The sequence below is a fragment of the Microbacterium sp. NPDC086615 genome, from assembly GCF_040686055.1.
Classification (GTDB): Bacteria; Actinomycetota; Actinomycetes; order Actinomycetales; family Microbacteriaceae; genus Microbacterium.
In genome coordinates this window covers 9,927-67,597 of record NZ_JBFBJJ010000018.1, presented here as the reverse complement: position 1 = coordinate 67,597, position 57,671 = coordinate 9,927, and the positions used below count along the sequence as shown (strand labels likewise).

Annotated in this window: 50 protein-coding genes (1 of these 50 only partly in view); 34 read left to right on the top strand and 16 right to left on the bottom strand. The window is 69.2% G+C overall.

Going from position 1 to position 57,671, the window contains the following annotated elements; genetic code table 11:
- On the top strand, positions 1-466 hold the end of the coding sequence (locus AB0O24_RS15830; RefSeq protein WP_275797473.1) for an aminotransferase class III-fold pyridoxal phosphate-dependent enzyme. Its footprint begins 926 nt before the window's first position; 466 of the gene's 1,392 nt are visible here — the last part of the coding sequence; its start codon lies beyond the left edge, outside the window; the stop codon is at positions 464-466.
- A 25-nt stretch (positions 467-491) separates the two neighbouring features.
- Entirely contained in the window at positions 492-1,229 is a 738-nt protein-coding gene (locus tag AB0O24_RS15825; protein WP_275797475.1) for a TetR/AcrR family transcriptional regulator C-terminal domain-containing protein, read from the top strand.
- Positions 1,230-1,263: 34 nt separating this feature from the next.
- Here AB0O24_RS15825 and AB0O24_RS15820 read toward each other — a convergent pair whose 3' ends face one another.
- Positions 1,264-2,064: a TetR/AcrR family transcriptional regulator C-terminal domain-containing protein gene (locus AB0O24_RS15820; protein WP_275797477.1), complete on the bottom strand. Its 801-nt coding sequence runs from the start codon at positions 2,062-2,064 to the stop codon at positions 1,264-1,266.
- An 85-nt stretch (positions 2,065-2,149) separates the two neighbouring features.
- Here AB0O24_RS15820 and AB0O24_RS15815 point away from each other — a divergent pair, with 85 nt between their 5' ends.
- From AB0O24_RS15815 to AB0O24_RS15780, 8 genes are all read left to right on the top strand, one after another.
- Positions 2,150-3,148: a LacI family DNA-binding transcriptional regulator gene (locus AB0O24_RS15815; protein ID WP_275797479.1), complete on the top strand. Its 999-nt coding sequence runs from the start codon at positions 2,150-2,152 to the stop codon at positions 3,146-3,148.
- Positions 3,149-3,322: 174 nt separating this feature from the next.
- Positions 3,323-5,446, top strand: coding sequence for a beta-galactosidase (locus AB0O24_RS15810; protein ID WP_307383497.1), 2,124 nt, complete (start codon positions 3,323-3,325; stop codon positions 5,444-5,446).
- A 107-nt stretch (positions 5,447-5,553) separates the two neighbouring features.
- Positions 5,554-6,789 (top strand): extracellular solute-binding protein, encoded by a 1,236-nt coding sequence (locus AB0O24_RS15805; RefSeq protein ID WP_363376236.1) that lies wholly within the window; start codon positions 5,554-5,556, stop codon positions 6,787-6,789.
- A 62-nt stretch (positions 6,790-6,851) separates the two neighbouring features.
- Entirely contained in the window at positions 6,852-7,760 is a 909-nt protein-coding gene (locus AB0O24_RS15800; protein ID WP_275797485.1) for a sugar ABC transporter permease, read from the top strand.
- Entirely contained in the window at positions 7,757-8,668 is a 912-nt protein-coding gene (locus tag AB0O24_RS15795) for a carbohydrate ABC transporter permease (RefSeq protein ID WP_363376233.1), read from the top strand. The genes AB0O24_RS15800 and AB0O24_RS15795 overlap by 4 nt, the downstream gene beginning before the upstream one ends.
- A 394-nt stretch (positions 8,669-9,062) precedes the next feature.
- Positions 9,063-9,665, top strand: coding sequence for a hypothetical protein (locus AB0O24_RS15790; RefSeq protein WP_363376231.1), 603 nt, complete (start codon positions 9,063-9,065; stop codon positions 9,663-9,665).
- Positions 9,666-9,730: 65 nt separating this feature from the next.
- A complete protein-coding gene (locus tag AB0O24_RS15785; protein WP_363376228.1) occupies positions 9,731-10,474 on the top strand; it encodes a YcnI family protein in 744 nt (247 codons plus the stop codon).
- Positions 10,475-10,482: 8 nt separating this feature from the next.
- Positions 10,483-11,055: a copper resistance CopC family protein gene (locus AB0O24_RS15780; protein ID WP_363376226.1), complete on the top strand. Its 573-nt coding sequence runs from the start codon at positions 10,483-10,485 to the stop codon at positions 11,053-11,055.
- Between the two features lie 280 nt (positions 11,056-11,335).
- Here the strand turns inward: AB0O24_RS15780 and AB0O24_RS15775 are convergent, their stop codons facing one another.
- The 4 genes from AB0O24_RS15775 to AB0O24_RS15760 all read right to left on the bottom strand — a co-directional run bounded on the left by AB0O24_RS15775 (position 11,336) and on the right by AB0O24_RS15760 (position 15,298).
- Positions 11,336-12,211, bottom strand: a complete 876-nt coding sequence (locus tag AB0O24_RS15775; RefSeq protein WP_307383484.1) for a neutral zinc metallopeptidase — start codon at positions 12,209-12,211, stop codon at positions 11,336-11,338.
- A 64-nt stretch (positions 12,212-12,275) separates the two neighbouring features.
- Positions 12,276-12,797 (bottom strand): hypothetical protein, encoded by a 522-nt coding sequence (locus AB0O24_RS15770; RefSeq protein ID WP_307383481.1) that lies wholly within the window; start codon positions 12,795-12,797, stop codon positions 12,276-12,278.
- 38 nt (positions 12,798-12,835) lie between these two features.
- The gene (locus AB0O24_RS15765) at positions 12,836-14,050 is read right to left on the bottom strand and encodes an amidohydrolase (protein ID WP_307383478.1); all 1,215 of its coding nucleotides are present in this window, start codon (positions 14,048-14,050) and stop codon (positions 12,836-12,838) included.
- Positions 14,051-14,119: 69 nt separating this feature from the next.
- On the bottom strand, positions 14,120-15,298 hold the full coding sequence (locus AB0O24_RS15760) for an AAA family ATPase (protein ID WP_275797501.1): 1,179 nt from the start codon (positions 15,296-15,298) through the stop codon (positions 14,120-14,122).
- Between the two features lie 150 nt (positions 15,299-15,448).
- On the opposite strand from AB0O24_RS15760, the gene AB0O24_RS15755 reads away from it, so the two are divergent.
- The 11 genes from AB0O24_RS15755 (at position 15,449) to AB0O24_RS15705 (ending at position 27,498) form a co-directional block, all read left to right on the top strand.
- On the top strand, positions 15,449-16,642 hold the full coding sequence (locus tag AB0O24_RS15755) for an FAD-dependent oxidoreductase (RefSeq protein ID WP_363376223.1): 1,194 nt from the start codon (positions 15,449-15,451) through the stop codon (positions 16,640-16,642).
- A 233-nt stretch (positions 16,643-16,875) separates the two neighbouring features.
- Positions 16,876-17,670, top strand: coding sequence for an IclR family transcriptional regulator (locus tag AB0O24_RS15750; RefSeq protein WP_275797505.1), 795 nt, complete (start codon positions 16,876-16,878; stop codon positions 17,668-17,670).
- Between the two features lie 77 nt (positions 17,671-17,747).
- On the top strand, positions 17,748-19,286 hold the full coding sequence (locus AB0O24_RS15745) for a sugar ABC transporter ATP-binding protein (protein WP_275797507.1): 1,539 nt from the start codon (positions 17,748-17,750) through the stop codon (positions 19,284-19,286).
- Positions 19,283-20,446 carry an ABC transporter permease gene (locus tag AB0O24_RS15740; RefSeq protein ID WP_307383472.1) on the top strand — a complete coding sequence of 388 codons (1,164 nt, stop codon included), beginning with the start codon at positions 19,283-19,285 and terminating at the stop codon, positions 20,444-20,446. Before AB0O24_RS15745 ends, AB0O24_RS15740 begins: the two co-directional genes overlap by 4 nt.
- A complete protein-coding gene (locus AB0O24_RS15735) occupies positions 20,443-21,630 on the top strand; it encodes a substrate-binding domain-containing protein (protein ID WP_363376219.1) in 1,188 nt (395 codons plus the stop codon). Before AB0O24_RS15740 ends, AB0O24_RS15735 begins: the two co-directional genes overlap by 4 nt.
- 62 nt (positions 21,631-21,692) lie before the next feature.
- Entirely contained in the window at positions 21,693-22,643 is a 951-nt protein-coding gene (locus tag AB0O24_RS15730; protein WP_275797071.1) for a cyclase family protein, read from the top strand.
- 14 nt (positions 22,644-22,657) lie between these two features.
- Positions 22,658-23,680: an NAD(P)-dependent oxidoreductase gene (locus tag AB0O24_RS15725; RefSeq protein ID WP_275797069.1), complete on the top strand. Its 1,023-nt coding sequence runs from the start codon at positions 22,658-22,660 to the stop codon at positions 23,678-23,680.
- Complete coding sequence (locus AB0O24_RS15720; RefSeq protein WP_363376216.1) at positions 23,677-24,450, top strand: SDR family oxidoreductase; 774 nt, start codon at positions 23,677-23,679, stop codon at positions 24,448-24,450. Before AB0O24_RS15725 ends, AB0O24_RS15720 begins: the two co-directional genes overlap by 4 nt.
- Positions 24,451-24,472: 22 nt before the next feature.
- Complete coding sequence (locus AB0O24_RS15715) at positions 24,473-25,501, top strand: zinc-binding dehydrogenase (RefSeq protein WP_275797065.1); 1,029 nt, start codon at positions 24,473-24,475, stop codon at positions 25,499-25,501.
- A 667-nt stretch (positions 25,502-26,168) separates the two neighbouring features.
- Positions 26,169-26,513: a hypothetical protein gene (locus AB0O24_RS15710; RefSeq protein WP_275797063.1), complete on the top strand. Its 345-nt coding sequence runs from the start codon at positions 26,169-26,171 to the stop codon at positions 26,511-26,513.
- Entirely contained in the window at positions 26,488-27,498 is a 1,011-nt protein-coding gene (locus tag AB0O24_RS15705) for a sugar-binding domain-containing protein (RefSeq protein WP_307383460.1), read from the top strand. The genes AB0O24_RS15710 and AB0O24_RS15705 overlap by 26 nt, the downstream gene beginning before the upstream one ends.
- Here the strand turns inward: AB0O24_RS15705 and AB0O24_RS15700 are convergent.
- Positions 27,479-28,954 carry an SLC13 family permease gene (locus AB0O24_RS15700; protein WP_307383457.1) on the bottom strand — a complete coding sequence of 492 codons (1,476 nt, stop codon included), beginning with the start codon at positions 28,952-28,954 and terminating at the stop codon, positions 27,479-27,481. The two genes, AB0O24_RS15705 and AB0O24_RS15700, sit on opposite strands and share 20 nt — an antisense overlap.
- A 179-nt stretch (positions 28,955-29,133) precedes the next feature.
- Here AB0O24_RS15700 and AB0O24_RS15695 point away from each other — a divergent pair, with 179 nt between their 5' ends.
- Positions 29,134-29,667: a VOC family protein gene (locus AB0O24_RS15695; protein WP_275797057.1), complete on the top strand. Its 534-nt coding sequence runs from the start codon at positions 29,134-29,136 to the stop codon at positions 29,665-29,667.
- 137 nt (positions 29,668-29,804) lie between these two features.
- Here the strand turns inward: AB0O24_RS15695 and AB0O24_RS15690 are convergent, their stop codons facing one another.
- Together AB0O24_RS15690 and AB0O24_RS15685 are read right to left on the bottom strand one after the other, a co-directional pair.
- Complete coding sequence (locus AB0O24_RS15690; RefSeq protein WP_275797055.1) at positions 29,805-30,803, bottom strand: LacI family DNA-binding transcriptional regulator; 999 nt, start codon at positions 30,801-30,803, stop codon at positions 29,805-29,807.
- Between the two features lie 26 nt (positions 30,804-30,829).
- Complete coding sequence (locus AB0O24_RS15685) at positions 30,830-32,509, bottom strand: glycoside hydrolase family 13 protein (RefSeq protein WP_363376210.1); 1,680 nt, start codon at positions 32,507-32,509, stop codon at positions 30,830-30,832.
- Positions 32,510-32,681: 172 nt separating this feature from the next.
- Here AB0O24_RS15685 and AB0O24_RS15680 point away from each other — a divergent pair, with 172 nt between their 5' ends.
- Complete coding sequence (locus AB0O24_RS15680) at positions 32,682-33,206, top strand: adenine phosphoribosyltransferase (protein WP_363376207.1); 525 nt, start codon at positions 32,682-32,684, stop codon at positions 33,204-33,206.
- Positions 33,207-33,377: 171 nt separating this feature from the next.
- Here the strand turns inward: AB0O24_RS15680 and AB0O24_RS15675 are convergent, their stop codons facing one another.
- Positions 33,378-34,067, bottom strand: a complete 690-nt coding sequence (locus AB0O24_RS15675; protein WP_363376205.1) for a TetR/AcrR family transcriptional regulator C-terminal domain-containing protein — start codon at positions 34,065-34,067, stop codon at positions 33,378-33,380.
- Positions 34,068-34,190: 123 nt separating this feature from the next.
- Between AB0O24_RS15675 and AB0O24_RS15670 the strand changes: the two genes are divergently transcribed.
- Both AB0O24_RS15670 and AB0O24_RS15665 read left to right on the top strand, forming a co-directional pair.
- The gene (locus AB0O24_RS15670) at positions 34,191-35,606 is read left to right on the top strand and encodes an amino acid permease (protein ID WP_363376203.1); all 1,416 of its coding nucleotides are present in this window, start codon (positions 34,191-34,193) and stop codon (positions 35,604-35,606) included.
- 50 nt (positions 35,607-35,656) lie between these two features.
- The gene (locus tag AB0O24_RS15665) at positions 35,657-37,285 is read left to right on the top strand and encodes an amidohydrolase family protein (RefSeq protein ID WP_363376200.1); all 1,629 of its coding nucleotides are present in this window, start codon (positions 35,657-35,659) and stop codon (positions 37,283-37,285) included.
- Between the two features lie 58 nt (positions 37,286-37,343).
- On the opposite strand, the gene hpxO is transcribed toward AB0O24_RS15665, so the two are convergent.
- From hpxO to uraD, 3 genes are read right to left on the bottom strand one after another with little or no spacing between them, the layout of a single operon-like run.
- Positions 37,344-38,528, bottom strand: a complete 1,185-nt coding sequence (gene hpxO, locus AB0O24_RS15660; protein WP_363376197.1) for an FAD-dependent urate hydroxylase HpxO — start codon at positions 38,526-38,528, stop codon at positions 37,344-37,346.
- Between the two features lie 8 nt (positions 38,529-38,536).
- Complete coding sequence (gene uraH / locus AB0O24_RS15655; protein ID WP_363376194.1) at positions 38,537-38,857, bottom strand: hydroxyisourate hydrolase; 321 nt, start codon at positions 38,855-38,857, stop codon at positions 38,537-38,539.
- Positions 38,854-39,381 (bottom strand): 2-oxo-4-hydroxy-4-carboxy-5-ureidoimidazoline decarboxylase, encoded by a 528-nt coding sequence (gene uraD / locus AB0O24_RS15650; RefSeq protein ID WP_363376191.1) that lies wholly within the window; start codon positions 39,379-39,381, stop codon positions 38,854-38,856. Before uraD ends, uraH begins: the two co-directional genes overlap by 4 nt.
- Before the next feature lie 241 nt (positions 39,382-39,622).
- Between uraD and AB0O24_RS15645 the strand changes: the two genes are divergently transcribed.
- Both AB0O24_RS15645 and AB0O24_RS15640 read left to right on the top strand, forming a co-directional pair.
- A complete protein-coding gene (locus AB0O24_RS15645) occupies positions 39,623-41,197 on the top strand; it encodes a hypothetical protein (RefSeq protein ID WP_275801574.1) in 1,575 nt (524 codons plus the stop codon).
- A 38-nt stretch (positions 41,198-41,235) separates the two neighbouring features.
- A complete protein-coding gene (locus tag AB0O24_RS15640; protein ID WP_363376188.1) occupies positions 41,236-44,571 on the top strand; it encodes a LamG-like jellyroll fold domain-containing protein in 3,336 nt (1,111 codons plus the stop codon).
- Positions 44,572-44,638: 67 nt separating this feature from the next.
- Here AB0O24_RS15640 and AB0O24_RS15635 read toward each other — a convergent pair whose 3' ends face one another.
- The 3 genes from AB0O24_RS15635 to AB0O24_RS15625 form a co-directional block, all read right to left on the bottom strand.
- Positions 44,639-45,466: a hypothetical protein gene (locus tag AB0O24_RS15635; RefSeq protein WP_307383429.1), complete on the bottom strand. Its 828-nt coding sequence runs from the start codon at positions 45,464-45,466 to the stop codon at positions 44,639-44,641.
- Positions 45,444-46,442, bottom strand: coding sequence for a type IV toxin-antitoxin system AbiEi family antitoxin (locus AB0O24_RS15630; RefSeq protein WP_307383426.1), 999 nt, complete (start codon positions 46,440-46,442; stop codon positions 45,444-45,446). The genes AB0O24_RS15635 and AB0O24_RS15630 overlap by 23 nt, the downstream gene beginning before the upstream one ends.
- A 76-nt stretch (positions 46,443-46,518) precedes the next feature.
- Positions 46,519-47,145 (bottom strand): XRE family transcriptional regulator, encoded by a 627-nt coding sequence (locus AB0O24_RS15625; protein ID WP_363376183.1) that lies wholly within the window; start codon positions 47,143-47,145, stop codon positions 46,519-46,521.
- 159 nt (positions 47,146-47,304) lie between these two features.
- On the opposite strand from AB0O24_RS15625, the gene AB0O24_RS15620 reads away from it, so the two are divergent.
- The 7 genes from AB0O24_RS15620 to AB0O24_RS15590 all read left to right on the top strand — a co-directional run bounded on the left by AB0O24_RS15620 (position 47,305) and on the right by AB0O24_RS15590 (position 57,240).
- The gene (locus tag AB0O24_RS15620; RefSeq protein ID WP_275801569.1) at positions 47,305-49,062 is read left to right on the top strand and encodes an NCS1 family nucleobase:cation symporter-1; all 1,758 of its coding nucleotides are present in this window, start codon (positions 47,305-47,307) and stop codon (positions 49,060-49,062) included.
- On the top strand, positions 49,059-49,811 hold the full coding sequence (locus AB0O24_RS15615) for an aspartate/glutamate racemase family protein (protein ID WP_275801568.1): 753 nt from the start codon (positions 49,059-49,061) through the stop codon (positions 49,809-49,811). The genes AB0O24_RS15620 and AB0O24_RS15615 overlap by 4 nt, the downstream gene beginning before the upstream one ends.
- A gap of 51 nt (positions 49,812-49,862) precedes the next feature.
- Positions 49,863-51,197: an allantoinase AllB gene (gene allB / locus AB0O24_RS15610; RefSeq protein ID WP_363376180.1), complete on the top strand. Its 1,335-nt coding sequence runs from the start codon at positions 49,863-49,865 to the stop codon at positions 51,195-51,197.
- Entirely contained in the window at positions 51,194-52,531 is a 1,338-nt protein-coding gene (locus tag AB0O24_RS15605) for an acetamidase/formamidase family protein (RefSeq protein WP_363376177.1), read from the top strand. Before allB ends, AB0O24_RS15605 begins: the two co-directional genes overlap by 4 nt.
- Before the next feature lie 291 nt (positions 52,532-52,822).
- Positions 52,823-54,397 carry an AtzH-like domain-containing protein gene (locus AB0O24_RS15600; RefSeq protein WP_363376174.1) on the top strand — a complete coding sequence of 525 codons (1,575 nt, stop codon included), beginning with the start codon at positions 52,823-52,825 and terminating at the stop codon, positions 54,395-54,397.
- A 151-nt stretch (positions 54,398-54,548) separates the two neighbouring features.
- Entirely contained in the window at positions 54,549-55,781 is a 1,233-nt protein-coding gene (locus AB0O24_RS15595; RefSeq protein ID WP_363376172.1) for an alanine--glyoxylate aminotransferase family protein, read from the top strand.
- A 175-nt stretch (positions 55,782-55,956) separates the two neighbouring features.
- Entirely contained in the window at positions 55,957-57,240 is a 1,284-nt protein-coding gene (locus AB0O24_RS15590; protein WP_363376169.1) for an allantoate amidohydrolase, read from the top strand.
- 88 nt (positions 57,241-57,328) lie between these two features.
- Here the strand turns inward: AB0O24_RS15590 and AB0O24_RS15585 are convergent.
- Positions 57,329-57,671 (bottom strand): hypothetical protein (locus AB0O24_RS15585; RefSeq protein ID WP_363376167.1); only part of this gene is annotated, 343 nt, incomplete at its 5' end.

Here is a 57,671-nt window from a genome sequence, read left to right as displayed (position 1 = left end):
CGCCGTCGCCGTCCTCGAGGTGTTCCGCACCGAGTGCCTGGTCGCCCGCGCCGAGATGATGGGCGCCGCCCTGGCCGAGGGTCTGCGCGACCTCGCCGAGAAGCATCCTTTGATCGCCGACACTCGCGGGCGAGGCATGCTCCGCGGCGTGGAGTTCTCGGACCGAGACGCCGCTTCGCGTCCGCAAGGCGAGCTGGCGGGACGCGTCTTCGCGGCCGCGGTGGCGGAGGGGCTCCTGCTCTATCCCACCACCGGCGGGTACAACGATGCCGTCCTCGTCGCCCCGCCGTTGACCATCACCCCGGAGGAACTCGTCGATCTCCTCGACCGTTTCGACCGCGCCCTGAGTCGTGTGGAACTCGAGCTCGAGGGCGACGCCGACGGAGTCGTGCCGGAGGCGAGCGGCTCGTCGAGCACGGTTCCCACCGCGATCGGCGACGACATCACGGCGTGGCCGCCGGTGTGATCGGCAGCGTCGATATCATCGAAACATGAGTGGGGACGGTGCCGACAGGCCCACGTCTCGGGCCCTGACCACCCCCGATGAGATCGTCACCGCGGCGCTCGAGATCATCGACCGTGCCGGCATCGGTGCCCTGACCATGCGCCGTCTCAGTTCGGAGCTGGGGGTCTTCCCGGCATCCTTGTACTGGCACGTCGGCAACCGGTCGCAGCTTCTCGGACTCGTCTGCGAACGAGTCCTCTCCCAGATCGAGCTCCCCTCTCAAGACCTGCCCTGGCGAGACTGGCTCTTCACCTTCGGGCTGCGTACGCGGCAAGTGATCGGAAGCCACCCGCGATTCGCCGCGTACTTCGTGAGCAACATCCAGACCAGTCAGTCCTCACTCGACCTGGCCGAACACACGATGGCCGCACTCCGGCGCGCGGGTTTCGCCGGCCACGACCTCGTCCGCGCCTACAACGCCGTCATCGGTGCCGTCTTCGGCTGGATCTCCGGCGAGTTCGCCGCGAGTCCCGAAGAGAAAAACGGCAGCGCACGCTCTGCGATCGAAAGCCTCGTGCTCGACGCGGACAGGTACCCGAACCTGCACGATGTCTGGCCTTTTGCCGCCAACCGCGCGTACATGCTGCGGTGGGACTCGGGAGCCGAGTCCCCCCTCGAGCCCAGTTTCGAGACGATGCTCACCTCGCTCCTCGACGGCCTCGCTCGGTCCCTCGAGATCGCCCGGATCGCCGCGGACGTCCGCAACGCGAACCCGCCCCGGTAAGACCATCTGACCGCAACCCGCAACGGGCATCGGGTCACGTCAGTCGCGCGCGAAGTCCCACGAACAACGTCTCGAGGACGACCTCGAACGAGGAGTCCAGAGGATTGTCGCGTCCCGGCGTCCAGCGAAGCATGAAGGCCCGGTCCTCCGCGAGCGGCATCACACGCGACAGTGTCGGAAAGAGCGTGCTGTCTATCGTCCGGAGGTCCTCTGAGAGCGTCTCCTGCCAGCCGTCGTCCCCCTCGGGCGCGGCGGACAGCTCCATCGTCACCCATCCGAGGACGACGCCGAAGAAGACGTTGTAGACCTCGACCAGCTCTGTCGACGAGAACCCGGCACGATCGAGCACCCGGAAGATCCGCTCCGCCAGCGGCACGCCACGATCGGTCGTCAACATCTGTCCCGTCACGATGCCGGCGAAGTGGGGATGCTCGTGCAATGCCGCTCGCATCTTCCTCGCGAGGCCCGCGAGCCAGGCATCCCACTCGGTGCCGTGGTCGTCGCCCACTTCGATGTTGTCGAAGACCAGCGCCGAAACCTCGCCGAGAAGTTGATCCTTCGTCTGAAAGTGCCAGTACAGTGCGCTCGGACGCACGCCCATCGCCGCGGCCAGCGATCGCATCGTCAAGCCCGACAACCCGTCCCGGTCCACGAGCTCCAGCGCAACCGTCAAGACGTGCTGACGGTTCAGTTCCGTGCCCCCTAGCGGGCGGCCGCGCCGAGGTTTCGAGCCGTCCGTCATAAGACCAGTGTTCCTCATCTGCTCCCTGGACCGTGTGGAGCGGCTCTCCGCATCACCCTTCCTGCAATCCCGAGCGATCAGTGCGAGCATCATGGTCGTCTCCCCGTTCGCCCGCCGCTTCTCGCCCGGTGGCCGGACCCGCCTCGGCAATATCGGGCCGATGCGTAACACTGGCGAGATGAAGTCCGCCACGATCTACGACGTCGCGAAGCTCGCGGGCGTCTCGCATCAGACCGTCACGAGATACCTCCAGGGCTTCGCGGGGATGCGCCCGGCCACGCGCGAGCGTGTCAAGTCGGCCTTGGAGGAGCTGGACTATCGCCCCAACTCCGCGGCGCGCATGCTGCGGGCCTCGCGTGTCAACCGAATCGGTGCACTCGCCCATCGACTGCAGGAGCAGGGACCGGCGCGCCTGCTCGCCGGGGTTGCGGCCCAAGCTCGTCGTCGCGGCTTCACTCTCGACATCGCGACCGTCGATAGCGATCCCACCAACATCGACGATGCGCTGTCTGTCGTGCTCGAGCATCGGTTGGCCGGACTCGTTCTCGCGGGCGTCTCGCAGACGGTGATCGATGCGGTGGCGTCCCGGAATCTCGGGATGCCGTGGATCGCCGATGCGGGCACGACCGTCGAGGGTGGAGCCGCCACCGTCAATGATCTGGTGGGTCGACTCGCCGCTGAACACCTCGTGTCGCTGGGACACCGCCGCATCGGGTACGTGGCGGGGCCCGATCTGTGGCAGGCCTCGGGGGAGCGTCGCCACGGATTCGTCGCGACGCTCGAAGCCTCGGGGCTGGAGCCGGCATGGGAGCGAGTCGGTGATTGGTCGGCCGGATCCGGGGCGCGGGCGTGGGCGTCGCTGACCGCCGAGGAGCGCAGGGCGACCGCCGTGGTGGCGGCCAACGACAGCATGGCGTTGGGGGTACTCTCCGCCGCAACCCGCGAGGGGGTTCGCGTACCCGATGACCTGAGCGTGGTCGGCACCGACGACATCTCTGAGGCGCGGTTTCTCACGCCCCCGTTGACCACGGTTGCGATGGACTTCGAGGCGGAGGGCGCTTACCTCCTCGACCAACTCCTCGTGAAGGCTCACGCTCTTCCCGACGACGGGGGCACGTCGCTGGAGCTGCCGAGCCTCGTCATCCGCAACTCCACGACGACGACGCCGATGGGCTGATCGCCCGGGCCTGCGGCGCCACCAGAGGCCGCAGCCCGCGGATGTGAGCGCGCGTGGTGGGGTTCGGCGCACGCGCGCGGGCAAGAATGTTGTCGATCACTTGCGCGCGATCACCGCGTCGCGCTAACGTGTGGTCGCGAAATGTTGTCGACAACATTTGACGAAGGAGTCAAGATGACGGGGTCCCCCACGTTCTCGGGTGTGCTGTTCGGCGCGGCCTACTATGCGGAGTACCAGCCCGACGGTGTGCTTGAGCGTGACCTCGATCTGATGGCGGAGGCCGCTTTCACCGTCATTCGCGTGGGCGAGTCGGTGTGGTCGACCTGGGAGCCCCGTGAAGGGGAGTTCGATCTCGACTGGCTGCAGCCGGTCCTGGACGGCGCGCACGCGCGGGGCATCGGGGTCATCCTCGGCACGCCTACCTACGCCATCCCGCCGTGGCTGCAGAAGCTGCACCCCGAGATCGCTGCAGAGATCTCGACCGGGCACCGCATGGGATGGGGCGCTCGTCAGGAGATGGACCAGGCCCAGCCGGCCTACCGGTTCTACGCCGAGCGAGTGTCTCGCCGCATCCTCGAGCGTTACGCGAGCCACCCGGCGATCATCGGATTCCAGGTTGACAACGAACCAGGCAACGTCCTGCCGCACAACGATTCGACGTTCCAGGCGTTCGTCTCTTGGCTCCGGCGCAAGTACGGCACGGTCGAACGCCTCAACGAGGAATGGGGCCTGGTGTACTGGTCGCACCGCATTCAGGAGTGGGCCGAACTCTGGCGTCCCGACGGCAACCTCATGCCGCAGTACCAACTCGAATGGCGCCGTTTCCAGTCGACGCAGGCGACCGACCTCATCGCCTGGCAAGCCGAGATGGTCCGCGAATACGCCAGCCCCGCGCAGTTCGTGACCACGTGCATCTCGTACATGCGCGACCAGGTCGCCGACGACGAGCTCGCGGCATCCCTCGACGTCGTCGCCGGAAACCCCTATTACAAGATGCAGGACGGTCTCGATGCCCGATTCGAGGTCCCCCGCGAAGACAGATGGTGGCACACCGGAGTGTGGGCGCTTTTCCAGTGGGGCGACCGGGCCTACTCCACCGCGGGAGCTCAATACCTCGTCACCGAGACCAACGCCCAGTCGATCGGTGGGTCGTGGCAGAACCACCCGCCGTATCCGGGGCAGATCAAGCAGGCGGCATTCGCTCTGCTCGCCCGCGGCGGGCGCATGATCGAGTATTGGCACTGGCACACGCTGCACTTCGGGGTCGAAACGTACTGGGGAGGGGTCCTCCCGCACAGCCAGAAGCCGGGTCGGATCTACCGAGAGGTAGCCGAGCTCGGGGCGTCACTGAAAACCCTCGGCGCGGCGCTGGACGACTATGTTCCCGACGCCGACGCGCTGATCCTGTGGTCGACCGACACCAAATGGTCGTGGAACTTCTATCCCCCGCTCTCGCGATCCGACGGCTCACCCGATCCGGACTCCTACACGCGCATCTTCGACTCGTTCTACCGGGGGGCGTTCGAAGCGGGGCTGCAGCTTCGTGTACAGCACGTATCCGACTTCTTGAACCACGATGCCGCCGACCTGGCCCGCAGGTATCCGGTTCTGCTGGCACCCGCTCTGTACGTCGTCGAGACAGCCGTGCTCGACCACCTCGTGGCGTACGCCGAGGCGGGTGGCCACCTCGTCGCGGGCGTGCGGACGGGCTACGGTGATGAGCTCGCCCGGGCGCGCCTGGCGGTGGCCCCCGACCGTATCGGCGAGCCCGGTGGCATCCGATATGACGAGTACAGCAACATCTCGACGATGTCGGTCTCCTCGCACAGAATCGAGCTGGAAGCGGGCTCCGCCGCGACCGAGTGGATCGATCTTCTCGACGTCGACGGAGCCGAGACCGTCGTCTCGTTCGACGACAACGAGCTGGGAGCGCACGCGGCTCTCACCACCCGTCCGCACGGGCGGGGGCGCATCAGCTACCTCGCGACCGTTCCCAACGTGCCCCTCGCCCGCAGTGTCGCCTCCTGGCTCGATGTGCGGACCGCGGCAACGCAATGGAGTGCGCCGCGGACCGTCACGGTGCAGACGGGTCGCGCCGGCTCACGCACGCTCGCTTTCGTCGCGAACTGGACGGGCGAACCGGTCGCTGTCATCCCCCCGGTCGCCGTCCGCGACCTCGAGACCGGCGAGGTCGTGCCCGCCGGCTCCACCCTGCTCCTCGATCCGCGTGCTGCACACGTGTTCGAGGCTTCGACGGATCCGGTCGGGTCCGCCTTCCCCTCCACGGAAAGAATCTGATGAGAAGCAACCGAAAGGCAATGACGCTCGGAGCGTTGACCCTCGTTTCCGCCCTCGCTCTCAGCGGGTGCTCCCCGGCGTCGTCCGGCGCATCGTCCACCGCTCCTGTGAGTCAGGCTGACATCGACAAGGCCATGGACACGCCCACCACGATCACGTTCTGGGCGTGGGCGCCCGACATGCAGAAAGAGGTCGATCTCTTCGAGGCGAAGTACCCGAAGATCAACGTCGAGCTCGTCAACACCAGCAGTGGGACGCAGCAGTACCCGAAGCTGCGTGCCGCCCTGAAGGCGGGCAAGGGTGCCCCCGACGTCGCGCAGGTCGAGTACCAGTACATTCCCTCATTCCGGCAGACCGGGAGCCTGGCCGATCTCACGCCCTACGGCGCGGCCGAAGCGAAGGACGATTTCGTCGACTGGATCTGGAACCAGGTGGCCGACGACAAGGGCGTCTGGGCGGTGCCGCAGGACTCGGGCCCACTCGGCAACCTGTACCGTTCCGACATCTTCGCGCAGGCGGGGGTGAGCGCACCCGAGACGTGGGCCGACTATGCCGCCGCGGCCGCCACCATCAAGGAGAAGACCGGGTCGTACATCGCCGACCTGCCGGGGAACGATCCGGGTCAGATGGTGGGCTTCTTCTGGCAGGCCGGAGCGAAGCCGTTCGGGTATGACGGCGACAAGACCGTGAAGATCGACCTGGACTCGCCCGCGACGCAGAAGGTGGTTTCGTTCTGGCAGGATCTGGTGAAGAAAGATCTCGTCGCCACGGATGCCGACTTCAACGACGAGTGGTACCAGGGCCTCGCACAGGGTAAGTACGCCAGCTGGCAGGTGGCCGCCTGGGGGCCGATCTTCCTGCAGGGCACCGCGAAGAACACCAGCGGCAAGTGGACGGCGGCCAAGATTCCGCAGTGGGAGGCCGGACAGGACGTCTCGGGCAACTGGGGTGGTTCGACGACGGCCGTGATGGAGTCCAGCCCGAACAAGATCGCCGCCTACGAGTTCGCGAAGTTCATCAACACCGACAGCGAGGCTGCTCTGACACTCGCCAACGAGCAGTTCCTCTTCCCCACGACCAAGACCACCCTGAGCGACCCGAAGTTCGTCGACCAGGCGTCGGAGTTCTACGGAGGGCAGAAGGTCAACGAGTTCTTCGCCGGCGTCTCCGACACGGTCGACAAGAACTTCCAGTGGCTGCCGTTCATGGACTTCGTCTACTCGAGCTACAACGAGACGTTGGGCAAGGCCATCAGCGAAAAGGGCGACATGACCGGCGGTCTCGCCGCCTGGGACGCCGCCGTCACCGACTACGCGAAGCAGCAGGGCTTCACGGTCGAGTGACCCCGCGGGCCCCGCGCCGTCGGTGCGGGGCCCGTTCGGCATCCTCAGAAAGGACACAGACGATGACGTCGGCCTCTCCCGCGCGCCGTGCTCGGCTCGGCTCCGCGCAGACGCGCGCAGCATGGATCCTGGTGATCCCCTTCGTGGCGGTCTTCGCCGCCATGTTCCTCGTCCCGCTGGGTTACTCGGCATATCTGTCCACGTTCACCTCGCAACTCGTCGGCGGTCAGGTGTTCTCGGGGCTCGCGAACTATCAGCGCGCGCTGGGTGACCCCAGCTTCTGGGCGGGTTTGTCGCGGGTCGCGATCTTCCTGGTGGTACAGGTGCCGATCATGCTCGTCGCCTCGCTCTTCTTCGCGCTGGCCCTGGACTCGGGCCGTATGCGCGGCGGCAAGGTCGTGCGCTTGCTGATCTTCCTTCCGTATGCGGTGCCGAGCGTCGTGGCGACCCTGATGTGGGGTTACCTCTACGGTGAGAACTTCGGCCTCATTACCCAGATCTTCACGGGCCTCGGCCTTCCGGCGCCGGAACTCCTCGCCCCCGGGGCCATCCTCGGCTCGACGATGAACATCGTCTGCTGGGAGTTCATCGGCTACAACATGATCATCATGTACGCCGCTCTGCGGACCATCCCGACCGAGCTGTACGAGGCTGCGGCGATCGACGGTGCGGGCGAGTTCCGTGTGGCGTGGAGCATAAAGATCCCGGCGATCCGGCAGGCGATCATCTTGACCGTCATCTTCTCGATCATCGGCTCTTTCCAGCTCTTCAACGAACCCAACCTGCTCTTCAACATCGCGCCGAACGCGATCGGGTCGGACTTCACGCCGAACCTGTACGCCTACAACCTCGCCTTCAAGAACCAGGACGTGAACTACGCCGCCGCCATCGCCTTCCTGCTCGGGATGGTCATCGTGGTGCTCTCGGTCATCGTCCAGGGCATCGTCAACCGCAAGGAGAAGACGTCATGACCGAGGCCATCGTGCGACCCGGGCGGAAGCCTCTCAAGGGGCGCCCGCTGGGTACGCACCGACCGACTCGTGGCGGGACGCTTCTCACGGTGTTCGTCTGGATCTGCGTGGTCTACTTCGTGGTTCCCCTCGTCTGGCTCGTCGTCGCGTCCACGAAAGACAACACCGGACTGTTCACGACGTTCGGACTCTGGTTCGGGCAGGGATTCCATCTCTTCGACAACCTTGCTGACGTGTTCTCGAAGGATGGGGGCGTCTTCTCGCAGTGGATGGTGAACACGGTGCTCTACGCGGTCACGAGTGCCGTGGGGGCCACCGTCTTGGCCACGGCGTGCGGATTCGCGCTGGCGAAGTATCGCTTCCGGGGCAGCTCCGTGGTGTTCTGGCTTGTGATCGGCTCGATCATGGTGCCGATGACGGCTCTCGCCATTCCGACCTACCTGCTGTTCAGCTCGATGAACCTCACGGACACACCATGGGCGATCATCCTGCCCTCGCTCGTCAGCCCCTTCGGGGTCTATCTCATGCGTGTCTACGCCGCCGACTCGGTCGATGACAGTCTGCTCGAGGCGGCTCGTATCGACGGCTCGGGGGAGTTGCGCACCTTCGCGACGATCGGGGTCCGGTTGCTCGTTCCCGGCATGGTCACGGTGCTGTTGTTCCAGTTGGTCGCCACGTGGAACAACTACTTCCTCCCGCTCATCATGCTGAACACGCCGAGCCTGTATCCGGTCACGGTCGGTCTCGCCGGGTGGCAGGCGGCCGCGTCGAGCGGTGGCGGAGCTCAAGTCCTCTTCTCCACGGTGCTGACGGGCTCGCTGGTGTCGATCGTGCCGCTGATCGTCGCGTTCCTGTTCCTCCAGCGCTACTGGCAGTCGGGGCTCGCGGCAGGCAGCGTGAAGGGCTGACAGCTTTCGCGCGGGCGGAGGGCGACCCGATGTCCTCGGGGGGCCGCTGTCCGCCGTGACGGATTCCCGAGGATCGCGGGGGACACAGCGTCGTCGGATCGGCCCTTCGCCGTCATCGCGGGCGCGGCGGTGGCGCCGCTCGCCTTCGTCCCCGTCGTCGCCGCGAGCTATCGCCGGCCTGCGCCCTCGGGGCCGCCACCGTCGTCTCGTTGTTCGTATGACCGGGCGGACGACCCGCGCGAGCTCGCGCTGGCGGTGTCGAGCGTCCCCGGTCCGCGGGTGGCGGTCTCGGTCGGGGGCGGGCGCCGTCGCCCGTCCCCGACGTCTCTCGACGCCGTGGCACTTCCCGCACCGGGGCGACCGCCCCGCATAGGCTGAGAGCGGAGGAGTTCGAATGTCGTCGAGAGCAGGGCGCGCGCAACGCGTGGGTCGTGGCATCGCCGCGGCTTCCGTCGCGACGTTCATCGCGACCGTCTCGCACTCCTCGGTCGGCGCCGAACTCCCTCCGCTGCTGAACATCGCCCTCGCCCTCTGCTTGGCGGCCCCGGTGTGCGTCCTGCTGGCCGGACGCACGGCGTCGTGGTGGCGGCTGTCGCTCGCGGTGGTGCTGAGCCAGGCGTTGTTCCACGGCATCCTGGCCCTCGATCTGCGCGGAGACGGTGTCGTCGCACCGGGCGGGCATCACGGGGCGCCGGCGGTGCTCCTCGATGCCACCGGATCGAGCCACGTGGTCGTCGCGCACGGCTCGCACTCGCCCTGGATGTGGGTGGCCCACGCCTTCGCCGCAGTCGTCACGATCCTCGCGCTCGGTCGAGGCGAGCGCGCCGTGCAGGTCATCGCGCGGTTCTTCCACGCGGCGCTCGCCGTGCTGCGGCCCTTCCGCGGGCTCCCCCCGCTGACGGACGACGTCCGTCCCGCGCCCGAGCCGCTCCTGCTGACCACGGCGATGGCCGTGCTGTCGACGATGAGGCATCGAGGTCCGCCGCTCGCGGCGTGACACCTCGACCCCTCATCCTCGCGCGACGCGAGTCGCTCGCGCGCGCCTTCGCAGAAAGCAGCACCATGTCTCGTTCTCCCTTCCTTCGCCGCGCCCTCGTGGGCCTCGCGGCGGGCGCCGTCCTCGCGATCGGCGTGCCGCTCGCGGCATCCGCTCACGTCACCGTCAACCCGAACACCGCGGCCCCCGGCAGCTACGCCACGGTCAACTTCCGCGTCCCGACCGAGTCGGAGACGGCCTCCACCGTCAAGCTCGAGGTGAGCCTGCCGACCGACACGCCGCTGAGTGCGGTGCTCGTGCAGCCCGTCCCGGGATGGACCGCCACCGTCGAGAAGGGCGCGCTCCCCGCGCCCGTCGAGGCGAACGGCAACACCGTCACCGATGCCCCGTTGAAGATCGTCTGGCAGGCCGACCCGGGTGTCGGGATCAGCCAGGACCAGTTCCAGATCTTCTCGGCCGTCCTCGGACCCGTGCCCGACGTCGGCCACCTCGTCCTGCCGGCGGTGCAGACCTATTCCGACGGGTCCGTCGTCGACTGGGCGGCGACCCCCGACCAGGTCGCGGCCGACTCCTCGCTCGAGCCCGCGCCGGTGCTCTACGTCAACGACACCCCGCCGACCGGTGAACACAGCCACGGCACGGCCTCGGCCGCTCCGTCGTCGACGGACCACGACATGGATGCCACGGCATCCGGTTCGTCGTCGGACTCGGGGACGGCGCTCGGTCTGAGCATCGCCGCCCTCGTCGTCGCGGCGATCGGTGCGGTGCTGGGCGCTCTCGCCTTCGCCCGTCGCCCGAAGCGCGGCTGAGCGTGCGCGTGTCGAAGGCCCTCGCGCGGACAGCGGCGATCGCGGCGATCGCGCTGAGCGCCGTGCTCGGCGGGGCCCAGGCCGCCTCGGCGCACGACAGCCTCGAGTCGACGTCGCCCGCCGCGGGCGCGACGGTCTCGTCGCTGTCGGAGGTGTCGCTCGACTTCAGCGCCAACCTGCTCGGGTACGACGGCGGCAACATCGTCATCGTGCTCGGGCCGGACGGACAGCACTACGAGACCGACTGCGTGACCCTGTCGGGGCCGACCCTCGCGGTTCCGGTGGCTCTGGGTGCTGCCGGGGAGTATCAGGTGGAGTGGCGCGCGGTCTCGTCCGACGGCCACCCCATCTCGGGGTCGTACTCGTTCACCTCCACGGAGACGGGTTCGTCGACGGGCCTCGCGCAGTCGCCCTGCGCCGACGCGGCCGGCGCGGGGCAGGCCACGGCTCCCGCGACCGAAACGCCCGCGAGCGGAGCACCGTCGGGACTGACCCTGGGTCTCGTGATCGGCGGCGTGGTCGTCGTGCTCGTGGGTGTGCTGGTCGTGATCATCCTCCGGACGCATTCGCGCGAGGAGTGACGCAGCGCCGCGGTGCCACCGTCTCGCGGAAGTGGGGCGGTGGTGCCGCGGCCGGCGGGTGTCCAGGGGCGGGTTGCTTCGGGTGGCGGGTGCCGTCAGGCGGAGTTGGCCGCGGGTGGCCCGTACCGTCAGGCGGAGTCGAGTGCGGACACGCCGCGGCGCGGCATCCTGGACCGGCGTGTCTCGCGCGAACTCCGCCGGACGGTCCAGCGCGTGCGCGGCCCGCGGGACGGCCGGTCGCAGCCGACGCCCGAGGAGCGGAAGACCCGGATGCCGCGACCTACAGGTCCTGCCCCGCCACCGCGAACGTGTCGCAGGCGTTCACGCCGCCCTCGCGTCCGGCGTCGAACCAGCGCTGGCGCTGCTCGCTCGATCCGTGCGTCCAGCTCTCGGGGTTGATGCCGCGACCGGACTCCGCCTGGATGTGGTCGTCGCCCACCGCGGCGGCCGCCGCGAGGGCGTCACTGATCTGCTGCGACGTCGGCGGCTCGAGGTACGGCGTGCCGTTCTCGTCGACCTGCTCGCCGGCTGCGGCGACCCAGGCTCCGGCGAAGCAATCGGCCTGCAGCTCCGTGCGCACGCCGTTGCTGTCGGGGCCGGTGCCGTTGTTGGGGTACTGCTCCATCACGCCGGTGAGGTTCTGCACGTGGTGGCCGTACTCATGGGCGAGCACGTAGAGCTGCGCGAGCGGTCCCGCGGTCGTGTCGTACTGCTCGCGGAGGATCGCGAAGAAGGTCGGGTCGACGTACACCGTCTCGTCGGGCGGGCAGTAGAAGGGGCCGGTGGCGTTCGAAGCCGTGCCGCACGAGGTGCCCGTCGCCTGATCGACGATGATCAGCTGCGGTTCGCGATAGCCGTCGAGGCGTTCCTGCCAGAACTGATCGATGTTGAGGGATGCCGCGGCCAACCGGCACGAGTCGTCGCTGTTCGCGTCGGCACCCGTTTCGCAGTTGGCGATCGCCTCGCCGCCGCTCTCGGGGCCGGCCGCTGTCCCTCCGCCGATCAGACCGGTGAGATCAGTGCCGGTGAACAGCGAGAACAGCAGAACGACGACGGCGCCGAGGCCGACCGCCCCGCCTCCCACGGCGGCGACGGTCCCGCCACCTCGGCGTTTCGCTGAGTTGCCCCCGACCCGGGCGTTGTCGTTGAACGTCACGACCGTCACGGTACGCGCCGAGCGGCGCGCGGGCAGAGGCCTTGCGCGCGCGACCCCGCGTGGTTCAGCGCTGCGAGATCGGGTGCGTCTCGACCTCGAACTGTCCGAACGGCAGCGGTGACCACACCGAGTACGCGCTCCAGTCGTCGATCCGGAGCGTCGTGATCGCCCACCACCCCACCACCAAGCCGGTGAGGGTCACGATGACGATGACCATGCGCGCGTTGTTGACGATCCTGAGTGCATGGTCGACGTCGGTCGCCCGACCGAGGATGCGCGTGAGAGCCGTCACCACGATGACCGCGAGGATCACGAACACGAGCGGGCTCGGGCTCATCGTCACGGTGCCGCAGAGCGGTTCGATGTCGGTCGGTTTCCCGTCCGCCCCGAGGAATCCCTTGCCGTCGCTCGCGAGGCCTCCGGAACATCCGCCCTGCGATCCGCGCACGAACGCGCCGAGCAGGGCCGCCGCGACGATGCCCCAGATGACGAGAGACCGGATGCCGGCGATGATCGGCGCTCCCGGCAAGAGCCCGTCGCGGTCGTCGTCGGCGGTGATCTGGGCGTCCCTCTGCGTCGCGCTCATCCCTCCACCCTTGCAGGCGAGGCGCGAGGCGTCGAGATTCAGTTCAGGAACTCCCGGGCCGCCACCACGAGGTTCTCGACCCCGCGGTCGATCGTCGGCTGCATCACCGGCGCGAAGAACGGCGAGTGATTCGTCGGGATGTCGCGCTCGATCGTGCCGCCGGCCAGGGCATCCGCGAAGGTCTGAGGGTCGACACCGCCCCAGAACCAGTAGACGAGGGGCACGCCCGCGTCGCGCGCGAACCACGAAACGTCTTCACTGCCCGTGAACATCCCCGGGTCGACGACGCTGGCCTCACCGAACGCCCGGCGAAAGGCCGCGGTCAGGCGGGCCGTGGCTTCCGGATCGTTGATCGTCGGCGGCAGAGTGTGGTCGGTGGTGATCGTCGGGGTCTGCTCGGCGCCCGAGGCCTGCGCCTCGGCGCGGACGATGCGCTCGACCTTCTCGAGCACGCGGTCGCGCGCGGCGTCGTCGGGGTAGCGCAGGCTCAGCTCGAGCTTCGCCTCGGCGGGGATGATGTTGTTCTTCAGCCCCGCGTGGATCGAGCCGACGGTCACGACGGCGACGTCGCGCGGGTCGACCTCGCGCGACACGACGGTCTGCAGGCGCATGACGGTGGCCGCGGCCATGACGACCGGGTCGATCGTGGAGTGCGGGCGCGAGCCGTGTCCGCCGCGACCGTGCAGCACCACGGTGAGCCCGTCGGATGCCGCCATCTGGGTGCCCGGGCGGACGCCGATGGTGCCGGCGGGAAGGGGCGTGACGTGCTGGCCGAGCACGATGTCGGGCTTCGGGTACCGGTCCAGGATGCCGTCGTCGAGCATCGCGCGGGCACCCGCGCCGTACTCCTCGGCGGGCTGGAACACCGCGATCACGGTGCCCGACCACTCGTCGGTCGTCGCGACGAGCCGCTCGAGCGCGCCGATCATCGCGGTGACGTGCATGTCGTGCCCGCACGCGTGCATGACGGGAACGGCGTTGCCCGCCGGGTCGGTGCCGCGGGCGGTGCTGGCGTACGCGAGGCCCGTCTGCTCCTCGACGGGGAGGCCGTCGGTGTCGGCGCGAAGCCACACGACCGGACCGTCGCCGTTGTCGATCCGTGTCACGATCCCCGTGCGGCCGACTCCCTCTTCGAACTCGAGACCGAGGTCGGTCAGGTGCCGCGCGATCACGCCCGCCGTGCGCGTCTCCTGGAACGACAGCTCGGGGTGGGCGTGCAGGTCGATGTACAGATTCTCGAGGTCGACGCTCATGCCCCGAGCCTAGTTCGCCGGGTCTGGGCTCGGTCTGGGCGCCCCGGGATCCGACGAACTTGGAGAGTGTCAGTCGTCCAGATCGGTTTGGCGCCGGATGAAGCGATCCATGTTGGGGACGGTGAAGCTGACGAAGCCTCGGCGCTCGGCGTAGATGATCCCCTTTTCGATGAGCGACTGCCGTGCAGGACTGAGCGACGCGGGCGCGACGGAGAGGAACTCGGCAATCGCGGAGGTGCTGGCGACCTCGCCCCCCACCTCGACGATCGTTCGGAGGTAGAGCCGCTCCGATGGCGTCGTGCGATCCCAACGAGCAGGAAAAAACCCTTGGTCAAGTGCGGCGTTGCCTTCGGCGATGCCTGTGCGTGCGATCTCGAGATCGATGTGTCGATCAGGCGTGAGATCCCACACGGCCTTGCCGTACGTCTGGAGGAAGAACGGGTAGCCCTGGGCCTCATCGACGATCGCCTCGACGGCGTCATCGGAAAACCTTGCCCCAAGTTGCTCGGCGGGGCGGACGACGGCTTCTGCGGCGGAGGATCGCGACAGAGCGCCTACCTCGTGGAGTGAGAATCGCTCCGAGTAGGAGCGAGCCTCAGCGAGAGTGCGCCGGAGCGTAGGGAGTCCTGCGCCGATGACGTAAAAGGGCCAATCCGCTTGCGTCGCTTTGTGTTGCACCGCGAGCAGGGCCGTCAGGAGATCGTCGTCGAGGTCCTGCATCTCATCGACGAAGATGGCCAGCGCACTCTTGTTCTTCTGCAGCGGCTCTGCGAGGTCGGCAACGAGCTCCTCGAGATCCACTTCGATGAGCCCTGAATTGGCTCGGTGATCAGAGGGCTCGACTCCCAAGTTCAGCGATACCCCGGCAACTGTCAGTGCGAATGACGAGACCGTCGATACGGCGGCCTTCACATCGGATACTGCCGTCCGAAAGCGCGCCATTCTGCGCCCGGCCATCGCTACACCGCGGGCGAGCGACTGGCGCGAAACGAGTTGGCCCGCGGTTCCTGGGCGAGCCTCGAACTGCACCGTCAGCCACCCCGCTTGGTCGACGTTCCGTTGCAGTTCATTGAGGAGTACCGTCTTCCCAACGCCGCGCAGACCGTAAGTGATCAGGCCCCCGTCATTCCTGCGGGCGAGACTCTTGGCGACCATCAAGTCGACGAGATCGATCTCGGCCTCGCGCCCCACGAGTTCGGGTGGGCGAACTCCGGCACCGGGCCGGAACGGATTGAGTTCGTGGAGCATGTAGCGACTCTATGGTTATCTAAGCGCAATCTACCCATTCCGCTAGATTCGTCACCTGCCCTGGTGCAGAAAGTCACCTGTCCGCTACCCGATGCCGGGACGCCTCGCAACCCATCCCGGGCGGCCAGGCGCGACGGCGAGGCTGGCCGCATGACCACGACTCACTTCGATCACCTCATCGTCGGCGGCGGCATGGTCGCGGACACGGCGGCGCGCGGCATCCGTGAGATCGATGCCGACGGCTCGATCGGCATCCTGAGCGATGACGTCGACGCGCCCTACACGCGCCCCGCGCTCAGCAAGAAGCTGTGGACCGACGAAGAATTCACGTGGGACAAGGTGCCGCTCGGCACCGCGGACGACACCGGCGCCGACATCCGCCTGCGCACGCGCGTGACGGCGATCCGCCCCGAGGAGCGGGAAGTGGATGCCGACGGCGAGACGTTCTCGTACGGAACCCTCTTGCTCGCCACGGGTGGGAAGCCCGTCGCTCTGCCGATCGAGGATCGATCGAACGGTGAGCGGGCGTTGACCTTCCGTACCGCTGAGGACTACCGCCGTCTGCGGTCGCTCGCGGACGAGGTCGACCGGATCGCCGTCGTCGGCGGCGGCTACATCGGCTCCGAGCTCGCCGCGGCTCTCGTGCAGAACGGCGTCGACACCGTGCTCATCCACACCGGCGCCGTCCTCGGCGACGCCGTGTTCCCCGCCGCGCTCGCCGAGAGGTTCGAGAAGCTGTTCCGCGATGCCGGTGTCGAGATCGTCGCCGGGTCGAAGGTCGCCGGCGGAGACGCGGATGCCACGGGCGCGCGCCTCGAGCTCGAGAACGGCGACGTGGTCCGGGCGGATGCGGTGGTCAGCGGTCTCGGGATCGAGGTCGCGACCGACCTGGCCGAGGGCGCCGGACTCATCGTCGATGACGGCATCATCGTCGACGCGCAGCTGCGCACCTCGACCGACGGGGTCTGGGCGGCGGGAGACGTCGCGAGCTACCCCGACCGGATCCTCGGTCGCCGCCGTGTCGAGCATGTCGACAACGCGAATGAGCAGGGTCGGGCCGCGGGCCGCAATCTCGCGGGTGCCGCCGAGTCGTACACGCACACGCCGTACTACTACTCGGCGGTGTTCGGCATCCGGTACGAGGCGGTCGGGACCCTGGATGCCGCTCTCGACACCGTGGAGGACTGGATCGACCCCGAGCGCGGCATCGTCTACTACCTCGACGACGACCGTGTCGTCGGCGTGCTGCTGTGGAACGTCGAAGACGCGCGGGACGCGGCGCGGAAGGTGCTGGCCGAGGCCGGCACGCTCTCACGGGACGACCTCGCCGGGCGTATCCGCTGAGCCCGCCGAGCCGGGGACCGACTGCGGCGATCACTCGCGTTCCGCAGAGGGAATGACGTTCACCACGAGGAACGAAGGAGGTCGGACCGTTCAGGCCGCCGCAAGGAACGTTGCGGGGAGGCGTGCCGCCTCATCGACGGTGTTGTCGATACGGTCGAGGTCTAGGACCCGGGGTGGGGTCGCAGCGTTTCGCGCCTCTTCTCGGTTCACGGGGCGGCGGAGAGGAGGGCAACATGTCCAACGATCGGACGGGAGCGGATCGAGACCCCGCGCCCGCGCTGACGCGGGGTGTGTACATCCTCCGCATCCTGGCCCAAGCGCAAGGAGAGCCGGTCGCCCTCGCCGATCTCGCGCGCACACTCGAAGCGGCCAAATCGTCGACGTCGTATCTGTGCACGGTTCTCGAGGAGGCGAACCTCATCCGCCGCGTCGGCAACGGTTACGTCCTCGGTCACGGAACGGTCGAACTGGGCGGGGCGTATCTGCGCTCGTTCAACGAGGTGCGCGAGTTCTACCGATTCTGTAACGAGGCACCCACGCTGTCCGAGCAAGTGGTTCAGATGGCGATGCTGCAGGGATCGGACGTCATCTATCTCGCGCGACACGAGGGGCGGTCTCCTCTGCGATTGACGGCCAACCTCGGTGACAGATTCCCGGCGGCATCCACGGCGGTGGGCAACGCCCTGCTCGCCGTGCTCCCGGATGACGACATCGCCGACCGATTCCGCTACCCCCACGCGTTCCCGATGCGGACGTCCGAGAGCGTTCGCAACCTGTCGGAGCTGACGGCTCGACTCGAGCAGGTCCGAGAGCGTGGATACGCCATCGATGAAGGCGGGGTGCACCCGGGCATCTCCGGCGTCGCCGTGCGGATGCCGCCGCGCTCCAGTTCGTCCCCCGCGATCGCCATCGGCTGCTCCTTCCTGACCTCCGCGACCTCACCCCTGCAGCGGGAGGCGATCGTCGCTGAGCTTCGTGAACTCGAGCGGCTTCTCGAGAACCCCATGCAACCTCGCGAGAACACCTGACCGTTCACTCTGTTGAACCACGTTCACCCTGGTGATACTGTCGCACCCAGGACAGGCACACATCAAGGGAGATGTTCGTGGTGCATGAACCCACATCGTTCGAGCAGGCATCGCTGCTCAACATTTCAGGACTGACGAAGTCGTTCTACGCCACGCGTGCGGTGGACGACGTGTCGTTCTCGGTCGACCAGGGTGAGATCGTGGCCCTCCTCGGCGAAAACGGGGCAGGCAAGTCGACCGTCATCAAAATGCTGGCGGACGTATACAAGCCGGATGCCGGCGAGATCACCATCCTGGGCGCGGCCGCCACGCCGACCGTGCGTAAGCAGATCTCGTTCGTCCACCAGAACCTCGGCCTCATCGAGTGGATGACGGTCGCCGAGAACATCGCTCTCGGTCTGGGGTATCCCCGCAACAGGCTCGGCTTCATCAGCACGCACCAGATGAACGCGCAAGCAGCGGAGGTCTTGTCGAGCGTCGGCGGCGGAATCGATCCTGAGCAGCGCATCTTCGACCTGCCACGCGCCGAGCGCAGCCTGCTCGCGATCGCTCGCGGCCTGGTCAGCAAGCCGAAGCTCCTCGTGCTCGACGAACCGACGGCATCGCTGCCCGCCGCCGACGTGGAGCGGCTGTTCTCGGTCCTTCGAACCCTTCGCGACAGCGGCGTGGGAATGATCTATGTCTCGCACCGCCTCGACGAGGTCTACCAGATCAGCCAGCGCGCCGTCGTCATGCGCAACGGTCGCGTGGTGGCCGACCGACCGGTCTCGCAGATCAGCCCCGAAGAGCTCGTCGAGCTCATCGTCGGACGCGAGACGACGGTTCCGCGCATCAATGAGCCGGGCACCGAGACGCGACTCGCTCTGGAGTCGTTCCGAGTCGACGGGACAGAGCCCATCAGCCTGCACGTGCGCTCGGGCGAGATCCTCGCGATCTGCGGTCTGCGCGGCGCGGGGCAGGAGGCGCTCGGCCGGGCCATCGCGGGCGCCACCCGCCCGCAGGCGGGCACGATGACCCTCGACGGAGCGCCGTTCCGCCCGCGCACACCGCGCGACGCCGTCGATGCGGGCGTTGCCTTCGCTACCTCCAACCGTGAGTCGGAGTCCGTGGGTGCGGGTCTGTCGGTCAGCGAGAACCTCTTCCTCAACCCGGCGGTCTGGGGGCGTCGTGCGTGGCAACCCCGCACGGCTCGGACCGAGTCCGTCGAGGCATCCGCGATCCTCGCCCCGTATCAGATCCGTCCCGATGACCCGGAGCTTCCCCTCGACACGTTCTCGGGCGGCAACCAGCAGAAGGTGATCCTTGCCCGCTGTTTCGGGCGTGGACGCGCCGTCGTCATCCTCGAGGAACCCACCATGGGCGTCGACGTCGGAGCCAAGGCCGAGATCTACGAACTCCTCGGCCGCGTGGTCGAACAAGGCACCGGCGCGATCGTCGTCTCCACCGACATGGAGGAAGTCGCCAAGATCGCCCACCGCGCGATCGTGCTCGGACGCGGCCGCGTCGTCGCGGAACTCACCGGTGACGACGTCACCATCCCCAACCTCATCTCGGCGGCCTCCGATCTCGGACGCGTCTCCTACGCCGACCCCTCATCCCAGGAGAGTGCAGCATGACCATGAACACGTCCGTCAAATCGACGGCGCTGGAGCCCGGGAGGGGCGCGAGCTTCTGGAACAAGCTCACCAGCAACTACGGGATGGTGCTGCTCACCATCGGCCTCTTCGTCCTGTTCGCAGCGCTGCGACCCGACACGTTCGCCTCGCTGCTGAACTTCCAGCTGCTCGCGTCGAGCAAGGCCGTTCTGCTCATCCTGGCGATCGCCGTCACCATCCCGATGGTGACCGGCAAGATCGACCTCAGCATCGGTTACGGTGTGGGCCTCTGGCAGGTGATGGCCCTTTCCTGGCAGATCGAGGGCCTCGACTACCGACTCGTCATCGTTCTCGTCATCGTCGGAGGCGGGGTCATCGGCCTCCTGAACGCTCTCCTCGTCGAACTCGCCCAGGTCGACGCGTTCATCGCGACGCTCGCCACCGGCCAGGTCATCTTCGCTGTCACCTACTGGTACACCGGCGGACGCCAGGTCACGGACTCCGACGGTGCGCGCGCCGTCGCCTTCGACGAGCTCTCGCGCTGGAGTCTCGGCCCGATCCCCGGCCCGTTCGTCATCGCCATCGTGCTGGCGCTCGTCGTCTGGATCGTTCTCGATTACTTCCCCGTCGGACGTTACCTGTACGCCGTCGGCGCCAACCCCGCGGCCGCAACGCTGACCGGCATCGCACGCCGCAAGTACGTCGTGGGCGCGATGGTCGCGTCGGGCATGCTCACCGGCGTCGCCGGCATCTTGCTCGCATCCCGTCAAGCGGGCGTGGCCCAGGCCAACATCGGACCCGAGTACCTTCTGCCCGCGTTGGCGGCCGCCTTCCTCGGCTCGACCACCATCCGTCCGGGTCGCGTGAACGGGCTCGGCACGATCCTCGGCGTGACCATCGCGACGATCGGAATCTCCGGCCTCCAGCAGCTCTTCCCCGGGCAGTTCTACCTCGAGCCGCTCTTCAACGGCCTCACCCTGGTCGCGGCGATCACGATCGCCTCCCTCGCCACGCGCCGGCGCACCACGAGAGCGGATGCCGCCCCGCTGACCGACGGTTCCACAACATCCGGCACCGGCTCACCCGGCACCGGCTCACCCGGCACCGTCCCCGAGACCTCCGACGTCACCCCGTCCGAGAGCACTACCCGCACCACCACAGCACGAAAGGACATCTCATGACCATCACCACGAAGCGGCGCGTCCTGCTGGCAGCACTGGCGCTGCCCGTGGCCCTGACCCTGGGTCTCACCGCCTGCTCCAGCGGCTCCGTCGGCAACGCGAGCGGCAGCGGCGGCGACGCCGCCTCGGCAGCCCCGGAGCAGGACTTCTCCTCGATCCTCCCCACCGGCGACGCCGTCGAGTTCTCGAAGGAACTCGTCGAGAAGAGCCTCACCGCCAGCGAGGGTTTCACCCCGCCCGGCACCGGACCGACGGCGCAGAAGCCCGGCGCCCGCATCGCCTACGTCGGCAGCGACCTCACCAACGGCGGGATCAACACCGTCGGCGAGGGCGTCACCGAGGCGGCCGCGGCCATCGGCTGGTCCGTGGACTCGTACGACGGCAAGGCCTCGGCGCAAGGCCGCTCCGACGCCCTGAACCAGGCGATCGCCGCCCAGCCCGCCGCGATCATCCTCGGAGGGTTCGACCCGACCGAGCAGGCAGCCACCATCGCCTCAGCCGAAAGTGCCGGCATCCCCGTCATCGGCTGGCACGCCGGTCCCGTGACCGGCCCCGGCAACGGTCTGTTCACCAACGTCACCACCGACCCCCTGACCGTGTCGCAGCTCGCCGGCGCCTACGCCGTCGCCGACTCGAACGGCACCGCGGGAGCAGCCATCTTCACCGACGGCCAGTACGACATCGCCGTGCTCAAAGCGGATGCCATGAAGGCATACATCGAGGCGTGCAGCGGTTGCTCGGTGCTGTCGTACCAGGACTCGCCCATCGCCGAGGCCGACCAGCGCATGCCCGGCCTGATCTCGAACCTGCTGCAGGAGAACGGCGACAAGCTCACCTACCTGATGGCCATCAACGGCAACTACTTCGGCGGGGCGCAGCAGGCTCTCCGCGCCGCCGGCAAGGACCCCGCCGGCACGCCGAAGTCCGTCGCCGCGGGTGACGGGGACGCCGCTGAGTTCCAGCGCATCCGTTCGGTCGACTACCAGGCGGCGACCGTCGCCGAGCCCCTGCTGCTGCAGGGCTGGCAGCTCATCGACGAAGCCAACCGCGCCCTCGCGGGCGAGGAGTGGTCGGGCTTCGTCGCCGCTCCCGCCCTGATCACGAAGCAGAACGTCCCCACCGGTGACACGTACGACCCGGCCAGCGGTTACCGCGACATCTACAAGAAGGTCTGGGGCAAGTAACACCCCTTCCGGCGGGGCGGACGATCGTCCGCCCCGCCACCCCCGAGAAAGGGCATTCCGTCATGACCGACACCTCCGAAGCGCGCGAGATCCGCGTCACCGAACCGATCGACCAGGCCGGCTTCGACGAACTCTACGAACGTCTCAAGCAGTGGGACACCTGGAGCGACCGTGAACGGGGAGCGTGGAACCGACTCACGCCGGCGCACGCGGCGGCGGCGGCGGCCACCGTGCGCTCCGGCCGCGTGGTGCAGACGACGCTCCCGTGGCCGACGGAGCCGGAGATCGACAACCGGCGTCCGGCGATGCACATGATGCTCGATCTCGGCGACCGTGAGGCTCCCGAGCCGTCGACCAACAAAGACTTCATCGGCATCGAATACCACGGCAAGTCGACGACCCACCTCGACGCGCTCTCGCACATCGCCTACCGCGGTGAGTTGTTCGGCGGCGCGCGCAGCCGCGACGTGGTGAACGCCACCGGCGCGGGCTACGGCTCCGTCGCCAAGCTCGGCTCCTTCGTCGGGCGCGGCGTGCTCATCGACATGCCCGTCGTGAAGGGCGTCTCGTGGCTGGAGCCCGGGGAAGCCGTTTACGAAGACGACCTACGCACGGCGGAGGAGGTGCTCGGCGTTTCGATCGGCGAGGCCGACGCCGTGCTCCTGCGCACAGGCCATAAGGCCCGACGCTCCGCTCTCGGCCCCTGGGACTCCTCGGATCTCAGCGCGGGCTTGCACGCGACGGCCATGCCGCTGCTCGCGGACCGGGGCATCGCCCTGCTCGGCTCCGACGGCGACAGCGACGTGCGTCCCTCGCCGACTCCCGGCATCCACTCGCCCGTGCACATCCTCGCGTTGACCGCGCTCGGGGTGCCGCTGCTGGACAACCTCGACCTCGAAGAGCTCTCGACTGTGGCCGCAGACGAGGGTCGCTACGAGTTCCTCTTCACGGTGGCCCCTCTGCTGGTGCCGGCGGGCACAGGCTCCCCCGTCAATCCGACCGCCGTCTTCTGAAAGGCAGATGCACCATGAGACCCGTAGGAATCAGCCGCGACTTCCTCGACGCGGCAGGCCGTAACGTCTGGGGCGACATCGGCCTGGATGGCTTCGACGAGGCGGGCATCGCCTGGGAGTACCTCCCCGACGACGTGCCGGTCCTGCGCCCGGAAGACATCGACGGGCGACCCGCCGTCCTGTTCGCGGCGCCGGCGGTCGATGCGACCACGTTCAGCGGTGTGACCGAACCGCCGATGGTGCTGGCCCGTTTCGGTGTGGGGTACGACGCCGTCGATCTCGACGCCTGCACGGACGCGGGCGTCGCCGTGACGATCACGCCCGACGGTGCCCGACGCCCGGTCGCGACCGCGGCGCTGGGAATGCTGCTGGGCGGTCTGCTCAACCTGGGCATCAAGGACCGTCTCGTCCGCGAGAAACGCTGGGACGAAAGGACGTCCTGGATGGGACGCGGGCTCACCGGCACGACCGTCGGGGTGGTGGGCTTCGGCGGCACCGGCACGGATCTGGCGCGGCTGCTGGCACCCTTCGAGGTCGAGCTGCTCGCCTACGACCCGTACTGCCCCCTGTCGCGCGCCGAGGAGTTCGGCGCCGAGCTGGTCGGTCTCGAGGACCTCGCCGCTCGATCCGACGCGATCGTCGTGATGGCTGTGCTCACACCCGAGACGCACCACCTCATCGACGCGGATTTCCTCGACCGCGTGAAGCCGACGGCGACCCTCGTGAACGTCGCGCGCGGACCGATCATCGACGAGCCCGCTCTGATCGCCGCCCTTCGGGACGGGCGCCTGCGTGCTGCCGCGCTCGACGTGTTCGAGAACGAGCCCCTCCCGGACGACAGCCCGTTGCGCTCGCTGGACAACGTCCTGCTGTCCCCGCACTGCGTGGGATGGACGGACGAGATGTCGCTCGGCAACGGACGCAGCGCCGTCCGTGCCGTCGTCGGTGCCCTCGCCGGCGAGATTCCCTCCTTCGTCGTCAACCGGCCCGTGCTCGAAACGGCACGATGGCGCGACCTGTCGGCGGTCACCGCATGACGGATTCGCCCCTGTTCGATCTGACGGGTCGCATCGCGCTGATCACCGGCTCGAGCCGGGGGATCGGCAACATCCTCGCGTATGCGCTCGCCGACGCGGGCGCGACGGTGGTGCTCAACGGCATGGATCCCCTCCGGCTGGAATCGGCGCGCGTGGCGCTGGCACAACGGATCGGCCGCGACGTCCACGCTCGGGGGTTCGATGTCAGCGACGAGGACGACGTGCGTGCGGCGGTCGCCGACATCGAGTCGACGATCGGCCCGATCGACATCCTCGTCAACAACGCGGGTATCCAGCACCGCGAGCCGCTGCTCGAGGTGTCCCGAGCGGACTGGGACCGGGTGATCGCGATCGATCTGACCAGCGCGTTCCTCGTGGGGCGAGAGGTGGCCCGTGCCATGATCGCGCGGGGCCGGGGAAAGATCGTCAACATCGCCTCGGTGCAGACCGATCTCGCGCGCCCGACCATCGGCCCGTACACGGCCGCGAAGGGCGGTCTGAGAAACCTCACCCGTGCGATGACGGCCGAATGGGCATCGGCGGGCCTGCAGATCAACGCCGTGGCGCCGGGCTACATCCACACCGAGATGACCCAGGCGCTCGTCGACGACCCCGACTTCAACGCGTTCATCGTACGCCGCACCCCCGCAGCCCGGTGGGGGACTCCCGCCGACCTGGGCGGCCCGGTGGTCATGCTCAGTTCGCCCGCGTCCGACTTCGTCAACGGGCAGGTGCTGTTCGTCGACGGCGGCATGACCGTCATCGTCTGACCCCGAGAGAGGAAAAGCCATCGTGCAACCCAACCTGGCCGTGATCGCCGACGTGGGAGGAGTTCTCCGCATCCAAGAGGTGCCCGAACCGCGACCCGCTGACAATGAAGCGGTCGTGTCAGTCGCGTTCGGGGGGATCTGCGGCTCCGACTTGCACTACTGGCAGCATGGGGCGGCGGGAGAATCGATCCTGCGGGCGCCGATGGTGCTCGGTCACGAGCTGTCGGGCACCGTGGTCGTGTCTGCTGCGGACGGTTCAGGACCCGCGGCCGGAACGGCCGTCACCGTGCACCCCGCCACGCCGGGTCGCCCCGACTTCCGATACCCGCAGAACAAGCCGAACCTCTCCGGCGGCACCTACCTCGGCAGCGCTGCGCGATTCCCGCACACCGACGGCGGCTTCGCGCGCAGGATCGCTTTGCCGACGAGGATGCTGCGCGATCTGCCGACCGGCTTGTCGTTGGCAGACGCCGCGCTCGCCGAGCCCGCAGCGGTGGCCTGGCACGCCGTGTCGCGCGCCGATCGCTTGAGTGACAAGCGCGTGCTGGTCATCGGCAGTGGTCCCATCGGTGCACTCATCGTCGCCGCGGCCCGACGCGAGGGGGCACGGGAGATCATCGCCGTGGACCTGCACGAACAGCCGCTTGAGATCGCCGCGCGCGTGGGAGCGACGCGAACGCTTCGGGCGACGGATGCCGAGGCCATCGCGCGTGTCGATGCCGACGTGGTGTTCGAGAGCTCGGGCAACCCTCGCGGGCTGGCATCCGCGGTGTCGGCGGCGACCCGCGGCGGACAGGTCGTCATGGTGGGTCTCATTCCCGCGGGCGAGCAACCCGCGCTGCTGGCCACCGCCATCACCCGGGAACTGCGCCTGGTGGGCTCTTTCCGCTTCAACGATGAGATCGACGAGGTGATCACCGCATTGGCCGACCAGTCACTCGCGGTGAGCCCCGTCGTCACCCACACCTTCCCCGTCACCGACGCGGTGCACGCGTTCGAGGTCGCGGCCGACCCCCGTCGATCCGGCAAGGTGCTTCTGGACTTCGCCTGACCGAACCCCTCTCTCGCCGCCGATCTACGGAGCAACGCATGACGTCCACCCCCTCCCCGACCGGTCCGATCCTGAAGTCCATCGCCGCCGTCGCCGAGGGCGAGGCGTGTGTCACGCACGTCGGCCACGACGGCGCGGGCCACTTCCCTCTGGTCGGGCGACCGCACCGAGATCGAAGCAGAGGACACGCACTGACGTAAGGGGGAGTGAGTCCATGGTGTTGCATGGGACGCCGGCAGGTTACGAACGAGGGTGTCGCTCTCGCGGGGGATGCCAGCACCACCGCTCAGCAGAAATCCTCACCTGCGTCGATGCGCACATCGCGCGTCAAGCGGATTTCCGCCTCAGCCGGTTGCCGGCGACGGCGCAGGTGCGGCGAGCCATGCTCACAGCCGCGCCGTCGCCTCCGGGAGCCGACTCCGGTCCCGCCTGCGCGCTGCCCGTGCATGGAACGCTCTGGGGATACCGCCGGGGCTGCCGCGGTCATCGGGAGTGCCCGCAGTGGCGGACAGGGCTGCGCACATGCGTCGAAGCGAAACGCCTGTATGCGACCGAGTACGCCAAGAACCGAGGGCGTGGGCACGGGGCGCCGATCGCTCACGGAACAACCGCCGGATACTTCGCCGGATGCCGTGACCGCAGCGCCTGCGCAGGAGACGAAGCGGGGGTGACCTGCCCGGACGCTCGCAACAGTCACAAGCGAGCACTGGCGCGACGAGCGGGAACGCCCCAGCGCGAGATTCCCGTCGACGCGGCGGTCGCCGCGACACGGGTCGCGGCGTGGCGGTCGCAGGGATACTCGTTGCGCAAGATCGCCCAACTCGCCGGAGTCGGTCGATCGACCGTCATGGCCATCGCCGGGGGAACCGACGAGCAGTCGTCACGATCGAGGATCACGGCCGCGACGCTGTCCGCGATCCTCGCCATCGGGATGCCGGACGTCTCGGTTCGCTCTTCACCCACCGACAGCGAAGAGGTGCCAGCAAGTGGATCACGACGCCGCGCCGGATGACATCGCTGCGCGAGAGCAGCGACATGACGAGTTGCTGCAGCAGATCGCGCATCGATTCTGGGTCCAGCGGATGACTCAGCAGCAGATCGGGGAAGAGTTCGCCTTCAGCCGGGTCAGTATCTCCCGCCTGCTCGAGGAAGCACGACGGCGCGGGGTGGTCCGCTTCGATGTCGGTGCCCCCGTCGATCGCGAACGGGGACGGGAACGAGAGCTCCTGGCCGCCCTTCGGGCCAGTGGGCAACGCGCTGCCACCGAGTTGCAGGCCTGCCGCGTGATGCCTGCTCTGCGGCGGGGCGACGCCGCCCATCGGCGGCGTCTGGGGATGCACGCGGCCGCGGTTCTCGCGGGGCACCTCCCCGCCGGTGGAACCCTCGCCATCGCCTCCAGTCGGACGACGGCTCCGCTGGTGCAGGCCGCCCACCTGCTTCCCGATCTGGCGTTCGTCGCCGAACTCCTCGGGTCGAGCGACCGTAGGGCCGGCACGGTGGCCGGCGGCGACGTCTCCAAGAAGGTTGGAGCCGTCCACCGACCCATTCCCGCCCCGTTCATCCGGCGGCTGGAGGAGCGGGACTTCTCCGCCGCAGCTCGATCCCGCATCCGAGCGGCCATCGAGAGCGCGGTCCAGGCCGACGCCGCCCTCTTCGGAGCCGGTTCGATGCGGCGGTTCGACGGGACCGGGGTTCATGCGCCGGTTTCTCGGCAGCTCCTGTCGGAAGCTGCGGCGGCCGGAGCCGTCGGCCACTGCCTCGGTGTCTTTCTCGACCCACGGGGGCGAGAGGTCCCGTCCGTTGTGGACGCCGTGCGCGTCGGCGCGAGCCCGACCGAGCTACGACGCGTCTCACGCCGAGTCCTTCTGGTCTGGACCCCGGAGAAAGCGCCGATCGCACGAGCCGCGGTCGCGTCGGGACTTGTCACCGATCTGGTGACCGACGAGACCACGGCGCGCGCGATCCTGGGTGAGCTCCTCAGCTCGTCAACGGAATGACGACCCACAGGGTCGTCGCGAGAGCACCGCACACGACGCCCATGATCGTCACCGCCACCGTCCACGTCTGCAGCATGACCAGCTCGGAGATCGTGAAGTAGCGCGACAACACCCAGAAACCGGCGTCGTTCACGTGCGAGAGGCAGACGCCGCCGGCGCAGATCGCCACGGTCAGGAGGGCGACGTGGAGGGGGCCGTAGGCCGTGAGATCGATCGATCCCGCCAACAGGGTCGCTACGGTCGTGACCGCTGCCGTCGTGGTTCCGAGGGTGGCGCGCAGCACGAGGGCGAGCAGGAAGCCGAAGATGACGATCGGCATGTTGGCGTTGCTCAGCGCATTCACCAGCGACTGCCCGATGCCGGTCGCCGCGATGATGCCACCGAAGGCGATGCCACCGCCGGTGGACAGCACGATCTCCCCGACCGGCCGCAGCCCCACGCGTCCGACCTCGGTCATGCCGCTGACGCGGCGCTGGGCGCGGGAGAGCAGCGTGAAATACGCCACGATCGTCGTGATGATGAGCGCGATCTCGGGGACACCGATGAACCGCAGGGCGTCGGTGACCACATTGTGCACGCCCGGCAGGAACTGGCTGACCAAGGTCGCAACCAGAATGAGGACCACCGGCAGCAGCAGCACCGTGAGCAGCTTGGCGAGGATGCCGGGGACGACGTCGGTCTGTGCCGCCGTCGCCGTGCGAACCGGCACCGTCAGGTTCGTCGCGGGTCGGCCGCTGGCCGCGCCGCTGACGCTCCCGCTGGACGGAGCGTCGTCGTCGGTGGTCGCCTCGGCGACGAGGACGCCGCGCTGCTCGAGCCGCGTCGCGCGACGGTACGCCCACCAGCACCCGAGGGTGGCACCCGGCAGCATGCACACCATGCCAAGCGCGATCAGCAGCCCGTAGTCCGTGCCGAGGGCGACGGCGACAGCGACCGCCCCCGGGTGCGGCGGGATAATCGCGTGCACGGCGAGAACGGCGACCGCCATCGGCACCGCCATCACGGCGACGTGGCGACCCGCCTGACGCGCGACGGCGATCGCCACCGGCGCGAGGAGGATGACGGCGGTGTCGAAGAAGATCGTGCTGCCGACGAGGAGCCCGGCGAGAGCCATCGCCAGAACCCCGCGTCGGGGGCCCGTGAGCTGAAGCAGCTTTCGGCCGAGGATCTCGCTTCCGCCGGACCGAGCGATGATCTCGCCGATGATGCAGCCCAGGCCGACCAGGATGAGGATGTGGGCGGTGCTCTTGTTCAGGGCGGTCAGGAGCACGGTGAAGATACCCGGCTGCAAGGGGTCGCTGCCTGGGACGTCCACCAGAGGGACCTGGAAGATCAGGCCGAGGACGATGGCGACGACCGACATCGCGATGAACGGATGGATCCGCATCCGGACGATGAGGACGAGTAGCACCACGATGCTCGCCACGATGGCGATAAGGGCTGCGATGAGAGGCACGGACGCTCCTTTGCGTGAGGGATGCCCAGTGAACCCACCGCTGCCCATCTCGCCTAGGGCATGTCACGGTTCCGGGCCGAAGACGAACAGATGACCGCAATCGGGCGCGAATGAGCGACGGCCGTCGGCTGCCTCCCCTGCGCGCCTCACCATGGTGATCTCCACAGAGAGGATCAATGATGATTTCCGAGACCGCATCCCCGGCCCCCGCCCTTCATCACGTGTGCATCGTCGTCGCCGACCTCGATGTCGCTCGCGAGTTCTACGTCGATGTGATGGGAGCCGTCGAAGACGTGCGCCCGCGCGATTTCGTCTTCAAGGGCGCGTATTTCTCGATCGGCACCGCCGAGGTGCATGTCGTGCAGGAGGGCCGTGCCGGACACCTCGCAAGCCACGCGCCGAGCTGGAGCACCGACGAACTTCGCACCGGGCTCGTGACTCACTACGCGCTCATGGTCGAAGACGTCCGCGTATACGTCGACCGGCTCCGAGAGCGCGGGATCGAGAGGGTCGGGGGCTACCGTGTGCGCGATGACTATGTGGAGCAGGTGTACATCGCCGACCCCGACGGCAACGTCATCGAGCTCATGCAGCGCCACAGCGAGCACCATGGTCGTCTGCGCCGTCAGGAGATCTGGGACGACGGCACCGCCGTGCCGGTCGCGCCGGGATTCGACCTCGTCGACCCGCGCCAGCGCTACGGCTCGTTCTGAGACGGATATCTCTCGCCGCTGACGTCCACTCGCGCCGGCATCGGGTTCGTGCCGGTGCCTCCAGCGCCCGCCGTTGTCGCAGAGGTGGGCTCGCGACAACGGTGGGGCCCCTCCGACGGGCTGGCGGACGCGCGTCTTCAGCGTGCCGGCGACCCCGTCGAGCCGCGGTCGACCAGCTCGAACGGCAGGGTGCCGAGCCCCGGGGCCGGGTCCGCCCCGTCGAGCTCGGCGAGTGCCGCCTCGGCCGCGCGCCCTCCCTGACCGCGCGCGAACTGATCGACGGTCGTGAGGCCGAACCAGCGGCCGAGCTCGTGTCCGTCGACGCCGATGATCGACACGTCGGCGGGAATCCGCAGGCCGAGCTCGCGCGCGGCGAGGATCGCGCCGATGGCCATCTCGTCGGATGCCGCGAAGATCGCGGTGGGCGGGACTTCGCCGCTCAGCGTGCGGGTCGCGGCTGCGGAACCGCCCTCGATGGTGAAGTCGGCCGGCTCGAACACGGCGTCGGCGCCGATGGCATCCATCGTCTCGGTGAAACCGAGGCGGCGGAGTGCGGGAACCGACGATGCCGCGTTGGTCGTCGTGTCGGCGCCGATGTGGGTGACGCGGCGGTGTCCGAGAGCGATGAGGTGCTCGGTCGCGAGTCGTCCGACGGCCCGGTCGTCGACCGTGAGCGTCGTCAGTAACGGGTTCGGACCGCCGATCGAGACCACCGGCACGCCGAGGGTGCGAAGCAGCGCCGACTCGGCGGCATCCATCTCGATCGCGATGGTGATGACGGCGTCGATGCGCCTGCGGCGGAGGTGGTCCTCGAATACACGGCGACGTTCCGCGGGGTCGGCGCTCACGCTGTAGAGCGTGATGTCGTAGCCCTCGCGCACGAGCGCGTCGGAGATGCCGGCGAGCACGGTGCTGAAGAACCACCGGTCCAGGAACGGCACGACGACACCGACCGCGCGCGCCCGCCCGGTCGCGAGGCTCGACGCCGCCGCCGAGACGACGTACCCGAGTTCCTCGGCGGCAGCGAGCACGCGATCGCGCGTCGCGGTCGACACCGGACCGCGCCCGCTCAACGCGCGCGAGACCGTGGCCGTCGACACTCCCGCCCGGCGGGCGACGTCGTCGATACCGGCCACGGTCTCGCGATTCCGGATGCCGCGGCTTACGCCGCCGCGATCCAGACGGTCGTGTCGGTCGGCAGCACGTTTCCGTCGAGGGGGCCGCTCGCCACGAGGACCTCGCCCGCGGGCAGCTCGACCGGCTCGTCGCCGAGGTTGGCGATGACGGTGAGCGATCCGTTGCGGAACGCCACGACGTCGTCGCCGTACCCGTCGAGCCAGTCGAGAGCGCCGGCGCCGAGGTTGCGTGCGCGACGAGCAGCGAGCAGCGAGCGGTACAGCGACAGGGTCGAGGCGGGGTCGTCGACCTGCACGTCGCGCGCGAGCGCGGCCCACTCCGCGGGCTGGGGGAGCCACGACTCGCCCGTGGTGTTGAAGCCGTAGGCGGGCGCGTCGGCGGTCCACGGGATCGGCACGCGGCAGCCGTCGCGGCCGTAGCGCTCGCCGTTCGTGCGGAACCACGTCGGATCCTGACGGGCGTCGTCGGGCAGGTCGATGACCTCGGGCAGGCCGAGCTCTTCGCCCTGGTAGAGGTACGACGAGCCCGGGAGCGCCAGCATGAGCGAGGTGGCCGCGCGAGCGCGCTGCAGGCCCTTCACGGGGTCGGGCTGGCCGGGCGACTTCGGGCCGATGCCCGCGCCCTGCGGGTTCTCGGCGGTCAGTGCGAGGCGCGAGGCGTGGCGCACGACGTCGTGGTTCGACAGCACCCAGGTGCTGGGGGCACCGACGGCCGCGTACTCCTCGAGCGACTCCGAGATCACGGCGCGGAGGGCTTCGGCATCCCAGGTCGTCTCGAGGTAGTGGAAGTTGAACGCCTGGTGCATCTCGTCGGGACGCACCCACAGCGCGGTCTGGTGGACCGTCGGCAGCCACGCCTCGGCGCAGAGGGCGCGGTCGCCGTCGTACTCCGCGAGCACCTCGTGCCATTCGCGCCACACTTCGTGAACGCCGGGCTGACCCCAGTACGGCACCTCTTCGGCGTCGCCGCCCATGGAGCCCGCGTCGGGGTCGGGCGTGAAGTCGGGGAGACCCTCGGCCTTGATGAGGCCGTGCGCGACGTCGACGCGGAAGCCGTCGACCCCGCGGTCGAGCCAGAAGCGCAGGATGTCGCGGAACTCCGCCCGCACTTCGGGGTTGGTCCAGTCGAAGTCGGGCTGCGACTCGTCGAAGATGTGCAGGTACCACTGACCGGGCGTGCCGTCGGCCTCGGTGATGCGCTTCCACATGCCGCCGCCGAACACGGACTCCCAGTTGTTCGGGGGCAGCTCGCCGTTCTCACCCTTGCCGTCGCGGAAGATGTACCGCGCCCGCTCGGGGCTGCCGGGGGCGGCCTTCAGTGCCTCCTGGAACCACACGTGCTGATCGCTGGAGTGGTTCGGGACGAGGTCGACGATGACCCGGATGCCGCGCTCGTGCGCGCCCGCGAGCATCGCGTCGAAGTCGGCCAGGGTGCCGAAGATCGGGTCGACGTCGCGGTAGTCGGCGACGTCGTACCCCGCGTCCTTCTGCGGCGACCGCTGGAAGGGGCTGAGCCAGATGGCATCCACCCCCAGCTGCTTCAGGTCGTCGAGGTGCGCGGTGACGCCGGGCAGGTCGCCGAGGCCGTCGCCCGAGGCGTCGGCGAAGGAGCGCGGGTAGATCTGGTAGATGACGGCGGTGCGCCACCACTCCGAGCCGGGTGCGGACGCGAGTTCGGGGCGCGAGTCCTGCTGCGTGAAAGTCATGCGGTACACCGTACTGCAAGCGCTTACATCGGCGTCAAGCGCACCCCCGCACCCGTTCCCCGCGTGAGTGCCCAAAACACCCGGACGGTTCCGAAATTCGTCCGGGTGTTTTGGACACTCAACGGGGGAAAGCGCGAGGGCGGAGGCGCGAGGGCGCGATTAGGCTGGGGCGGTGCCCGACGCCTCCGCCCTCGCCCGTGCCGAATCGCTGATCACGAGCATCCCCGACTACCCGAAGCCCGGGATCATGTTCCGCGACATCACGCCCCTGCTGACCGATGCCGCGGCCCTGCGCACCGTCGTCGAGGCGCTTGTCGAGCCCTTCGCGGGCCGGTTCGACGCCGTTGCGGGAGTCGAGGCGCGCGGCTTCCTCCTCGCGGGGGCCGCGGCCATCGTCGCGAACGTCGGGTTGATGCCGATCCGCAAGGCCGGGAAGCTGCCCCGACCCGCCGCCGCGGTCGAGTACGACCTCGAGTACGGCTCGGCGACCATCGAGATGCACGACGACAACGCCGCCGGCGCGCGCGTGCTGCTGCTCGACGACGTCCTCGCGACGGGCGGCACGCTCAGCGCGGGACGCGAGTTGCTCGAGGCCGTGGGCAGCGAGGTCATCGGCATCGCGACGCTGCTCGAGATCGACGGCCTCGGCGGTCGCGAGGCTCTCGGCGGCGACGTGCACGCGGTCTTCCACGTCTGACGGGTCTCCCGCCCGCGCGGGCGCGGCGCCCAAGCGCCCCCGTTGAGTGTCCAAGACACGCCGTAACGCGGTCACCCATGACGGCGTGTCTTGGACACTCAACGTGAGAGCGGCGCCCCCGCGCCCCCGCGCCCGGGCGCGCCCCGCGCCCGCGCGCCGCGCCGCGCCCCGTTACCCGCGCCCCAGGCGCAGCCGGAGGCCCTCGAGCAGGGCGTCGAGGCCGAGGGCGAACGCGAGGTCGGCGGGGGTGGCGCCCTGAGCCTCGGCGAGTTCCCGGCGCGCGTGATAGGCCGCGGCGAACGTGGGGACGTCGGCCCGATCCCCCGGATCGAGCATGTCCTGCGGGGCCGAGGCGTCGAGCGCCGAACCCAGCACGAAGGACTCCACGGCCACGATGACGCTCATCGATTCTGCGGCTGACCAGCCGGCATCCTGAAGCTGGGATGCCAGGTGGTCGTACGATCTGCCGACCGTCGAGGTCGCGTCCAGGGGGAGCGCCGACAGGTACGCGACCGTCGAGGGGTGGGCGGCGAAGGCCGCGCGATAGGCGTGCGCCCAGTTGCGGAGAGCGTGGTCCCATCGGGGATCGGGAGCTGCGTTGGCGTCGATGCGTTCGGCGAGGATCTCTCGGATCTCCGCGAACACCGCCGTCTTGTTCTCGACGTGGTTGTACAGCGACGACACGCGCACGCCGAGCGCTCGCGCCAGATCGCTCATGCGGAACCCGGTGTCGCGATCGTCGTCGAGCAGGCGTAGGGCGGTCTCGCCGATGAGGCGGCGAGAGAGCACTCCGACCCGCGGACGCCCCACCGGGCGGGGTCGTGCGGCGGCCTCGGACGCTGTCTTCCCTACTGCACTCACGCTGTTTCCTCGCCGTCGAGCCGGAGAAATCCGAGCCGGAGAAACATTGTACGTGCGGGCAAATCGAACTATGTTCGTTTTACGCGATCGCAGGTGATCGCACCTCACCCAAGGAGTTCGCTCATGTCTCAGCGTTCCCGCACCTCCCTTCCCCGCTCGATGGGCGTCGTCGGCCTCACGCTCTTCGGCATCTCGTACATGGCCATCGGCACGGTCTTCACCACGTACGGCATCGTGAACCAGCTGACCGAGGGGCACCTCGTCGCGTCCTACGCCGTCGCCCTGATCGTCATGCTGTTCACCGCCTCGAGCTACGCCGCGATGGTCCGCCGCTACCCGGTCGCCGGTTCGGCGTACACCTACGCACAGCAGTCGTTCGGCGGGGGCGTCGGCTTCCTCACCGGGTGGATCCTGCTGCTGGACTACCTGTTCATCCCGATGATCAACTTCCTCATCCTCGGGCTGTACGCCAACACCCAGTTCCCCGACGTGCCCGTCTGGGTGTTCACCCTCGGCGCGATCATCGTCGCGCTCATCCTGAACGTCCTCGGCATCTCCCTGGTGAGCAAGGTGAACACCGCGGTCGTGCTGATCTCGTTCGCCGCGGTCGTGGTCTTCGCCTTCTTCGCCATCAAGACCGCGATCGGAGACCCCGACGCCCCCGGCGTCTTCGAGCCGTTCCTGCCGGGCAGCGCGCAGTTCAGCCCGGTTCTGACGGGTGCCGCGGTGCTCTCGCTGTCGTTCCTGGGCTTCGACGCCGTGTCGACCCTCTCCGAGGAGGCGAAGCGCCCCCGGCGCGACATCCCGATCGCGATCATGGTCACCACCATCGTCGGCGGACTGCTCTTCATCGTGGTCGCCTGGCTGGGTGCTCTGGCGTACCACCTCCCCGACTGGAGCGCGGCGCCGCAGGCGCTCCTGGATGCCGCGGGTGCGGTGCTCTTCGACCACGTCGGGGGACCGATCCTCGCCGGCAGCTTCGTCTTCATCACCGTCATCGGCACCCTCGGCGCCGGGCTCGCGGGACAGGCGGCGGTGTCTCGCATCCTGTTCTCGATGGGGCGCGACGGCATCCTGCCGCGTCCGCTCGGCGGCCTGTCCAAGAAGTACGGAACCCCGGTGGTCGCCACCGCTCTCGTGTCGCTCGTGGCTCTCGCGGGCCTGTTCGTGACGTTGTCCCAGGCGGCGTTCATGATCAGCTTCGGCGCGCTCGTCGCCTTCGCGATGGTGAATCTCTCGGTCATCCGCACCTATCTCTTCCCGCCGCGCGCGGAGCGTCGCGCGCTCACCGCGGGACGCCTCGTGCGGTACGGGATCGTCCCCGCGATCGGATTCGCGCTCACGCTCTGGCTGTTGAGCTCGCTCGAGGGCGGGACGTGGGTCATCGGCGGCGTGTGGGCTCTCGTGGGCGTGGTGATCGTCGCGATCAAGACCGGGATGTTCCGTCGCCCGGTTCCGAAGCTCGACTTCTCGGAGGTCGAACCCACCACCGAGGCCATCGACCAGTTGCCGCGCGAGTCCTTCCTGGGGCACAAGTGACGGCATCCGACCGAGGCGACACCCGTCGCTCGTTGAGAGAGGGGGCATCCGTGCCCGAGAACATCGACCTGCTCGTCCTCGCGGGAGCGATCCTCACGCCAGCGGCCCTCGCCGGAACGCCCGCGGAGGCCGGGTTCGTGGCGATCCGCGACGGCGTGATCGTGGGTGTGGGGACCCCGGATGCCGCGGACTCGTGGAAACCGCGCGCTCAGCGCGTCGTCGACCTGGGTGACGCGACGCTCACCGCCGGCATCGTCGATGCGCACATCCACCCCGTCGCGGGGATCGGGATGACGAGAGGCGTCGACCTGAGCGAGGCGGAGACCCTCGAGGAGGCCCAGCAGGCGCTGGCCGCGGAGTCCGCCGACGCGGGCGAATGGGTGTTCGGGTGGGGTCTCAACCCGAACGTCTTCGGTGCGGCGGCACCGTCGATGCGACTTTTCGACCGGCTGTCGCAGGACCGCCTCGCGTTCGTGCAGCTGTTCGACGCGCACTCGGCCGTCGCGTCCGCGGCGGCCCTGGCTCGCGCGGGTGTCACGGGTGTCGAGACCTTCGGCGACGCCTCGTCGATCGCCGTCGACGCCGAGGGCACGCCCACGGGGTATCTCCTCGAGCATCGCGCCATGGGGCGCGTCACACGCATCATCCCCGCCCTGACGTTCGAAGAGCGGCGTGATGCCCTCGTCGCCATCCTGCGTGGCATGGCCGAGACGGGTGTAACGATCGGGCAGATGCTCGACTCGTCCGACCCCGATGCGTTCGACCTCTTCGACGCGATCGAGGCCGAGGGGGAGCTGCCGATCCGTCTTCGCGTCTCGCCGATGGCCGTTCCGGGTTCCACCGAGGCGGACTGGGCGCAGCTCGCCGACCTCCAGGGCCGGCACGGCCGCCGGTGGGAAGTGCGCGGCATCAAGCTCATGATCGACGGCACCATCGACAACGGCACCGCGTGGCTGCGCGAGCCCGACACGCTGGGCGAGTCGACCGAGTCGCTCTGGCTCAGCCCGCCGGAGTACGCCGCCGCCGTCGAGTACTTCCACGCCCGCGGCATCCCGACGACGACCCACGCGATCGGCGATCGCGGCATCGAGTTCGTGGCCGCGACCTTGAACGGCCTCGAGCGCACCGGTGTCCCGCACCGCATGGAGCACATCGAGACGCTGCCCGACGACGTGCTCGACCTCATCGTCGAAGCCGGGGTCTCGGTCAGCATGCAGCCCACGCACTGCACGCACTTCACGCGCGCGGACCACACCGACAACTGGTCGCGCCGCCTCGGCGACGAGCGCGCCGACCGCGCGTGGCGCACGCGCGACCTGCACGAGAAGGGAGTGATCGTGGCCCTCGGGTCGGACTGGCCGGTGGCGCCGTACGACGCGCGAGCCACCCTCGCCGCGGCGATGCTCCGTCGCCCGGCGGGCCGCGTGGATGTCACGCCCGTCCTACCCGATCAGGCCCTCGACGCCCCGGTCGCCCTCGACGCGCACACGCGTGGCTGGTGGCGTTCGGTCGGCGAGGCCGGCGGGACGATCGAGGAGGGGATGCCGGCGTTCCTCACCGTGTTCTCCGCCAACCCGCTGACCGCGGATCCCGACGCCTTCGCGACGGCCGACGTGCTGTTGACGGTCGTCGGCGGTGACGTGGAGGTGGACCGGACGGCGGTGACCGCGCGGGGGTGACGAGCTCGGGCGGGCAGGCACCTGTGCGCTCGAGCCTCTGGGCAGGCGAAGAGCCGGCTCAGCGCATCACGCTCGCGCCCAGCTCCACGGGGCTTCCCTCGATGTTGCCGATGATCCCGCGGATGACCCCCGTCCCGTCCTCGCGGCGCAGGCCGTCGTACCAGGCCTGCGTCGCGGCGACGTCGAACGCGTGCGTCTCGTGCGCGCGTTTGCGGGCGCGCAGCACGAGGTCGCCGGCCCGCTCGGTGCGGATGCGCTCGTAGCGCTTCAGCGAGTCCTCGACGCCGAGCGTCGTCGTGGCGAAGACGATGCCGAGAGCGAAGCTGTCCTCGAGCGCCGAGCACGCGCCCTGCCCGATGTCGGGAGCGGTGTTGTGCGCGGCATCCCCGAGGATCGCCACGCGCCCGCGCACCCACGTGTGGAACGGGTCGATGTCCCAGATCTCGACGCGGTTGAGCGAGGCGTCGGGGTCGATCGTCTCCAGCAGTGCGCGCACTCCCGGTGCGCCCCACGACCCGAATGCCGCCTCGAGCGCGGCCATGCGGTCCTCGACCACCCCCGACGGCCCGGGTACGTCGACGAAGAAGTAGAACCGGTCGCCCGCGACCGGCATGACGGCGCACCGCTTGCCGTCGCCGACGTAGGTCGTCCACTGACCGAGCGGTCCGATCCGCTCGTCGGCGCGCACGAGACCGTTGTAGTTCACGTATCCCGAGTACGACCTCTCGGGACGGATGCCGGTGGGCTCGGTGACGTAGTCGCGCACGATCGAGCGCGCCCCGTCGGCCCCGATCAGCAGATCGGCCGTGTCGGTGGTGCCGTCGGCGAAGGTAGCGGTGACCACGCCGTCGGCCTCGGACACGCCGGTCAGCTGCTTGCCGAGGTGGATGTGGGCGGGGCCGACGGCATCCATCATCAGCTGCTGGAGATCCGCTCGCGCGACCGGGTAGGGGCGCTGACCCGTCTGCTCGGTGACGGGCGCGAGGCTGAAGCGGCAGAGCTCGTCGCCGGTGTGGCCGTCGTAGTAGGCCATGTCGTCCATGCGGCCGCCGAGGGCAGCGACTTCGGGGCCGAGACCCAGCCAGTTGAGCACCTTCACGCCGTTCGACCACAGCGACAGCGCGGCACCGACCGGACGGTTCTCGCGCATGCGGTCGTACACGACGACTTCGTGGCCGAGCTTCTGCAGGGCGAGGGCCGCGGACGTTCCGCCGACTCCCGCACCGATCACGATGACTCTCATGACGCTCCTCAGCTGCCGCGGTAGGTCGAATAGGCGAACGGGCTCAGCAGCAACGGCACGTGCAGGTGCGCCTCGCCGCTCACGGTGAACGCGACCGTCGCGATCGGGTGGAAGGACGCGACTCCGCGCGCGCGGAAGTACGCACCGGTGCCGAAGGTCAGCGCGTAGTCGCCGTCGTCGAGGCGATCGGGTCCGAGGGCGAGGCGGCCGTCTCCGTCGGTCGTGCCCTCGGCGACGGGGGTGCCGTCGAGTCGGGCCAGCGCGACGGCGACGCCGGTCGCGGGCGTGCCCGCCGTGGCATCCAGGATGTGGGTGGTGAGGTGGGTCATTCGGCGTCCTCGGGTTCGGCGGGCGCTTCGTCGGCGAACGTCGTCCGCAGGCGGAGCAGGGCGATTTCGGCGAGCTGACGGGTGGCTTCGACGATCTCGGTGTCGGGGTCGTTGCCGAGGCGGCGTTCGAGTTCGGCGCGCATCTCGCTCGGCGTGCGTCCGGCCGCGCGGATGAGGAACACCCGCCCGAACCGTTCCTCGTAGGCGGCGTTGCCGGCGGCGATCGCGGCGACGTCGTCGTCGGCGGCGGAGGCCATGGACCCCTGTTCGCGACGGGATGCCGCGGCCTCGGCGCCGTCGCCCGCGACCTTCGCGCCGATGCGGGGGTGCGCGTGCAGCGCCGCCTCGAGGTCGGTCGGTGACCAGACCGCGGCGAGATCTCCGGCGTAGGTGGCGAGGGCATCGACGTCGGCGTACGGGCGACCCGCGACGACGGCGTCGACCCAGCCCGGGATGTCGGCCCAGACGCGGACGACGGCCGTGGCATCCGCCGTCGAGGCCGCGTTGAAGTGGTGCAAGTGCATGCCGGTCAGGCTAGGCGCGCCGCGTTACGGGGCTGTGGCGGGATGTGTCGGCGATGTTGCTGTGGGGAACATTCGTGTGCGGCGACCGGCCGCGCCCGTCCACGCGGCGAGAACCCGCCGTTCATCTCTAGATACCGCCCGTGAGAGTTGCCGGGCAGATCGCGTGGATAGCTTCTGTCCGGCCCGCCCGAGGGCCGACGCCCGGAAAGGGCGCCCCATCCGCGAGAGGACCCCGTTTCCCATGCCCCCCACGTCTCCGAGACGGTCCCTGCGACTTCTCGCCGCCGTCGCCGTCTCACTCGTCGGGCTGATGGTCGCCGCACCGGCTTCAGCCGCGCCGATCGACCGCTTCCAGGCATCCACCTCCGCCCTCCCCTCGGGGGTCGGGGCTCCCACGCTCCTGCTGCTGGAGAGCGTGAACGCGGCAGGAAAGGTCCTGCAGATCGGCGACACGAACGCGCAGGTGTCATCGGCGCCCGGCGCGACGGACCGCGCCGCCGCCGCGATCGAGACCATGAGGACCGGCAACGCAGCGTCGCTGAAGGCGCAGGCGTTGCGCTTCTTTCCCGTCACGGGGTCGGCCAACACCTACCTGATCGCCGATCAGCAGGACCGGGTCCTCGTCCGTTCCCGCAACAGCGAGACGGCCTTCCGCTACCTCCAGCTCGCCGATGTCGCGGACTCCGCGTCAGATCCCTACGCCCAGTGGGAGGCGCGCGACGCCGGCGACGGCACCGTCAACCTCGTGAACGTGCAGCCGGATCCGTCGTCGCAATCCGCCGCGCTCGATCTGTACAACTGGAAGACCACCGACGGCTCGGAGGTGCAGACGTACACGCTCAACACCGGTGCCGCCGTGCAGAAGTGGCGGATGCACACGCTGCAGGCCACCGTGGCGGTCCCCAGCGCGGTGGTCCCCGCGGGGTCGGCGCCGTCGATGCCGACGAGCCTTGCAGCCCGATACGGCTGGGGAGGATCGGTTCCTCTGACGTCGATCGCCTGGCGCATGCCCGATCGATCGGTCTGGAACAGCAGCGGCGAGGTCGACGTGACCGGAACGGCATCCGGTTTCTTCGGTGAGGCGGTCGCGGTCACGGCGCACTTCTCCGTCGGTTCGCCCGGTCAGGCGGACGACGCGGCGCTGAAGTCCTACGCGGGTGTGAGCGTGAAGGAACTGCGGATGCTCGCCCCGCGCACGGTCGTGCGCAAGGTCAGTGGAACGGCGGCGACCGTGACCTCCCCGGTGTCGTGGGACTGGTCGGCTCTCACGGATGCCGCGCTCGCGCAGCCCGGAACCGTCACGGTCGAGGCGGTCGCCGGATCGGGCTTCAGCGCTCGACTGATCATCACGCTCGTCGCACCCGAGCGCGTGAACCTGCTGCGGCAGAACGGTGTGCGTCCGGACTGGACGTTCAAGGACGGCACGACGTTCGCCCTCACCGATGGCAACCGCAACGCCGTCGGTTTCGCCGACTGGCGCAGCGGTGGAGCCGCCAACCGGGTCAACCCCAACCGTGTGTCGTTCTCGTTCGATCAGCCTCGCCAGATCACCGGGGTGAACGTCTACGACATCGGCGGGAAGCAGAACATCGGCACCGTGACCGTCCAGTACCGCACCCTGCTCGGCGGGTGGAAGAACCTGCCGACCGCGTCGGGCTGGCCCGTCACCAACGCGACCGCCAACCTCTCCCTGGAGGTCACCTCCACCCCCGTGCTCGCCACCGGCCTGCGCGTGATCGTCGGCAACAAGTCGTCCGGCACGTGGATGACCCTCTCGGAGGTCGAGGCCTACGGGCCCCGCACCCCCGCTTCCTGACTCGCCGTTCCGCTTTCCCGCATCTGATGAGAAGAGAGATGTCCATCCAGCCTCGTCGCGCCTCGCGCGCACGTTCCGTGGTCGCCGCCGTGACGGCGTTCGCCCTGTCCACCCTCGTCCTCGGCAATGCCTCCGTCGCGCTGGCGGCTGACGGGAACACCCCCTCGTCGGCCCCGTCCGCCGCCGCATCAGCCGACGCGCCCGCCACCGCGGACCGATCCAGCTTCCTCCTGCCCGTCCTCCCCGACACGCAGTTCTACTCGCGCTACAGCGCGTCGCAGTTCTACCCCCAGTACGGAACGAACCCGTTCGAGGCGCAGACGCAGTGGGTCGTCGACCACAAGAACGACCTGAACATCCCGTTCGCCGTGCAGCTCGGCGACGTCGTCGACCAGCAGTGGGTGGGCGATCAGTGGACCGCCGCGTCGAAGGCCATGCGGATCCTCGAGGACGGGGGCGTGCCGTACTCGATCATCCCGGGCAACCACGACGTGGCAGACCAGGGCGCACGTTCGTCGGAGGCCAACGCGGCGAACTACCTGTCGAACTTCGGGGCGACGACGCTGAAGCGGCAGGCCGGAGGAACGCTGCTCGGCACCTTCCAGAACGGGTACTCCTCGGCTTACGACTTCCAGGCGGAGGGACACGACTGGATCGTCCTCTCGCTCGGCTGGAACGCCTCCGACGACACGTTCGCGTGGGCGCAGGGCATCCTCGACGCCCACCCCGGTGTCCCCGTGATCTTGAACTCGCACGCGATCATCGGCATCGACCAGGACCAGATCTCTCCCACGAGCTGGTGGTACGGCGACCTGCTGTGGGACAAGCTCATCCGCAAGAACGACCAGATCGTCCTGACCCTGAACGGTCACTTCCACGGGGCGACCCAGCGAACGCTGACCAACGACTTCGGACACCCCGTGTTCGAGGTGCTGACGGACTACCAGATGGCCGCGGACGGCGGTAACGGCATCATGACGCTGTTCGAGTTCGACCTCACGAACAACAGCATCGACGTCGACACCGTCTCGCCCTGGGTGTCGAAGAAGCACGCCGATGCACTCACGTCGACGGACACCCCCGTGCTCGACGGGAAGTGGCAGCAGTTCAGCCTCCCGATCGACTTCGGCGCCCGCTTCGGATGGTCGGCCCCCACCGCGGCGCAGGCCGACAACGTCGATCTGTCGGAGCGAGCCAAGCAGATCGTGTCGGCGGGATGGACCGGACAGGGGAAGGAGCAGCAGCTCGCCGTCGCCGGGAACGACAGCGACTACGTGCGCGTCGACGGGACGATCGCGCACTGGCGGTTCGGCGGCGTCGCCGGGGGCGACATGACGGACACGACCGAGATCCCCGACATCGCCGGGTCGAGCCCGATGTACCGCAACCCCGTGGACGACACCGACGCGCCCGACACGAGCGACGACGTCTCGATCTCGCACGCCAACGTGCCGGTGTACTCGGCCGACAAGGGCGCGGTGTGCTTCACCGACGTCCACCGTAATGCGGGCGCGCGCGACAACCTCGGCTACATCACCACCGAGTACGGAGCCCCGGCCACCTTCGCGCACCTCGACGCGACGACCGGTTACACGCTCGAGACGTTCCTTCAGATGGACACCAACTGGACCGAGGCGGCCAACCGCTGGGGAGCAGCCATCACGCGCGGCGGTGCCCGCCAGTGGATGGGCATCAACGACTCCTCCGACGCCGGTGCCGGTGCGGCATGGCTGGGCATCTCCAACCTCCGCGAGTACCAGTACTCGGCCGCAGATCCGCGCTCGAAGAACTCCTACACCCTCTGGTCGGGCGAGATCATGCCCGGGTCGTGGCATCACGTCGCGATCGTGAACGACCCGGCCAAGGGAACGGTCATCATGTACGTCGACGGCGTTCCGGTGCTCCGCAACGCCTCGCAGGTCGGCGGGATGATGGCGGCCGACTTCATGCCGTGGATCATCGGCGCCTCGACGTGGAACGAGGAGCCCGAGCACGGCTGGTACGGCTGCGTCGGTGAGACGCGCATCGTCGACCACGCCCTGACCACCGACCAGTTCCTGTACCAGCGTCAGAACATCGACGCTGGCGGACCGCAGTTCGCCCTGGTGACGGACGTGTCGTCGGCACAGCCGGCGGGGGCGTCTCTCGCGTCGTTCGACGGCACCGGGCTCGCCGGCGCCGACGTGCGCGTCGTCGACCGGGGCCGCACGATCGGTCGGGCAGCGGTCGCCGCGGACGGCACCTGGCACGTGGCCCTCGAGAGCCCCGTCTCCGGCGCCGGCGCCCACCCGCTGAGCTTTGTGCAGTCGCTGGGCAGTCGTGACGGGAAGGCGCTCGAGGCGACGGTGACCATCTCGGCACCCGTGCCGACGCTCACCGACCCGTCGGACCAGCGCGTGCTTGTGGGGGGAACGGCGACGTTCTCGGTGACCGCGGGGGGATCGCCCGCTCCGACCGTCGCCTGGCAGTCGTCCGCGGACGGGTCTGCCTGGACGGATGTCGCGGAGGTCACCTCGTCGACCCTGACGGTGAAGGATGCCACGACCGAGATGAACGGCCGCAAGTTCCGCGCCGTGGCCTCCAACGTCGAGGGCGGCAAGACCGTGTCGGCGGCGGCGACCCTCACCGTCATCGATCCGACGCCGTCTTTGCCGTCCTCTTCGGACCTGGCTCCCGTGGACGTCACGGGTCCTCTCGACGGGGGGACCACCGTGACGGTGCACGCGGGCGCGGCGCACAAGGGTCAGGTCCTGCGGGCGTGGGCGTGGTCCTCGCCGACGGATCTCGGACAGGTGACGACGGATGCCGCGGGCGACGCGATCGTCGATGTCTCCGCGCTCGAAGCGGGCCGCCACACCGTCGCGCTCACGCAGCCGAACGATCCGACCGTCCTCGCCTGGGGCACGTTCGAGATCCCGGTGCACCCGACCACGCTGCGCGACAACACGGAGCTGCGCACCACGGTGACCGCGAGCGATCTGTGGTCTCTCGATGCGCAGAAGTCCTCGGTGGACTTCGGCTCGGTCGAGCGGGGGACGCGTGCGACGGCGAACCTCGGCAAGGTCACCGTCGTGGATGATCGTGCCGCGCTGACGGGATGGACGCTCACCGCGACGGCCACGCCTTTCACCAGCGGCACCTACTCCGCCCCGGCGGACGCGCTCGGCATCCGACCGATGTCGTTCGCGGGCGAGGTCCTGCTGCCGGGTCTCGCCGTCGGCACGGGCGGAGGGGTCATCGCCACGGGCGCGGCCGGCGTGTCCACGGGGGTCGGCGGCGCGCGCTTCGACGCGGGCCTGGACTTCACACCGCCCAAGGATGCGCCCGTCGGTGTCTACCACTCGACGCTGACGCTGACGCTGATCGCGAAGTAGAACACGCGGGGCCCTCGCCGACGTCCGGGTCGGCGGGGGCTCCGTCGTCCGCTCCGGCCATCAGGCGTCAGGCGGGCGGTTGCGCGTCGCGGAGACCGCGCGTGAACGCCTCGACGATATCGAGTCGTCGCGACCGGTCCTGCGGCAGGTTGAGCAGGTGGCCAGTGAGCGGCCGCACGTCCAGGCCGGTGAACCGGCTCACCAGGTCGTTCGCGTCTGAGGGGATGAGATGCCGCCGAATGTCACGGCCGAGGAGATGCGCGCTGCTCTGGTTAGCGTCGAAGCCGTACAGTTCGCTGATGTCGATGTCGGCGCTGAAGAGACGATCGCTCGTTGACGGATCCTGCGCATACCAGTCGAAGGCAACAGCCAGATCCTGTGCGTCGCGATGGTCGCCGTGCGCACTTCTATCCGCCCACGCGCGGGTTTTGAGCAATGCATACCCCGAGGGTTGAGGAAGACGGACAGCTTCCCCGGTGGGAAGCGTCAGGATTGATGCTCGGTCGAACACCTCCTGGAATCCGAAGACGACGATGTCGTCATTGCGGGTCGATGGTCGGCTGAGGCCGCGGGGTTCCTCAGCGACATCGCCGAACGGGACGACATCGACATGCATACCGGCGACGCGAAAGGCGATTCCGTTCGACTGGATGGAGGTGAATGCCGATCCGATCCGCTCGAACTCGTTCCATGAGGCGATGGCGATTCCGAGGTCGAGGTCTGTGGTCAGGCGCGTCGGTGTCGTTCTTCCCAAGGCGGAATGGATGGCATCGCGACACCGTGCCCCGACCAGCAGGATTTTCCGAGGATCGATACCCGTCGTCGTGACCAGATCGTGGACGGCCGCCGCGACATCGTCCAGCAGTCGGAGGTCAATGCGCGCGCAGTCGAGCATTGTCGTTTCTCAGACGCTGGGCTGCTTCTCGTTCGCGAGAATCACCGGATGCCAGGAGATCGGCGTAGACCAGCAAAGGCGGCGCTTCTCGTAGTCGGGCAGATTCTCGCGTGCGCGCCGGGACAGGCTCGGTCCAGAACTTCTCGCGAAGGAACAGGGTCGGTGACTCGTCATCGCGCGCCCAGCGCCCCGCTTGGGCTGCATCGCGGGGGATGCCGTCGGCGTAGATGGTCCATGTGATGTTGCGTGCGATCCACGGTGCGACGGCTTCTCCGCTGAGATAGAGCGGTGGGCCGTCCGGAGAGAGGCGGGACGGGTCGAAAGTCCCACGAAAGGCTCGAGTGTTCTCCCGCGAGCCGAGTCCGCTCGTAAATGCTGCCGCCCATCCATCGATCAGCGAGTCGATGTTCCTCAGGGAACCGTGGTCGCGTGGGCCGAAGCGGTCGAGGAAGTTGGCTGATTCGAGAGCCACCAGCGTCTTCTGCGTGAAGCTCACGGAGGCTCCGGCGGCTCGCGCGAGGTCTTGGAGCCGTGCAGCGAGGAGGTCCGGCCAACTGATCACCGCAAGGATGACCTGCGACCGCTTTTCCGTGAACAGGGAGGCGCTCTTCGCGGGTTTACGGAGGCCGGTGGCGGAGTCGGGCGTCCGCCCGCGCACGTCGATCAGCGTGTCTCCGAGCGACAGGTAGCCGTTACCTGCCTCGTCGATGAAGTTGACGCCGATGTTTCGGAGCGCGTCCGCGTTGCGCGGCGTGACTCGGCTGCTCAGCGCGACGACAGGACCTTTCACGGGGAGAGGGAGGATGTGCTCCAGCTCCGTGAGGGTCAGAGGCGACACCGCAACCGCGGTGACCGTCTGCTGCTGCTTCCCGCGTGAAACGACGAGAGAGGTGACCGGGCTGTTCACCGTCGGCATGTTTCCGATGAGGTCGATGCCGTAGTCTCGCGCACGGCTCCGAATCTTCTCGCTGTCCATGATTTCCTCCGAGGAAAATTCTCCTACAAGGAGATCTTTCGCGCAAGGAAAATTCTCCTCGTGTGAAATCTGCCGTTCAGGCGTGCACGATCAACCAGTGCGCCACGGCATCCGTCTCGCCGGTGTTGTGCAGGCGGTGGGGGACCGAGCAGGGGTAGCTGATGGCATCCCCCGCCCGCAGGATCACGCGCTCGGCCTCGAAGTCGATCGTGAGTTCGCCGGCGACGACCGTCCCGACCTCATACCCCTCGTGGTGGAACAGGCCGTCAGCGCCGTGGGCGGAGGCGCCGGTCGGGTAGATCGATTCGAAGTAGTCGACACCGGGGGACGATCCGGGGGTCAGGCGACGGAACGAGACCCCGCTGTCGAGCACGATGACGGGCGACTGCCCCGCGCGCTGAAGGGTGAAGCCCGAGGGCCCGACGGGTTCGATGGGACGGTCGGATGCCGGGTCGAAAGCCGCCACGAGAGGAACGCCGAGGGCGTCGGTGATCGCGATGAGCCGCGAGACGCTCGGTTGCATCACCCCGCGCTCGATCTGCGACACGGCGCTGGGGGAGATGCCGAGCGTCTTCGCGAGAAAGCGGGCGGAGATGCCCCGGGCCTGACGGAGATCGCGGATGCGCGCCCCGACGGATGCCGACGGCTGGGGCGTCGCGGCCGCGCCCTGGTCGACGGCGTCGGCGAGGGGCGGCTGCGTCATGCCCCGAGTCTAGGGAGCCGCAGCGTGTGAAGGATCGACTTCACACGCTCGTTACACGAGCGAAACCAGCGGGGTTGTGTGAACCCATAACTTCACATCAGAGCTCCACTCCGGCCGCGGACTCCACGTCGTGGCATCCATCGTCCTGAGAGGAATGACATGACTTCCACACCGCTCACCGGCCCCCACGATCTCGTGGAGGCCGCCGGCCACCCCCACGGTGGCGGCAACATGAAGCCCGAGTACGACGACCGGCTCGCCAACGAAGACCTCGCCCCGCTGCGCAAGCAGAAGTGGACGAGCTACAACATCTTCGCCTTCTGGATGAGCGACGTGCACTCGGTCGGCGGCTACGTCACCGCCGGTTCGCTGTTCGCCCTCGGCCTGCAGTCGTGGCAGGTGCTCGTGGCGCTGATCGCCGGCATCGTGATCGTGCAGGTCTTCGCCAACATGGTCGCCAAGCCCAGTCAGAAGACGGGCGTCCCGTACCCCGTCATCAACCGTGTGGTGTTCGGCATCCGGGGTGCGAACATCCCCGCGATCATCCGTGGTCTCATCGCGATCGCCTGGTACGGCGTGCAGACGTTCCTCGCGGCCGAGTCGCTGAACATCATCTTCCTGAAGTTCGTGCCCGGGTCCGCCGCCCTCCTCGACGTCTCGTTCGCGGGGCTCTCGGCGCTCGGCTGGATCTCGTACGCGATCCTGTGGACCGCGCAGTTCCTGCTGTTCTGGAACGGCATGGAGGTCATCCGCCGCTTCATCGACTGGGCGGGCCCCGCCGTCTACGTCGTGATGATCGTGCTCGCGGTGTACCTCGTGTCGCAGGCCGGCATCCAGAACATCTCGTTCACCCTGTCGACCACCCAGCTCGACTTCTGGGCCTCGATCCCCGTGATGTTCGGCGCGATCGCGCTCGTGGTGTCGTACTTTTCGGGTCCGATGCTGAACTTCGGTGACTTCGCCCGGTACGGCAAGAGCTTCGCCGCCGTGAAGAAGGGCAACTTCTGGGGTCTGCCGGTCAACTTCGTGTTCTTCTCGCTGCTGACGGTCATCACCGCGTCGGCCACGGTGCCGGTGTTCGGTTCGCTCATCACCGACCCGATCAAGACCGTCGAGCAGATCGATACGCCCTTCGCGATCCTCCTCGGCGGCCTGACGTTCGTGACCGCGACGGTCGGCATCAACATCGTCGCGAACTTCATCTCGCCCGCGTTCGACTTCTCGAACGTCGCGCCGAAGAAGATCTCGTGGCGCGCCGGCGGCATGATCGCCGCGGTCGGTTCGACGTTCCTCATGCCGTGGAACTGGTACTCCAACAGCGACGCGATCCACTACTCGCTCGGCGTCCTCGGTGCGCTGATCGGGCCCCTCTTCGGCATCCTGATCGCCGGCTACTACATCGCCGCCCGCCAGCGCGTGAAGGTCGACGCGATGTTCACGATGGATGCCCAGGGCCCCTACTGGTACCGCAACGGCTTCAACCCGAATGCGGTCAAGGCGGTCATCGTGGCCGGTGTTCCGACGGTCGCGATCGCCGTCTTCCCGAAGCTGTTCGCCGACCTCGGTCTGTTCAACGTCTCGTGGATCAGCGACTACAGCTGGTTCATCGGCTGCGGCCTCGGCTACGTGCTGTTCCTGCTGTTCGAGCGCATCGACCCGCGGGTGCCGACGTTCGACGGTGAGACAGAGGGGATCTCCGACGGCACCGTCGAGGTGGCGGCCGCTGCCGAGGTCGAGGCCCTGGTGCTGGCACGGACGGTCGCGGATGCCGGGACCCCGGTGCCGGGCTCCGGAGCCGTCGCGCCCGATGCGCCCGTGGTGCTCGCGAAGACGACTCAGGATGCCGCGGTTCCGGAGCGCGGGACGGCAACGCCCGGGCGCCCGACCGCCGCCGGCCCGCGCGAGGCGCTCGCGTGAGGATCCTGCTCATCAACCCCAACACCTCCCGGGCGATGACCGCGAAGATCGCGGACGCCGCCCGGGGGGTGGCGGGGCCCGACGTGGTCGTCGACGCCGTGTGCCCGGCCGTGGGCGCGTCGGCGATCGAGAGCCACGTCGACGAGGTCGCTGCGGCGGCCGCCGTGGTCGAGCTGGTCGCCGCCGACCGCGACGGTGCGAACCCCGCCGACGCGTACGTGATCGCGTGCTTCGGCGACCCGGGACTCGACGCGGCGCGCGAGCTGGTGGACGCCCCGGTCGTCGGGATCGCCGAGGCGGCGATGCACCTGGCCGCGGTGTCGGGGCGGCACTTCGGCGTCGTCACGACGCTCAGCCGCACGCTCGGGCGTGCGCACGACCTCGTCGCGCGGTACGGCATGGAGCGGGCGTGCGTGTCGCTCGCGGCGACCGGGATCCCCGTGCTCGACCTCGAGGACACCGGCTCGGTCGCGGTGGAGACCATCGCGCGGTACAGCGCAGAGGCTGCGGCGGGCGGGGCTGACGTCATCGTGCTCGGCTGTGCCGGGATGGCGGACCTCTGCGCCGAGCTGTCGGCACGCGTCGGTGTCCCGGTCGTGGACGGGGTCGCGGCGGCGGTGGGGATGGCATCCGGGATGGTGCGGATGGGTCTCGGGACGAGCAAGCGCGACGAGTACGCGCTTCCCGCTCGTGGGGCAGGTGCGCCCACCCTTCCTCCCCAGGCAGCGAATCTCGAGGTGTTTGCATGAATGTTGATCACGGTTACATCTGCGAAACGCGGGGCGCTTAGCGTGGCCGGTATGAGCACACGGATCGCCGCGCGACGGGTCTATCTCGACGGGGAGTTCCGCCCCGCAACGGTCGTGAGCGAGGGCGGGGTCATCACCGCGGTCGAGCCGTTCGACGCCGCGGCCGAGACGGTGCTGCCGGGCGATTCCGTGCTCCTGCCGGGCCTCGTCGACTCGCACGTGCACCTCGACGAGCCGGGTCGTACCGAGTGGGAGGGCTTCGCGACCGGCACCGCCGCAGCCGCCGCCGGGGGCGTGACGACCATCGTCGACATGCCGCTGAACAGCCTCCCCGTGACGACCACGACGGATGCTCTGGATGCCAAGCGTGCGGCCGCCGCGGGAAAGCTCGCGGTCGACGTCGCCTACTGGGGCGGCGCGGTGCCCGAGAACCTCGGGTCGTTGCGCAAGCTCGCCGACGCCGGGGTCGTGGGCTTCAAGTGCTTCCTGTCGCCGAGCGGCATCGACGAGTTCGGGCATCTCGACGCCGATCAGCTCGAGCGCTGCCTCGCCGAGCTCGCCACCTTCGACGGTCTGCTGATCGTCCACGCCGAAGACCCCGCGCACCTGCACGCCGACGGCGCGCTCGGGCCGCACTACCGCGACTTCGAGGCCAGCCGCCCGCCCCTGAGCGAGAGGGCGGCCATCCGCCGCGTCATCGAGGCGGCGCGCCGCACGGGCGCCCGCGCACACATCGTTCACGTGGCCGACGGGGGAGCGCTCGACGACGTGCGCGCCGCGAAGGCTGAGGGCGTGCGGCTGACGGTCGAGACCTGCCCGCACTATCTGACGCTCGACGCCGACGCGGTGCCCGACGGGGCGGGCGCGTTCAAGTGCTGCCCGCCGATCCGCGGCGGCGACAACCGCGATCTGCTGTGGGCCGGGATCGTCGACGGCACGATCGACGCGATCGTCAGCGACCACTCGCCGGCGACCGTCGAGCTCAAGGGCAACCCCGACTTCGGCCTGGCCTGGGGCGGGATCGCGGGCCTGCAGACCGGGCTGTCGGCCGTGCACTCCACGGCCCGCGCCCGAGGCCTGGCGTTCGAGAGCATCCTGCCGCTCCTCACGGCCGGGCCCGCTCGCATCGCGGGTCTCGACGGACTCGGCGTCATCGAGACGGGCGCCCCGGCGCACCTCGTCGCGTTCGCCCCCGATGAGGAGTTCGTCGTGGATGCCGCCTCCCTCGAGTATCGCAATCCCGTCTCTCCGTGGCACGGCCAGACGCTCACGGGCGTCGTCCGAGAGACCTGGCTTCGCGGCGAGTCGGTGTACCGCCGCGGCTCCGCGGTGACGGAGCGCGGCGGACGCGAGATCCTGCGCGCAACCGCGGCGGTGGACGCGTGAGCGGTGGCGAGGCGCGCCAGGCCGCGTCCGAGGTCCCGGAGCTCGATCAGGCCGCACCCGAGGTCCCTGAGCCTGTCGAAGGGACCGGGCGCACCGCACCCGGTGTCGCACCCGAGGTCCCTGAGCCTGTCGAAGGGACCGGTCGCACCGGCTCGGGGGGTGGCTTCGACGAGCTCAGCCACCCTGGCCGCCCCGCGTCCCTTCCGATCCTGCAGCCCCACACCGGTCCGATCCCCGGCGACCACTACCTCGCCGCGACCCCGACCACCGTCCTCTGGGGTCGCCTTCCCTGCGCCACCGACGCCGCCGTGCTCGAGATCGCGCCCGGCGAGACCGTGACCTTCGACACCGTCAGCCACGAGGGAATCCTCGATGATCAGGGCAAAGACCCCGGCGCGTACTTCGCGGCCCACGGCGTGCCGCGCGAACAGGTGCTCGACGATGCGGTCGAGATCGCGGCATCCGTTCTCCGCGACCCCGTCGCCGACGGACCCCACGTGGTCGTCGGTCCGGTGCACGTGACCGGAGCGCACCCGGGCGACCTGCTCAAGATCACCGTCGAGACCCTCGTGCCGCGCGTGCCGTACGGCGTGATCTCGAACCGCCACGGCAAGGGCGCGCTCGTCGGCGAGCTGCCGCGCGGTGAGCACAACGTCAGCGTCTTCGCCGCGGTCGACGAGCGGGGTGGCATCCTGCACGGAACCCTTCCGGTCGTCGAGGGCGGCGAGCCCGTCGTGGCGTTTCCCCTCGCGCCGTTCCTCGGCACGATGGGTGTTGCGGTCGCGGGCCACGAACGCCCGCACTCGGTGCCCCCGGGAACCCACGGCGGCAACATCGACATCAACCTGCTCGTCGAGGGCACCACCCTGTTCCTCCCCGTCCAGGTCGAGGGCGCGCTCGCGTACGTCGGCGATCCGCACTTCGCGCAGGGCGACGGCGAGGTGGCGCTCACCGCTCTCGAGGCCTCGCTGCGCGCCACGCTCCGCTTCGAGGTGATCCCCGCGGATGCCGCTCGCGCGGCGTTCGGCGAGGTCACGGGTCCGCTGGTCCGGACGCCCGAGTACCTCGTGCCCACCGGGATGCACGTCGACCTCGACGAGGCGATGCGCGCGTGCGTGCGTGCCTCGCTCTCCCTGCTGAACGGGCGGTGGGGAATGGACGAGCACCTCGCCTACGCCTACCTCAGCGCGGCAACCGACTTCGACATCTCGCAGGTCGTCGACATCGTCTCGGGCGTGCACGCGCGGATCCGCGAGGCGGACTTCGCGGGCGTGCCGTCGGTGGAGCCCGAGGCCGTGGCATCCGGTAACGACGCAGACGGGAGTGCGGCATGAGGGCCCCGCGTGGTCGGCGCCAGGATCGAGTGTCCAAGACACGCCGTATCGAGGGGGCCGCAAACGGCGTTTCTTGGACACTCGCCGCCGCGAGACCCCTTCCGCGCCAGAAGTCCGAAGGAGACGACGTATGACCCCCGCTCTCGCCGCCGCCCTCGCCCGCGCCGAGGCCTACACCGCCGCATGCGGTCCGATGCCCGCCGCTGAAGGTCGAGTGTCCAAGACACGCCGTATCGACCGGGCCGCTAGCGGCGTGTCTTGGACACTCGATCGCAACGAGAGGGGCGCGCGATGACAGATGCCACGATCCCCGCCGACCTCCGCGACGCCTTCGACGCGTACGAGCGCGCGATCGTCGCGAATGACCTCGACGCCCTCGACGCCTTCTTCGCGCCGGGGCCCGACACGCTCCGCGGCGACCCCGCGGGCCTGCTCGTCGGACACGACGCGATCAGTGGGTTCCGCTCGCTCCGCGGCGGTGTCCCCCCGCGCGACATCACCGACGTGCACTATCGCCCGCTCGGGCCCGACGTCGCCCTGCTCATGTCGGTCTCGCGCTTCCGCGGCGGGGGCCGGGGCCTCCAGACGCAGGTGTGGCAGCGCATCGACGGAAGCTGGCTCATCACCGCGGCCCACGTCGCACCGCGCACCCCGCCCCTCGACCGTTCGATCTGGCGGAGCGTGGGCGATCCCTTCCTCCAGGGCGCGTGGGAGGGGCCGCTCGCGGGACTCACCGTCGCGGTGAAAGACCTGTTCGCCATCGCGGGCTTCCGCATCGGGGCGGGCAACCCGACCTACCTCGAGGGGGCACGGCCCGAGAAAGCCACCGCACCTGCCGTCGCCGACCTCCTCCGCGCCGGAGCGTCGCTCCGCGGCATCGCCCGCACCGACGAGTTCGCCTACTCGATCGCCGGCGACAACGTGCACTACGGCACCCCGCCCAACGGCGCGGTCGTCGGGGCGCTCCCCGGCGGGTCCTCCAGCGGACCGGCATCCGCCGTCGCCGCGGGACACGCCGACATCGGCCTGGCCACCGACACCGCCGGGTCCATCCGCGTGCCGGCGTCGTACCAGGGACTGTGGGGACTGCGGACGACGCACGACCTCGTTCCGCGGCAGGGCATGCTCCCGCTCGCCCAATCGTTCGACACGATCGGCTGGCTCACCCGTGACGGCGACACGCTCGAGCGCGTGGCCGAGTGGTGCCTGAGCTACGACGGGTCGGCGTCGACCGAGAACGTCTACGGTGCGTCCGGCGACGACCTGCCGTGGCGGTTCCTCGTCCCCGAGGAGATCCTCGCGTGCGTCGAACCGGCGACCCGCGAGGCGTTCTCGAAGATGTTGGCCGCGCTCGCGGCATCCGACGAACCGCCGCCTTTCCGCGCTGTCGAGGCGGGCGATTTGGATGCCGCCTTCACGACGTTCCGTACCGTGCAGGGGGCCGAAGCCTGGCGCAACAACGGCGAGTGGCTGCGGGCGCACCCCGGGGCCGTGGGTTCGGCGGTCGCCGAGCGCTTCGACATCGCCGCGCGGATCACCGCCGCAGCCGAGGCCGATGCGCGCCGAGATCTCGAGCCGATCGCGGCGCACCTGGCCGAGCTCGTCGACGGGGCCGTGCTGATCTTCCCGACCGTGCCCGGCCCCGCGCCGCAGCGCACCGCTGACGTCGACGCGGTCCGCGCGGCCACTCTTCGCATGACGGCACCGGCCGCGATCGCGGGTCTCCCCTCGATCTCGGTGCCGCTGCTGACGGTCGACGGCGCGCCCGTCGGCGTGTGCCTCGTGGCGCGCGCGGGCACAGACATCGCGCTGGTGCGTCTGGCTCGGCGTCTCGCGGCGCTGGTCGAGGCGGGGAGCGGGCGATGACCGGCGCGCGCTGTCCCGCGCTCCGGATGATCCGCCCTCTGGCCGCGCATCGCGGGCGTCCGCCGCGGCGATCCGTCGAAATCTCCGGAGCCCGGCACAGTCCCCTCCGACTCACTATCCCTGAAACCCACCCCCGCACCACGGAGTCCCGATGACCCACCTCCCCGGCCCGATCGACCCGCCCGCCCGCCTGCTGATGGGCCCCGGCCCGATCTCGGCGTACCCGAGCGTGCTGCGCGCGATGGGAGCCCCGCTCGTCGGGCAGTACGACCCGTTCATGACCGCGACGATGAACGAGACACAAGAGCTCTACCGGCAGGTCTGGGGCACCGCGAACGACGCGACGCTCCTCATCGACGGAACGAGCCGCGCCGGCATCGAGGCCGCGATGGTCTCGCTCATCCGCCCCGGCGACCGCGTGCTCGTCCCCGTCTTCGGCCGCTTCGGACACCTTCTCGCCGAGATCGCGGAGCGCGCGCTCGCCGAGGTGCACACGATCGAGGTGCCGTGGGGCCAGGTGTTCCCGGTCTCGACGATCCGCGAGGCCGTCGAGCGCGTCAAGCCGCACCTCGTCGCGTGCGTGCAGGGCGACACGTCGACCACGATGCTCCAGCCGCTCGACGAGATCGGCGAGATCTGCCGCGCCCACGACGCCCTCTTCTACACCGACGCCACGGCCTCCCTCGGAGGCAACGCGTTCGAGATGGATGCCTGGGGCCTGGATGCCGCGACCGCAGGCCTGCAGAAGTGCCTCGGCGGACCCTCGGGTTCGGCGCCGATCAGCCTGTCCGACCGTGCCGTCGAGGTTGTGCGCTCGCGCGCCCGGGTCGAGGCAGGGATCCGGGAGGAGGGGGATGCCGTGGCCTCCGACTTCATCCGCTCGAACTACTTCGACCTCGCGATGATCCTGGATTACTGGGGCCCGCGGCGCCTGAACCACCACACCGAGGCGACCACGATGCTCTACGGCGCGCGGGAGTGCGCGCGCGTGCTGCTGCTCGAGGGTCGTGACGAGGTCATCGCGCGGCACCAGCTGCACGGCGACGCGATGCTTGCCGGCGTCGGGGGCCTCGGCCTGACCGTCTTCGGCGACGTCGCGCACAAGATGACGAACGTCGTCGCCGTCGAGATCCCCGAGATGGTCGTCGGCGACGCCGTGCGGTCGGAGCTGCTGAGCGACTTCGGCATCGAGATCGGCACGTCGTTCGGCCCGCTGCACGGACGCGTCTGGCGCATCGGCACGATGGGCTACAACGCCCGGAAGGATGCCGTGCTCACCACCCTCGCCGCCCTTGAGACGGTGCTGCGCCGCCACGGCGCGTCGGTGCCCGCGGGTGGCGGCGTCGAGGCCGCGCAGGACGTGTACGGGGCGGCAGCCTCGTGACGCCCGTAACCTCCCGCCCCGCCGCCGCCCGCCCCGCCCTCTCCCGCCCCACCTCCTTCGCTGACTTGCGCCAAACGCCCGCCGAGCCCCGGTCGCCGCGGACATATGACGCCAGTCACCGCGCTGGTCGTGGCCGTCACACGCCGACCGGCCGGGCCGGCGGAAGGCAGCGTCCATGAGCACCACCACTCGCCTCCAGGTCGAGCCCGAACGCATCTCCGCGGCCGCGCGCCGCGTCATGGGGCGCTGCGAGGAGCTCGCGCGCGTCACTGCGACGCCCGGCAGCATCACGCGCGTGTACCTGTCGCCCGAGCACGCCCGGGTGAACCGCCTCGCCGCCGAGTGGATGCGCGAGCTCGGCATGACCACCCGGCAAGACGCGGCGGGCAATCAGGTCGGCCGCCTCGCTCCCGTCGGGGCCCCCGACGCTCCCGCCCTCATGCTCGGTTCGCACCTCGACACGGTTCCGGATGCCGGCCGCTTCGACGGCATCGTGGGTGTGCTGATGGCTCTCGAGGTCGTGCGACTCCTCCGCCGGGTGGACGACGAGGGCACGGTGTCGAGTCCCTTCCCGTTCGCTCTCGAGGTGATCGCGTTCTCAGACGAGGAGGGCACCCGCTTCGGCAAAGCGCTGCTGGGCTCCTCGGCCGTCGCCGGGCAGTGGGACGAGTCGTGGTGGGACCTGATGGATGCCGACGGCTCCACGCTCCGCGAGGCGTTCCGCGAGTTCGGCCTCGATCCGGGCCGCATCGGCGAGGCCGCGCGTCGGTCCGACCAGCTCGTGGGCTATCTCGAGGCGCACATCGAGCAGGGGCCCGAGCTCGACCGGGCGGGTCTTTCGCTCGCGGCGGTGTCGTCGATCGCGTCTGCGCGGCGGTTCCAGCTCGTCGTCGAGGGAGAAGCACGGCACGCCGGCGGCACACCGTACGACATGCGCCGCGACGCCCTCCTCGGGGCGAGCGAGGCGGCGCTCGCCGTCGAGCGCATCTGCCGCGGCGAGCATCACATCATCGGGACGGTCGGGCAGCTCGAGGCGTTCCCGGGTGCTGTGAACGTCGTGCCCGGTGAGGCGCATTTCTCGCTCGATCTGCGCGGCGAGTTCGACGAGACCCGCGACCACACCTGGGACGCGATATCGGCGGAGTTGGATGCCATCATGGGCCGCCGTGGTCTCCGCTGGCACGCGCGTGAGGTGCACAGCGCCCCGGCGGTGTTCTGCGAGCCGCTTCTGCAGGACGTCGTGCGGGCGGGGATCGGTGGGGATGCCCCGACCCTGTTCAGTCGTGCGGGGCACGATGCCATGTCGATCGGGGCGATCACCGGTGTGGGGATGCTGTTCCTCCGAAACCCGGAGGGGATCAGTCACCACCCCGACGAGGCCGTCTCCGCCGCCGATGTCGCGGCGGGGATCCGGGCACTCGCCGAGGCGGTGCTGGGGTTAGGGTCGGAATGCGCGTAAGAGACGTTTCCGTGTCGACGGCATCGCGGCGTCGGTTTCGACAAAGCCACGACATCCCCTCACAGACCCCGAGTGGGGACCATTATCGCTAGCAACTCGAAGGGCTGAGGGCGTAGATGGCGGAGTAGCCGAGGGTGTCGACCGAGAAGCTGGTGACTCCGGCGGGGGATTTTTTGGTCCAGGCTCCGCCTTTGGCGCTTTGGTAGAGGTAGTGGTCGCTGCCGAGGAAGTATCCGTAATAACCGTTGCTGTAGCAGAGGCCGACGGAGGTCGCGGTGACGCCCGCAGGGAGGGCGGGGAAGTAGGAGTTGTTGAGCTCCAGACCGACGGTCGTTCCGGTTGTGTAGATGGCGGAGTAGCCGAGGGTGTCGACCGAGAAGCTGGTGACTCCGGCGGGGGATTTTTTGGTCCAGGCTCCGCCTTTGGCGCTT

Coding starts and splice junctions, on each gene's coding strand:
- AB0O24_RS15825 (WP_275797475.1), top strand. CDS start 492: ATGAGTGGGGACGGTGCCGACAGGCCCACGTCTCGGGCCCTGACCACC.
- AB0O24_RS15820 (WP_275797477.1), bottom strand. CDS start 2,064: ATGATGCTCGCACTGATCGCTCGGGATTGCAGGAAGGGTGATGCGGAG.
- AB0O24_RS15815 (WP_275797479.1), top strand. CDS start 2,150: ATGAAGTCCGCCACGATCTACGACGTCGCGAAGCTCGCGGGCGTCTCG.
- AB0O24_RS15810 (WP_307383497.1), top strand. CDS start 3,323: ATGACGGGGTCCCCCACGTTCTCGGGTGTGCTGTTCGGCGCGGCCTAC.
- AB0O24_RS15800 (WP_275797485.1), top strand. CDS start 6,852: ATGACGTCGGCCTCTCCCGCGCGCCGTGCTCGGCTCGGCTCCGCGCAG.
- AB0O24_RS15795 (WP_363376233.1), top strand. CDS start 7,757: ATGACCGAGGCCATCGTGCGACCCGGGCGGAAGCCTCTCAAGGGGCGC.
- AB0O24_RS15790 (WP_363376231.1), top strand. CDS start 9,063: ATGTCGTCGAGAGCAGGGCGCGCGCAACGCGTGGGTCGTGGCATCGCC.
- AB0O24_RS15785 (WP_363376228.1), top strand. CDS start 9,731: ATGTCTCGTTCTCCCTTCCTTCGCCGCGCCCTCGTGGGCCTCGCGGCG.
- AB0O24_RS15770 (WP_307383481.1), bottom strand. CDS start 12,797: ATGAGCGCGACGCAGAGGGACGCCCAGATCACCGCCGACGACGACCGC.
- AB0O24_RS15765 (WP_307383478.1), bottom strand. CDS start 14,050: ATGAGCGTCGACCTCGAGAATCTGTACATCGACCTGCACGCCCACCCC.
- AB0O24_RS15760 (WP_275797501.1), bottom strand. CDS start 15,298: ATGCTCCACGAACTCAATCCGTTCCGGCCCGGTGCCGGAGTTCGCCCA.
- AB0O24_RS15755 (WP_363376223.1), top strand. CDS start 15,449: ATGACCACGACTCACTTCGATCACCTCATCGTCGGCGGCGGCATGGTC.
- AB0O24_RS15750 (WP_275797505.1), top strand. CDS start 16,876: ATGTCCAACGATCGGACGGGAGCGGATCGAGACCCCGCGCCCGCGCTG.
- AB0O24_RS15740 (WP_307383472.1), top strand. CDS start 19,283: ATGACCATGAACACGTCCGTCAAATCGACGGCGCTGGAGCCCGGGAGG.
- AB0O24_RS15735 (WP_363376219.1), top strand. CDS start 20,443: ATGACCATCACCACGAAGCGGCGCGTCCTGCTGGCAGCACTGGCGCTG.
- AB0O24_RS15730 (WP_275797071.1), top strand. CDS start 21,693: ATGACCGACACCTCCGAAGCGCGCGAGATCCGCGTCACCGAACCGATC.
- AB0O24_RS15725 (WP_275797069.1), top strand. CDS start 22,658: ATGAGACCCGTAGGAATCAGCCGCGACTTCCTCGACGCGGCAGGCCGT.
- AB0O24_RS15720 (WP_363376216.1), top strand. CDS start 23,677: ATGACGGATTCGCCCCTGTTCGATCTGACGGGTCGCATCGCGCTGATC.
- AB0O24_RS15695 (WP_275797057.1), top strand. CDS start 29,134: ATGATTTCCGAGACCGCATCCCCGGCCCCCGCCCTTCATCACGTGTGC.
- AB0O24_RS15685 (WP_363376210.1), bottom strand. CDS start 32,509: ATGACTTTCACGCAGCAGGACTCGCGCCCCGAACTCGCGTCCGCACCC.
- AB0O24_RS15670 (WP_363376203.1), top strand. CDS start 34,191: ATGTCTCAGCGTTCCCGCACCTCCCTTCCCCGCTCGATGGGCGTCGTC.
- hpxO (WP_363376197.1), bottom strand. CDS start 38,528: ATGAGAGTCATCGTGATCGGTGCGGGAGTCGGCGGAACGTCCGCGGCC.
- uraH (WP_363376194.1), bottom strand. CDS start 38,857: ATGACCCACCTCACCACCCACATCCTGGATGCCACGGCGGGCACGCCC.
- uraD (WP_363376191.1), bottom strand. CDS start 39,381: ATGCACTTGCACCACTTCAACGCGGCCTCGACGGCGGATGCCACGGCC.
- AB0O24_RS15645 (WP_275801574.1), top strand. CDS start 39,623: ATGCCCCCCACGTCTCCGAGACGGTCCCTGCGACTTCTCGCCGCCGTC.
- AB0O24_RS15640 (WP_363376188.1), top strand. CDS start 41,236: ATGTCCATCCAGCCTCGTCGCGCCTCGCGCGCACGTTCCGTGGTCGCC.
- AB0O24_RS15635 (WP_307383429.1), bottom strand. CDS start 45,466: ATGCTCGACTGCGCGCGCATTGACCTCCGACTGCTGGACGATGTCGCG.
- AB0O24_RS15630 (WP_307383426.1), bottom strand. CDS start 46,442: ATGGACAGCGAGAAGATTCGGAGCCGTGCGCGAGACTACGGCATCGAC.
- AB0O24_RS15625 (WP_363376183.1), bottom strand. CDS start 47,145: ATGACGCAGCCGCCCCTCGCCGACGCCGTCGACCAGGGCGCGGCCGCG.
- AB0O24_RS15620 (WP_275801569.1), top strand. CDS start 47,305: ATGACTTCCACACCGCTCACCGGCCCCCACGATCTCGTGGAGGCCGCC.
- allB (WP_363376180.1), top strand. CDS start 49,863: ATGAGCACACGGATCGCCGCGCGACGGGTCTATCTCGACGGGGAGTTC.
- AB0O24_RS15600 (WP_363376174.1), top strand. CDS start 52,823: ATGACAGATGCCACGATCCCCGCCGACCTCCGCGACGCCTTCGACGCG.
- AB0O24_RS15595 (WP_363376172.1), top strand. CDS start 54,549: ATGACCCACCTCCCCGGCCCGATCGACCCGCCCGCCCGCCTGCTGATG.
- AB0O24_RS15590 (WP_363376169.1), top strand. CDS start 55,957: ATGAGCACCACCACTCGCCTCCAGGTCGAGCCCGAACGCATCTCCGCG.